Raw genomic sequence first — 55,101 nt, forward strand, 5'->3', positions numbered from 1 at the left:
CACCCACCCCCTCCACCGCCCCCGGCGTCACCCACCCTCCCGAAAGCCCCCCGAACAACCAACACCCCCCCAACAGCAACCCCGGTCAACGAGCCGCCCGCCGCCCCTCCCGAACCCGCCTCAACCGATTCACCAACACCGGAGCAAAAGCCAAAGCCTCCTCCCGGTCCAACAACCCGTTCAGCACCTGGTAGTACCGAGTGGAGGAGAGCCCCAACTCCTCCCGGATCGCCCGCTCCTTGGCCCCCGCCGTCCGCCACTGCCGCCCCTCCAGCGCCAGCACCGCCCGTTCCCGCTCACTCAGCTCACCCACCGAAAGACACCTCCGCGCATCCCCCACGGACCTACGAAGTGTCATTCTCCCGCCGAACCCCGACACACTCTGCGCCCCGCACCCCGGCCCCCGCCGCACTACGGTCGCCCTCATGACGAGCTTCGCCCTGAACATCCCCACCGCCGACCTGACCCCCGAGCCCCTCGACCCGTCCCAGATCGTCTCCGGCACCCCCGAGGTCACCGGGAAGGTCCTCTCCGAGTCCCCCGACGGCCGCCAGCTCCGCGGCATCTGGCAGATCACCCCGGGCGTGGTCACCGACGTCGAGGCCGACGAGATGTTCGTGGTGCTCAGCGGCCGGGCCACCATCGAGATCGACGGCGGCCCGACCCTGACCGTCGGCCCCGGCGACTGCGCCGTCCTGCGCGAGGGCGACCGCACCACCTGGACGGTCCACGAGACCCTCCGCAAGGCCTACGCGATCACCCTCCCCTGACCCCAGCGCCCGCCCGGGTCCCCCTTGCTCCCGGACCACTCCCGGCCCACCACTCCGGGCCACTGCTTCCGGGCTACTGCTTCCGGACCCGGGCCGCTTCCTTCATCGCCGCGTCCTGCAGCCCACCGAGTACCTGCTTCGGATCCCCGGTCACCGCCTGCCCGATCCCCGCCTTGATCCGGTTGCTGACCTCACCCCAGACCGGGTCCCCGAACGGGTAGAAGCTCGCGTTGGTCAGCCCGACCGCGAACTGCTTGAGGTCCGCGTGCTTGGGGTCCGAGGACATCTGGTTGAAGGCGTCCTGGGTGACCGGCAGCAGGTTGTACTGCTCGTCGAACTTCAGCTGGTAGTCCTTGGCGTACACGAAGGACAGGAACTTCTTGATCTCGTTCTTGTGCCCGTTGGCCTTGAACGCCATCATCCAGTCCGCGACCCCGAGGCTCCCGGTCCGCCCGACGCCGTCCTTCTTCGGGATCGCCGCCGTCCCGAAGTCGATGTTCCCGGCGGACGCCATCCGCAGCAGCGTCGGGTGCCCGTTGAGCATCGCGACCTTCCCGGCCGCGAAGTCCTGGAACACCGGCGTGCGGTTCATCTTGCCGGGGTCCGGGTACGTCAGCCCGGTGCTCACCAGGTTGTTCTTCAGCCAGCTGAACGTCGCCTGGTTCTGGTCGCTGTCGATGGTGTAGTTGCCGACGTCGTCGGACAGGCTGCCGCCGCCGCTCAGCGTCCACAGCATGGACTCGGCCGGCGCCTCCTCGGGCCCGAGCGGCAGCCCGTACGGGGTCACCCCCGGCACCTTGGCCTTGATCTTCTCGGCCGCCGCGCGGAGCTCGTTCCAGGTGGTCGGCGGCTGGGTGATCCCCGCCTGCCGGAAGATCGCCTTGTTGTAGAAGAGGACCCGCGAGGACGACACGAACGGGATCCCGTACTGGGTGCCCAGCACCTGCCCGGCGTGCGCGAAGTTGTCCATGAACTTGGCCTGGGTGTCCATGGAGAGCACGTCGGCGGCCGGGTACAGCCGGTCCGCCGCGACCTGGTCCGCGAACCCGCCGGTCTGCAGCAGGTCCGGCGTCTTCCCGGCCGCGATCATGTCGTCGACCTTCTTGCCGATGTCGGTCCAGCTGTCCACCTCGACCTGGACCTTGATGCCGGGGTTGGTCGCCTCGAAGGCCTTGGAGACGTCGTCCCAGTAGTGCTTGGAGCTGGTCTCGGCGTTCTCCCCGTAGTCCGCGGCGACCAGCTTGAGCGTGACCGGCCCGCCGCCCTGCCCGCTGCACGCGCTGACCGCGGTGAGCACGAGTGCTCCGGCCAGCGCCGTTCCGAGCACACGGATGGAAACGTGGGCGCGCCTGTCCAACGCGGGTACCGCCTTCGGGGGAAATACGGCCGGATGAGGGAATCCGGCAGGGGAGCGGCAAGACTGCCAAACCGCCCGCTCACTGGTCCACACCAATCGGCCCCACCTGCCGAGTAGTTACCGAAGTGCCCCGTTTCGTTGCACGATGCGCAACAAAGGGCGGTCGGAGGCCCTCCTCCGACCCCGCGACGCAAAGCCCCGCACACCCCCGCAGCCGAGACAAAGCTCACCCAGTATGGACCAGACCAATCCGACAACTGGACTAGACCTCTTCTACCCGACCAAGGGAAACTGTCCTCCGTGAAGCACGTCATCGCACTCGATGTAGGCGGCACCGGCATGAAGGCCGCGCTGCTCGCCCAGGACGGCTCCGTGCTGTTCGAAGCACGCCGGCCGACCGGGCGGGAGCACGGCACCGACGCCGTCGTCGCCACCGTCCTCGGCTTCGCCGCCGACCTGGCCGACGAGGGCCGTGCCCGCTTCGGCGTCGCCCCGGCGGCGGCCGGCGTGGCCGTCCCCGGCACGATCGACGAGAAGAACGGGATCGCGATCTTCTCCGCCAACCTCGGCTGGCGCGACCTCCCGATGCGCAAGCTGCTCGGCGAGCGGCTGGCCGCCCCCGGCGGCCCCGCGATGCCGGTGGCGCTCGGCCACGACGTGCGGTCGGGCGGCCTGGCCGAGGGCCGGCTCGGAGCCGGCCGCGGCGTCGACCGCTTCCTGTTCATCGCCCTGGGCACCGGCATCGCCGGCGCCATCGGCATCGACGGCCGGATCGAGGCCGGCGCGCACGGCTACGGCGGCGAGATCGGCCACGTCGTGGTCCGCCCGGGCGGCCCGCGGTGCGGCTGCGGCGCCCGCGGCTGCCTGGAGACGCTGGCCTCGGCCTCCGCCGTCTCCCGCGCCTGGGCCGAGGCCAGTGGCGACCCCGGCGCCGACGCGGCATCCTGCGCCGCCGCGGTGGACGCCGGGGACGAACGTGCCCGGGCGGTCTGGCAGGAGGCGGTCGAGGCGCTGGCGGACGGCATCGTGCTCGCCCAGAGCCTGCTCGACCCGTCCACGGTGATCGTCGGCGGCGGGCTGGCCGAGGCCGGTGACACGCTCTTCACCCCGCTGCGCGCGGCGGTCACCGAGCGCCTGACCTTCCAGATGCCCCCGAAGGTCGTACCAGCCATGCTCAAAGACACCGCCGCGTCCCTGGGAGCGGGTCTGCTCGCATGGGACCTGCTCTCGATGGAGGTGACCGCGTGACCACCGCGGACCGTGACCGTACTGCCCTGGCCGGCGCCCGACTGGTCCTGCCCGGCGGCGTCGTCGAGGGCGACCGCCTCACCGTCGAGGGGGCCCGAATCGCCGCCGTCACGAGCGGCGGGCCGCAGCCGGGTGACCTCGACCTGACCGGCCACACCGTCGTCCCCGGTTTCGTCGACCTGCACGTGCACGGCGGCGGCGGCGCCTCCTACGCCTCCGGCATCGCCGAGGAGGCCCTGCTCGCGGCCCGCACCCACCTCGAACACGGCACCACCACCACGATGGCCTCCACCGTCACCGGTGAGATCGACGACATCGCCCGTCAGGCCGCCGTGCTCTCCGAACTCGTCGAGGACGGCGTCCTCGCCGGCGTCCACTTCGAGGGCCCCTTCATCTCCCACAACCGCTGCGGCGCCCACCGCCCCGACCTGCTGCGCGACCCCGACCCCGCCCTCGTCCGCAAGCTCGTCGACGCCGCCCGCGGCCACGCCAGGATGGTCACCCTCGCCCCCGAACTCCCCGGCGGCCTGGACTCCGTACGCATGCTCGCCGACCTCGGCGTCATCGCCGCCGTCGGCCACACCGACTCCGACTACCCCACCACCCTCGAAGCCGTCGACGCCGGCGCCACCGTCGCCACCCACCTCTTCAACGCCATGCCCGGCATCGCCCACCGTGCCCCCGGCCCCATCGTGGCGCTGCTGGAGGACGAGCGCGTCACCGTCGAACTCATCAACGACGGCGTCCACCTCCACCCCTCCGTCCTCGACCTCGCCTACCGCACCGCCGGCCCCGACCGCGTCGCCCTGATCACCGACGCCATGGGCGCCGCCGGCATGGGCGACGGCCTCTACCCCCTCGGCCCCCTCCAGGTCCGGGTCGAGAACGGGGTGGCCCGGCTGGTCGAGGGCGGCGCGATCGCCGGCTCCACGCTCACCCTGGACGTGGCCTTCAAGCGCTCGGTCACCGTCAACGGCCTGACCCTCGACCAGGCCGTCGAGTCGCTCTGCGCCACCCCGGCCCGCCTGCTCGGCCTCGCCGACTCGGTCGGCTCCCTGGAGACCGGCAAGCTCGCCGACCTGGTCGTGGTCGACTCCACCGGCTACGACCTGGTCGCCGTCATGCGCCAGGGCCGCTGGGTCCTGGGCGGCGACAGGTTCCCCACCGTCAGGTCCGCCTGACCGAACGGCGACGGCCGCCCTCCCCCGAAGGGGCGGGCGGCCGTTCCCAGGTCCGCGGCGCCGGTCTCAGCTGCTCGGCTCGACCGTGATCTGGTCGATCAGGACCGGTCCGGAGGGCACCGTGAAGGTGACCGAGTTCGCCCCCGCCTGGAACTGCGGCAGTATCCAGGTGGTGTACCAGGACGACGCCGGGTCCTTGCCGGGCGAGTAGTTCTTGTACGTCAGCCCGCTCGGCCAGTCCTTGCCGTTGACCGAGGCCGCGCCCTTCACGTCCGCCCCGGCGTTGTTGTAGTGCACGGTGAGCTTGTACGTCCCGGCCGTGGCGACCTGGCCGTTCCAGGTCACCGAACCGCCCTGCTGGAGCGTCAGGTAGCTGCCGTCGGCGGACTTGGCGCCCTTGACGCTGTTGCCCGACGGCGCGTTCTGGCCCTGCAGCTGACCGGCGTCCACGGTCGACGGCCCGTCGGTGGCGGTGGCGCTCGCCGAGGGCGAGGCCGTCCCGCTGGCCGTGCTGCTCGCCGCGGTGGTGGGGGCCGGCGGGGCGGCGGTCGTGGTGCCGCCCTTGGCGCCCTTGTCGCCGTCCCGGTCGCCGGTGGAGAGCGCGATCCCGGCACCGATCGCGATCGCCGCGACCACGGCGACCGCGCCGATCACCGCGCCCTTGCTCCGGCCGCTGCTCGGCCGCTCGTCCCCCGGCTGCGGCCGGGAGTGCTCGGCGTAGCGGGACCGCTGGGCGGGCGCGCCGTACTCGCTGTGCTGCGGCGGTACACCCGGCTGACCGTACGGGCCCTGCGGCGGCATCCCGGGCTGGCCGTACGGCGACTGCGCCGCACCGGGCTGGCCGTACGGCTGCTGGGCGCGCGGCGGGCCGTACTGCGCCCGCCCGACCTCCATCGGCCGGCTGTACGGCGTCCGGGGAACTCCCTGCTGCGGCTCGGCCGGCTGTCCGGTGGAGCCGTCGGCCGGGCGGTAGAGGTAGCCGAACGGGTCGTCGTCCTGTGGGGCACCGCCCCCCTGGCTCTCGGGCACTCCGTTGTCGCCGGCGGTCGTCACGGTGGTCTGTTCCCCCATCCGGTGCGCGCCGCCGCGCTGCGGGCGGCGCAGATCATGGACGCTGTCGTACCGCGCACCCTACCTGCCGTACCTGACAGCGGGAAAAGAACCCTTGACAACCCGTGGGTAACCTGCGCGTCCCCGAGTGGTCGGCACCCGACCGACCCGCGTGCGCCCGGCGGTCGCCGTCAGCCCGCGCGCCGGTGCGAGCGCTCTCCCCGCGCGCCCCGCACCGCGCCGCCCCGGGCCCGCTTCTCGTCGTACATCCGCTCGTCCGCGGTGTGCAGCACCTCCTCGATGCTCATCCCGCAGCCGGCCCAGCCGATTCCGAGGCTCACCCCGACCCGCATCGCCCGGCCGTCGATCCGCATCGGCGGGATGATCGCGTTGCGCAGCCGGTGGGCGAGGTCCTTGGCCTCCTCGCGGCCGATCCCGTCGGCCAGCACCACGAACTCGTCGCCGCCCAGCCGGGCGACCGTGTCACCGTCCCGGACCGCCCCGCTCAGCCGCCGGGCGACCTCGACCAGCACCGAGTCGCCCGCGTTGTGCCCGAACCGGTCGTTGATCGACTTGAAGCCGTCCAGGTCGCAGAAGAGCACCGCGAGCCCCTTGTCCACCGGCGCCGCCGCGCCGGAGCGGAACGGCGCCGACCAGGCGTCGCCACCCGGCCCGTACTCGGCCGGGACCACGGCGTGCACGTGCTCCCCGTAGCCCGCGCCGAGCCCCGGCGGCGGACCGCCCTCGACCGGCCCGTAGCCGTGCGCCGGTCCGGCGTACGGGTCCACGCCCTCCAGGCCCTCGTACGCGGTGTGCGCGCTGTAGGAGTCGGCCGGGTAGCCGTACGGCTGCGGATAGCCGGCCTCGCCGGACTTGGCGGCAGCGCCGACCGGCTGGGGCTCGGCGCAGAGCCGGCGGGCCAGCCGGGCCTTGAGCTCGGCGCCGTTGGGCAGGCCGGTGAGCGCGTCGTGGCTGGCCCGGTGGGCGAGCTGGAGCTCGTGGCGCTTGCGGTCCTCGATGTCCTCGACGTGGGTGAGCAGGAAGCTGGGCCCCTCGGCCGCGTCCGCCACGATCGAGTTGCGCAGACAGACCCACTGGTAGCCGCCGTCCCGCCGGGACAGCCGCAGTTCGGCCCGGCCGCTCTCGGCGCTGGTGCGTTCCAACAGGGCGCGGTCCTCGGGGTGGACGAGGTCGGCGAAACTCTGCTGGCGCAGCACCGCGCGCGGGCGGCCGAGCAGCCGACACAGCGCGTCGTTGACCCGGGTCAGCTGACCGCGCCCGGCGCCGTGCAGCTCGGTGATGGCCATCCCGCTGGGGGCGTACTCGAAGGCCTGACGGAAGCTCTCCTCGCTGGCCCGCAGGGCCTGCTGCTCCTTCTCCAGCCGGGCCAGCGCGCGCTGCATCTCGGCCCGCAGCCGGGCGTTGCCGATCGCGATGGAGGCCTGCAGCGAGAACATCTCCAGGGCTTCGCGGGTCCACGCCCCGGGCCGCTTGCCGCTGCGCGGGCGGTCCACCGAGAGGACGCCGAGCAGGTCGCCGCCGGCGCTGTACATCGGGGCGAGCAGCCCGTCGGCGGGGTGCCAGTCGTTGGCGTAGACGGGCAGCGGGCCGTCCCCGATCCAGCGCGGGATGTCGCTGGCGACCGCCCAGCCGCGGTCGTACGGCAGGAAGCGCAGCGTGCCCCAGTGGTCGCTGACGCCGAGCAGCCGGTCCCAGGACTCCCGCGATCCGACCTGGCCGAGCAGCACCGAGGGCCCGCCCATCGGGCTCTCCTCCAGCTCCCAGACGGCCGCCACCACGAGGTCGCCGTCCGGCCGCACCAGGCTGACCGCGGCGGCGTCGAAGCCGAGTCCGTGCACCGCGCCCTCGACGACGGCCTGCAGCGTGCCCGCCAGGCTGCGGGCAGCGTTGAGGTCCGCCACGACCCGGTGCAAGGTGCGGAGGGTCGCGAGACGGACGTACGGCTCCGACTCGGCTTCCATGCGGGGGCTCCCCGGCTGCTTCGGATAGTTCTTGATTGGTTATCGTCCGATTGCCAGAAGAACTGAATCACAGGGAGCACAGCGTTCGGCACGCTCGGTCAGCAATAGGCCACCACTTGTGACTTAAATCACACGAGACTAATGCACCCTTAATCAGTTCATCCGTCCCACAGCGGTACATAAAGCGCTATCAGGACATTTCTCGTGGTCGACCGCATCGGGCGCGCGCTGAAGTCCACTGCGCCCGCCGGTCCTCCCGCTTCACTCCTGGGAGTGAGCACGCCCGGACCGGAACGGACGTGGTGCGGTGGTCCTACGACCACGGCCCGATGCCGTTTCCCGCCGGCGACGACTACCGTGCGGTACGTGTACCCGTCGCCGCAGCCCGAAGCTGCCCCCCACGCCACGCCCGACGAGTTCCGGGCAGCACTCTCCCAGCTCGCCGCCGGCGTGAGCCTGGTGACCGTCCACGACGAGGAGGACGGCGAGGACGTCGGCATGACGGCCACCTCGTTCCTCTCGGTGTCCCTGGACCCGCCCCTGGTGCTGATCTCGGTCCGCGAGGACTCCCGGATGGACGAGGTGCTCTCCCGGAACGACACCTGGGCGGTCTCGGTGCTCGCCGAGGGGCAGAAGACGCTCGGCTCGCGCTTCGCCATGAAGGGCCGGCTCAGCGACCGGCTGCTGTTCGCGGAGACCCCGCACCGCCGCGGCGCGCACACCGGCGCCCCGCTGGTCGAGGGCGCGCTGGCCACCGTCGAGTGCCGCACCGAACAGCGGATACCCGCGGGCGACCACATCCTGCTGGTCGGCCGCGTCCTGGAGGCCACCGTCCCCACCCCCGGCGGCCGGCCGCTGCTCTACTTCCGCGGCGGCTACCGCACCCTGGGCTGAGACCGGGCCCGGTCCACGGGCCGGGCTACTCGCCGCGCGGCGACCGGCGCCCCTGCTTCAGCTCGGAGCGGTGCCGCTTGTTGCTCAGCCGCCGCTCGACCATCCCCCGGCTCGGCCGGGTCGCCCGGCGGGCCTTCGGCGGCGGCGCGCACGCCTCGCTCAGCACCGCCGCCAACCGGGCCGCGGCCGCCTCCCGGTTGCGCCACTGCGAGCGGAACTCCGAGGCCTGGACCACCAGCACCCGGCCGTCCACCAGCCGGTGCGCCAGCCGCTCCAGGGCGCGGGTGCGCCACACCTCGGGCAGCGCCTTCGAGGCGGCCACGTCGTAACGCAGCTCGACCTTGGAGTCGGAGGTGTTGACGTGCTGGCCGCCGGGGCCGGAGGAACGCGAGAAGCGCCAGACGAGCTCGGCGTCGGGGACGACCACCGACCCCCGTACGCGGATGGGCTCGGACATGGGCCCATCATCCCGCGCACCCCCCGCCCGGTCACCCGGTTATCGGTGGTCCGCCCCGAGCCCCGACAATGGCCTACGTGATCGAGCTCGGCTACTCCCTCTCCAACCGCTTCCCCGACCCCCCGCAGACCGACTACCGCACCGCCCCCGTGCGCGCGCTGCGGTACGACCTGTTCTGCGGCGACGTCTACCTGGACGCCGAGGGCGCCGAGCTGTCCACCCGCTGGGGCTGGGTGCCCGTGCTGGACTTCGCCTGGGCGCTGTGCGACATCGTCGAGCAGCTCGACCGCGACCCGGACGGCTCCCGGGCCGCCCGGGTGCAGACCGCCGACCTCGACTTCACCCAGAACACCGAGCTGCTGCGCTTCGCCCGCCGCTTCAACTGGGTCGAGATCACCGCCACCTGGCTGCGGGACGAGCCGGCCGCCGTGGTCCGGCACAGCGAGCTGCGGCGCGAGGCCCGGGACTTCCTCCAGGACACCCTCGCCGACCTGTTCGACATGCACCCCGACCTGGCCGACAACCCGAACATCTGGACGCTGCAGGGCCGCTTCCCCCGGGTCTGACGCCCGGAACCGAGCACCTCGACCCCTACTTTGCCGGTCCTTTGCCCGGGTTTGACGCCTCACGAAGAATTCACGGGATCAACGGAACCAAGCCGGCGGAGTATTGCGTTGTCCCGGGAAAAGCGAACGAAGGGACTGCAATCGCCATGCCAGTGAGCCTCTCCAAGGGTGGCAACGTCTCGCTGACCAAGGAGGCCCCCGGCCTGTCCGCGGTCAGCGTCGGTCTGGGCTGGGACGTCCGCACCACCACCGGCGCCGAATTCGACCTCGACGCCAGCGCGATCGTCCTGAACGCGGACGGCAAGGTGCTGTCCAACGCGCACTTCGTGTTCTTCAACAACACCAGCACCCCGGACAACACCGTCGTGCACACCGGTGACAACCGGACCGGCGAGGGCGTCGGCGACGACGAGTCGATCAACGTCAATCTGGCCGGCCTGCCCGCCGAGGCCGCCAAGATCACCTTCCCGGTCACCATCTACGACGGCGTCGCCCGCGGCCAGAACTTCGGCCAGGTCCGCAACGCCTACATCCGCGTGGTGAACGCGGCCGGCGGCGCCGAGATCGCCCGCTACGACCTCTCCGAGGACGCCGCCACCGAGACCGCGATGATCTTCGGCGAGCTCTACCGCAACAACGGCGAGTGGAAGTTCCGTGCCGTCGGCCAGGGCTACGCCTCCGGCCTGGCCGGCATCGCCCAGGACTTCGGCGTCCAGATCTGACGCAGCAGGGCCCGGAAACGCCGCGGCGCGGGAAGTCGATCCGTCCGACTACCCGCGCCGCGGCGTTTCCGTTCGGTGCTCAGCGCGAGGCGCGCAGCTCCGGCAGCTCGATCAGCTCGGTCTCGTCCTCGGGCGTCAGGTCCACCACGGTCGGCCCGTCCTGCTCCGCGTCCTCGGAACCGGCCGGCTGCTCGGAACGCGCGGGCCGGGCCGCCGAGGCGCCCTCCAGGACCTCCCGGGCCTCCTGCGCCTCCCGGGCCTGCTGGGCCTCGGCCTTCGCCTTGGCGGCCACCGCCTCGTCGCCCACCACGTCCGCCAGGTCCGCGCGCTCCTCCAGCTCGGCGACGCTGCCCACCGCCGGCGCCGGAGCGGCCGCCCGAACCGCCGCGCCCGTACCGCGGCCGAAGAAGCTGAACCCCGGCCCACGGGTCTGCCCGGACTGCGCCGGACGCGGCCGCTGCCGCTCCACCGGTGCCGGCCCGGCGGCCGGAGCGACCGGCGCCCCGCCGAGCTGACCCACCGTCGCGGTCAGCGCCGGGCGCAGCGGCGTGGGCGGCACCGGCGTCCGGCCGGCCGGGGCCTCGGTCCCGGCCTCGGCCGAGGAGGCCCCGGCCGACGGTGCCTGCGCCGGCGTGGGCACCGAGGGCGCCACCGGAGCCGGCACGGCGACCGGCTTGGGCGTCGGCACCACCGACGGGACGGGCGCCGCGGTCACGGCGGTCGCGGCCGGAGCAGCCGGAGCGGCCGGAGCAGCGGTCGCAGCCGGAGCAGCAGGCGCGGCCAGGGCGGCCGGAGCGGTGCGCGCGCGCAGCGCGACCTCCGCACCCGCCGTACGCTCCCGCAGCGCCTCCTGCTCGGCGGCACGTCGCTCCAACAGCCGCAGCACGGACGCGGCGCGGACGAACGCGGCCGGGCTGGCCGGGTACTTGGGACGGCTCGCGGCGAGCGCCCGCTGGGCCGCCTCGGCCTCCTTGAGCGCCTGCTCGGCCACGGCGACGGCCCGCTCCCGCAGCAGCCGGGCGATCTCGGTCTCGGCCTTGGCCAGCCGCGACTTCTCCGCCGTCAGCCGCCGCCCGAAGCGGGTGGCCCGCTCCTCGGCGACCTCGGCCGCGTACTCGGCCTCGGCGAGCTGCTCCTCGAACCGCTCCTCGGCCCGCATCCGCTGCGCGGCGGACATCTCGGCGGCCGCCCGGGCCGCCTTGTCCCGCTGCCGCAGCAGCACGGCGAAGCCGAGGGTGGCGATCAGGGCGGCGATGCCCACCGAGCGCACCAGGATGGTGTCCTGACTGAACAGCAGAGCGGCCAGTGCGGCGACCAGCAGTACGCCGGCGGCGGTGGGGGGGAAGACCCGGCCGAGGACGGAGGAATGACGGTGGCGTCCGCGAGACATGCCAAGAAACTAGCGTGCGAATTGGGGGCGTGTCAGCCCAGGGTCCCCTTCCGCCCTTGACAGTGCGCGGTTTCTCCCGCACGTGCCCGGCTTTTCACTCAAGATCACGAAAAAAGCCCTGCTCAGCGATGTGCCGCCCGAGCCGGCGCGATCGGAGGCGATCGGACGGCGATCGGAGGGCGATCGGGGGTCGCTCTCGGGTCGACCGGGGCCCGTTCAGCGGTGCGAGGCCGCCGGACCGCTCGGGTCGTCGTGGTTCTCCGGCAGCTTGCACACGTGCTGCACCCACAGCGCCGCCGCGATCACCGCCGCCCCCGCCAGCACCGCGAGCCCCGCGGTGACCGCCTGGTCCTTGCGGGCCGGCACGTCCAGCTCGCCGAGCAGGTAGATCCCGGCGCCCGCGTAGATGCCGGTGACCACCGCGGAGACCAGCGCGCTGGCCTGTCCGAGCACCACCGCCCGGGCCGCCAGCAGCGGGTCGACCCCCTTCGCGCCGGGCTGCCGCTCGCGCACCGCCTTCAGCCGGGACCGCAGGGAGATCGCGGTCGCCAGCAGGATCACCGCCACCGCCGCCAGCACCACCGGCGCCGCGGCGGGCACGGCCGGCAGCGTGTCCAGGGAGGCCCAGAGCTTGGAGCCGGCCCAGGACAGCGCCGTCGTCGCGGCGGTGATGCCGATCAGCAGGCGGAGGCGAAGCAGCTTCACGCGGAGGAGGTCCTTCCCGGGGTCCAGAGCCGACCGCCCGCCCGGTGGCCCGGAACGACGGCGTCAGGCCACCGTACCGGGACCGGACGGGCGGACATCTACTCGTACGGCCGGGGCCCCCGGCCGAGTTCCCGACCCGACCGGCCGGCCCGGCCGCGCCGTCCGGCCCGGCGCCGCTCCCGGCACTACTCCGGCAGCGTCAGCCGGATGTCGTCGCGCCGCTTCACGCCCTGCGCGTCCGGGCCGCCGAGCGCCGCCAGCAGCGCGGCGACCTGCCCGTGCCCGGGCACCTCGGCCTCCGGCTGGGCATCCAGCCACGGGGCCAGCACGAAGGCCCGCTCGTGCGAGCGCGGGTGCGGGAGCAGCAGCTGCGGGTCCTCGCTGAGCACGCCCTCGTAGGTCAGGATGTCGACGTCCAGGGTGCGCGCGCCCCAGCGGACCTCCCGGACCCGCCCGAAGGCGTCCTCGATCGCGTTGCCGCGCTCCAGCAGGTCCCGCGGGGGCAGCGTGGTGCGCAGCACCACGACCGCGTTGTAGTAGTTGGGCTGTTCCTCCGGGCCGCCGACGGCCTCGGTCTCGTAGACCGCCGAGACGGCCTTGATCTTCAGCCCGGGGGTGTCGGCGAGCGCGTCGAGGGCACCCTGGAGGGTGTCCAGCCGGTTGCCCAGGTTGCTCCCGAGCGCGATCACCGCACAACGCTGGCTGTGCAGCGTGGTGTCGGCGGAGTCCACCCGGCTCTCCAGGTCGAACGCGTTCGGCTCGGCGATCGGGTCACTGCTGTTCATCGAAGAAGTCCCTCTGCATCGGAAACCAGGCGCGCGGTGGGGGTCATGCGCGGCCCCGGTGGATGGTCACGGTCACGTCATCGAACGGCACGGTGATCGGGGCGTCCGGCTTGTGGACGGTGACCTCGACCTCCTCGACCGCGTCGTGCTTGAGGCACTGGTCGGCGATCCGCTGCGCCAGGGTCTCGATCAGGTCGACCGGTTCCCCGGCGATGATCGCGGTGACCTCCTCGGCCACGATGCCGTAGTGCGCCGTGCGGGTGAGGTCGTCTCCGGACGCGGCGGGGCGGGTGTCCAGGTACAGCACGAGATCGACCACGAAGGTCTGGCCCTCGACGCGCTCGCGCTCGAAGACGCCGTGGTGGCCCCGGGCTCGCAGCCCCCGCAGGGTGACGCGGTCCAGCAAACGAATCACTGCTCCCAGTCGGACGGGCCCCACCCGGAGAAAGGCGACAGGCAGGGCGAAGGCGGGCAGCACGCCCGCCACTCCGTTTCGAATCTACCCGCGAGCGCGGACAACGCCTGACCGTCCTACCCGGCACGAACCGTCGCCACGCGCGCCGGAATGGCGCTTGACGTGAACGTTCGGTGACCACTCGGAAATTCCCCGGCAACCATCCGGCAGAGGTTTTCCGCAGACCCCGGAATCAGTCCTCGTCGTCCTCGTCGCCGCTGGTCAGAACGGGTGAACCGTGGTGCGACCAGAGCTTCCACCCTGCCGGGGTACGACGGAACAGATTGCTCGACACGACCTTTCCGCCGACCAGCGGTCCGAGTTCGCCCTCCTCCTCCGCCTCGCCGCCGGAGAGGATGTTCTCGGTGCACGTGACAAGGGCCACATCACCGTGGACCTCGGCCTCGACATCGGTCAGGAAGAACTGGATGTACTCCGTGTTCATCATGATCAGCATGTACGAGCGGGTCACCTGGGCCCGCCCGCGCAGCACCGGCCAGCCGGGGTGCACACAGACCACGCCGCCCTTGTCGTCGGCGTGCTCGGGCCCCAGCCAGGCCTCCTCGACGGCCTCGACGTCCCCCCGCTCCAGCGCTTCGTAGAACGCCCGGTTCGCCGCGAGCACCGCCTCCAGGTCCACCTCCCGGGCCCTTCCGGCCGTACCGCCGCTCAACCTGCCGTCACCTGTCACAGACCCTCCCTCACCCCAGCCGCGCCGCGCGCTGCCAGGCCGCGACCACGCGGACGGCGTCCGCCGTTCCGGACACGTCGTGCACCCGTACCGCCCAGGCTCCGGCCTGGGCCGAGAGCACCGAGACCGCGGCGGTCGCGTCGTCCCGCTCACGGGCCGGGCGCAGCTCCCCGGTTTCCGGGTCGGCGAGCAGCGTACCCAGGAACCGCTTGCGCGAAGCCGCGACGAGGACGGGGCGGCCGAGCGCGGTGAGCGCGTCCAGTCGGCCGAGCAGCGCCCAGTTGTGCTCGGCGGTCTTGGCGAAGCCGAGCCCCGGGTCGAGGACCAGCTGGTCCTCCTTGACCCCGGCGGCCAGCAGCGCGTCCATCCGCCCGGTCAGCTCGGCGACCACGTCCCGTACGACGTCCTGGTAGACGGCCAGCCGGTCCATGTCGGCGGACTGCCCGCGCCAGTGCATGACCACGAAGGGGGCGCCGGTCTCGGCGACCACTCGGGCCATCGCCGGATCGGCGAGGCCGCCGGAGACGTCGTTCACGATCGCGGCGCCGGCCTCGACGGCCCGCTCGGCGACCGAGGCCCGCATGGTGTCGACGGACACCACCACCCCGGCGGCGGCCAGTTCGCGGACCACCGGCAGCACCCGGCGCAGCTCCTCGTCCTCGGGCACCCGCTGGGTCCCGGGCCGGGTGGACTCGCCGCCGACGTCCACCAGGTCCGCGCCGCGGGCCCGCAGGGCCAGCCCGTGCGCGATCGCCCTGGCGGGATCGAACCACATCCCGCCGTCCGAGAAGGAGTCGGGCGTGACGTTGACCACGCCCATCACGGCGCAGCGGTCGAGGCGCGGCAGCCCGGCCGGAAGAGAGGAGGACGGCGAATCGGTCATGTGACCATTATCGAACGGGGCCCCCGCCGAGGATTCTCGGCGGGGGCCCCGGACGTTCGCGAGGTGCCTCAGGCGGCCTCGCCGACCTCACGGGTCGACGGCACGGGCATCAGGCCCTCGCGCTGGCGCTTGCGGCCGAAGCGCGGCATGCCGAGGGTGATGAAGGCCTCCGCCTGCATCGCGGCGAAGCCGATCCGGGGCAGGTCCCGGGTGCTCGGGAAGACCAGGAAGCGCGGCTCCCACTCCGGCTGGAACTTCGCGTTGAACTTGTACAGCGACTCGATCTGGAACCACCGCGACAGGAACACCAGCAGTCCGCGCCAGGCGCGCAGCACCGGGCCGGCGCCGATCCGCTCGCCGCGGGCCAGCGCCGAGCGGAACATCGCGAAGTTGAGCGACACCCGGCGGATGCCCAGGGCGCCGACCTCCTGGAGGGCGGCGACGATCAGCAGCTCGTTCAGGCCCGGGTCGGCGGCGCGGTCGCGGCGCATCAGCTCCAGCGAGATGCCGTCCGGCCCCCAGGGCACGAAGTGCAGCACGGCCTTCAGGTCGTCGCCGCTCTCACCCTCCTCCGGGGCCTTGTGGGCGGTGACCACCACGCAGTCGTCGTCCAGCGGGTCGCCGAAGCGGCCCAGGGCCATCGAGAAGCCGCGCTCGGTGTCGGTGCCGCGCCAGCGGGCGGCGGCGTCGGCGATCCGGAACTTCTCCTCGACGCTGAGCTCGGAGACCCGGCGCACCTTGCAGGAGTAGCCGTTGCGCTCGATCCGCTTGACCATCTGGCGGACGTTGCGCATGGCCCGGCCGGAGAGCGAGAAGGTGCTGGTGTCGACGATCGCCTCGTCGCCCAGCTCCAGCGCGTCCAGGCCCGCCTCACGGGTCCAGACCTCGCCGCCGACCTCGCTGCAGCCCATCACGGCCGGCACCCAGGCGTGCTCGCGGGCCTCGGCCATGAACACCTTGATCGCGCCGGGCCAGGCCTCGACGTCGCCGACCGGGTCGCCGGAGGCGAGCATCACGCCGGAGACCACCCGGTAGGAGATCGCGGCCTTGCCGGTGGGCGAGAACAGCACGCTCTTGTCCCGGCGCAGCGCGAAGTAGCCCAGCGAGTCGCGCTCGCCGTGCCGCTTGAGCAGCTCGCGGACCTTCTCCTCGTCCTCGGCGGTGAGCTCCGGCTTGGGCTTGCCCGGGCGCAGCGCGAGGTAGGCGGTGGTGAAGGCGGTCAGCAGGCCGAGGCCGCCGAGCAGGTAGGCGACCAGGTCGGACATCCGCTCGTTGGTGTAGCGGATCGGTCCCTCGAAGCCGAACAGCCCGTACCCGACGTGCTGCAGCCGCTCCAGCAGGGCCGGGTGTCCCACCTCGTACTTGGTGCGGGTGCTCACGATCAGCAGGCCGAGCAGCACGCTGAGGGCGCCCATCACGACCAGGTTGACCACCGCGCCCCAGCGGGTGCGCGGGTCGGCCTTGGCGTAGAACTCGCGCTGGTGCACCAGCATCACGGCGAGGACCAGCAGCGAGACGACCGCCGGGCCGATCTGGTGCCAGCGCACGATGTGCAGGGAGGCGCTGACCGGCAGCAGCACGCAGACCGCCCGCCAGGCCCGCCGCTTGCGCCGGCGCAGCGCGTGCGCCAGCGGCACCAGCAGGATGCCGACCATCAGCGTGCCGACCGCGGCCAGGCTGGTGGTGCCGCCCGGCAGCTGTCCGGCGAAGGTGTGCATCTTGGTGTGCCGGAGCTTGGGGAACACCGCGCTGGCGATGTCCACCAGTCCGATCAGCAGACAGGCGTAGCCGACCGCGCCGGGGAGCCAGGCCCTCGGGACGGCGGCCGCCTGGTTGCGCAGCGTCTGCAGGCCGCGCCGACGGCGCGGCGGCTGCTCGGGGCTCGGCTCAACGGACACGGGAACGCTCATGGAAGCTCAGCGTAGAGGCTGCGGTGCGGTGTCCGTTCACTCCGGGGGAGCACGTGTGATGGACCTTCATGCCTATTCCTTCATCAGGCAATGCGCATACCAAGGACCCGGAAAAGGACGGTAATCCTGGGCCGTGGACGCGCTGCGGGTTGAGCCGGGGGTGGGAGCCTTGGGCCCGCCGCCGCGTGGCGGGGCGGGACCCTCCGGTGCGTGTTACGTACGGTGGACGCCGCATTCTAGGGCGCCGGTTGCCCCTGGTCTGCCCCCGCCCTCCCACGCCGGACCGGGCGCCCGGACAGCCTAGCTGCGGTGGCCCGACCTGACGGACCGCCAGACGATGAAGCCTGCACCGACAGCGTCCCACCGGAAGGCCGACGGCATGGAACTGACCAGCGAAGCGCTGGTGAACTCGCTGCTCGCACTGGGAGTGGTCGCCCTGCTCACCACTCTGTGGGTCTGGCCGCGGCTGGCCAGGCAGCGCCCGCTCCCGGTGCTCGGCCGGATCGGCCTGCTGACAGTCGTTCAAGTCTCGATCCTCGCGGTACTGGCGCTGTCGGTGAACAACTCCTTCGGGTTCTACACCTCGTGGGACGACCTGCTCAACCCCGGTGGCGCGAAACTGGCGCTGACCAGCAACGAGAACCACAAGGGCGGCACACCGGTCTCCGACCAGCTGGTCCAGCCGACCACCGAGGGCGGTCTGGAGGGCGTCTCCAACCTGCCCAAGGGCACGCCGGAGGAGGTCGGGAAGATCGAGTCGGTCCGGGTCAACGGCAAGGAGACCGGTTTCTCCGACCAGATGTTCGTCTACCTGCCGCCCGAGTACTTCGACCCGAAGTTCGCCCTGGTCCGCTTCCCCGTCGTCCTGGCCCTGGCCGGCTTCCCGGGCACCACGCTGAACCTGCTCAAGGAGCTGCCCCTGGTGCAGACCGCGGTCGAGCTGCAGCACTCCGGCAAGATGCCGCCGACCGTCCTGGTGCTGGCCCGTCCGGCGGTGGTACCCGCCCGGGACACCGAGTGCGTGGACGTCCCCGGCGGGCCGCGCACCGAGACCTGGTTCGTCAAGGACGTGCCCGAGGCGCTGCACAGCGCGTACCGGCTCGGCCGCTCGGCCGGCTCCTGGGGCCTGTTCGGCTACTCCACCGGCGGCAGCTGCGCGATGCGCCTGTCGATGCGCCACCCGAACGTCTACGGGAACGCCGCGGGGCTCCACGGCGACTTCACGGTGCGCCAGGACCAGTACACCGGCGGCGACCTCTTCAACGGCGACAAGACGCTCACCCAGCAGCACGACCTCGGCTGGCGGCTGCAGAACCTCCCGGCTCCGCCGCTCAACCTGCTGGTGGTCTCCACCCGCAAGGAGTCGGACTACCCGCAGACCGTCCAGTTCGTCGACCAGGCCACCCAGGCCGCGTCGGCCAACCCCCAGTTCAAGGTGGAGTCGCTGTACCTGGACGACGGCGGGCACAACTTCGACAGCTGGACCAAGGAGCTGCCCGCCTCACTGGAGTGGCTGGGCTCCCACCTGGGGTGATGCACGAGGCACCTGGCACGTCCGAGTGACTACCCGCCGGTCGGCGCCGTCCGGCCGACGGTTCGGGGGACGTATCCCGACCGCCCGCCCGACCCCGGCGGGCGCCGCCCCGGATCCGCGCAGGAGGCGCCGTGCTGAGCACCCGATCGCTCTTCAACGAGATCTACCGGAACGACCAGGCGTACCAGCTGTTCTGCAGCATCGCGGCCGGTGGCGAGTACCAGGGCGGCTGGGAGAACGAGCGGATCAGCGTCCTCACCCGGGACGCGGCGCTCGCGCCGAAGATCGCCCGGCACGGAGCGGACGAGCGCAAGCACGGCCGGATCTTCGCCCAGCTGCTGAACAAGCGCGGCCTGCCCAAGGTCCCCGTCCCGGACGAGACCGACTACTGCATGCTCCTGGAGCGCCAGGGCGTGGGCCTCTCCCACGAGCGGCTGAGGAGCGACGCCCCGCTGAGCGACCGGGAGATCATCACCTACCTCGCGCACAGCCGGGTCACCGAGCAGCGCGCGGCCGAGCAGATGCGCCAGCTGGTCAGGGCGTACGGGGACAACCCGGAGCTCGGCCGGGCGATGCGGATGATCTCCGCCGACGAGGACAACCACCTCGCGTACTGCCACGAGGAGCTGCTGCGGCTGATCGCCGAGGGGCACGGCCCGTACGTCCGGCACGCCCTGGAGACCAGCGCCCGCGGCGAGATCCGCACCCACCGGGACGTCGGGCTCGCGGTCGCCGCCCGGATGGCCCGGATCCTGCGCTGGCCGCGCTGGCAGCTGGCCCTGGTCACCCTCGGGGTGCACGCCCTCTACCTGTACGACCGGGCCTACGGCTGGCGCCGGATGGTCACGCTGCGGATGCCGGAGCGCCGCAACGCACTGGGCACCCCGGCTCCGCCGCACGCGGAGCACGAGGTGCCCTGAGCCCTGCCGTCCGGCCCCCTGCTCAGCGGCCGATGATGAGGCTCATCGCCTCGGCCCGGGTGGCCGGGTCGCGCAGCTGGCCGCGCACGCAGGAGGTGATGGTCTTGGCGCCGGGCTTGCGGATGCCGCGCATCGACATGCACATGTGCTCGCACTCGACCACGACGATGGCCCCGCGCGGCTCCAGGATCCGCATCAGCGCGTCGGCCACCTGGCTGGTCAGCCGCTCCTGCACCTGCGGACGGCGGGCGTAGACGTCGACCAGCCGGGCGAGCTTGGACAGCCCGGTGATCTTGCCGCTGGCGGACGGGATGTACCCGACGTGCGCGACGCCGCGGAACGGCACCAGGTGGTGCTCGCAGACCGAGGTCAGCTCGATGTCCTTGACCAGCACCATCTCGTCGTGGCCGAGGTCGAAGGTGGTGGTCAGGACGTCCTCGGGTTCCTGCCACAGGCCGGCGAATATCTCCTTGTACGCCCGCGCGACCCGGGCCGGCGTCTCCAGCAGGCCCTCACGGTCGGGGTCCTCCCCGACCGCGAGCAGCAGCTCCCGGATGGCGTTCTCGGCCCGCTTCTGGTCGAAGGTCCCGACGGCGGGCGGACCGTCGAGCGTCACCGGGTCGATCATGCGGGCCTCGCTTACATGTGGGAAGACTCTGGCTGAACAGCACGGATGCCGCGCCTCCAGGGTACAAACCCTGGTGACGCGGCATCCATTCCCTACGGGATTTGCCTGCGGGAGGCCCCGGTCAGCCCTCGGTGGGCGGCTCGGAGGCCGGCAGCGGAGGCAGCTTCACGATGTCCACCGGAGCGGTGTCGGAGGCGGCGGCGCCGTTGGTGAGCGCCAGCTCCTTCGGCGACTGCACCGGCGGCCGGGTGGACGGCGTGCGGCGGGCGGAGCCCGTCCAGGCCGGCCGGGCCGGGCGCTTGACGACCGGGGCGAAGATCTCGGCGATCTGCTCCTTGTTCAGGGTCTCCTTCTCCAGGAGCTCCAGGACCAGGTTGTCGAGCACGTCGCGGTTCTCGACCAGGATCTCCCAGGCCTCGTTGTGCGCGCTCTCGATGAGCTTCTTGACCTCTTCGTCGACCAGCCCGGCGACCTCTTCCGAGTAGTCGCGCTGGTGGCCCATCTCACGGCCCAGGAACGGCTCCGAGTTGTCGGTGCCGAACTTGATCGCACCGAGGCGCTCGGTCATGCCGTACTGGGTGACCATGGCCCGCGCCGTGGCGGTGGCCTTCTCGATGTCATTCGAGGCGCCGGTGGTCGGGTCGTGGAAGACCAGTTCCTCCGCCGCGCGGCCGCCCAGCATGTAGGCCAGCTGGTCGAGCATCTCGTTGCGGGTGGTGGAGTACTTGTCCTCGTCCGGCAGCACCATGGTGTAGCCGAGGGCCCGACCGCGGGACAGGATGGTGATCTTGTGCACCGGGTCGCTGTACTGGCAGGCCGCCGCGACCAGGGCGTGACCGCCCTCGTGGTACGCGGTGATCTTCTTCTCCTTGTCGGACATGATCCGCGTGCGCTTCTGCGGACCGGCCACAACGCGGTCGATCGCCTCGTCCAGGATGCCGTTGTCGATCAGCTTCTTGTCCGAGCGTGCGGTCAGCAGCGCGGCCTCGTTGAGCACGTTCGACAGGTCGGCGCCGGTGAAGCCGGGGGTGCGCTTGGCGACGGCCGACATGTCGACGTCGGGCGCGATCGGCTTGCCCTTCTGGTGCACCTTGAGGATGTCCAGACGGCCCTGGAGGTCGGGGCGCTCCACCGCGATCTGGCGGTCGAAGCGGCCCGGGCGCAGCAGCGCCGGGTCCAGGATGTCGGGGCGGTTGGTCGCGGCGATCAGGATCACGCCGCCCTTGACGTCGAAGCCGTCCATCTCGACCAGCAGCTGGTTGAGGGTCTGCTCGCGCTCGTCGTGGCCGCCGCCGAGGCCCGCACCGCGGTGCCGGCCGACGGCGTCGATCTCGTCGACGAAGACGATCGCCGGGGCGTTCGCCTTGGCCTGCTCGAACAGGTCGCGGACACGGCTGGCGCCGACACCGACGAACATCTCGACGAAGTCGGAACCGGAGATCGAGTAGAACGGCACCCCGGCCTCGCCCGCGACGGCACGCGCCAGCAGGGTCTTGCCGGTACCGGGCGGGCCGTAGAGCAGCACGCCCTTGGGGATCTTGGCGCCGACGGCCTGGAACTTGGCCGGCTCCTGCAGGAACTCCTTGATCTCGTGGAGCTCCTCGACCGCCTCGTCCGCGCCGGCGACGTCGGCGAAGGTGGTCTTCGGGGTGTCCTTGGTGAGCAGCTTGGCCTTGGACTTGCCGAACTGCATGACCCGCGAGCCGCCGCCCTGCATCTGGTTCATCAGGAACAGGAAGACCAGGACGATGATGACGATCGGCAGCATCGACAGCAGCAGGCTGACGAAGGTGCTCTGCTTCTCGGGACTGACGGTGTAGCCCTCGGTGAGGGAGCTGCTCCGCTCGTTCATCTGCGACTGCAGCTTGTCGGCGATCGCGACACCCTGGTCACCGATGTACGAGGCCTGGAACTTGGTACCGGACGGGGCCTTGCCCGTACCGGCGGGGGACAGCGTGGCGCCGTCCTTCAGCTGGATCTTGATCGTGTTCGAGTCACCGGTGGTGATCTGCGCCGACTTGACGTTGTGCGCGTCGATCGCTGCGACGACCTGACCGGTGTCCACCGTCTTGTAGCCGTTCGAGTCCGAAACGACCTGCATCAGTACGATGACGGCGAGGACGGCCAGCACGATCCACATGATCGGCGCACGGAAGTATCGCTTGACGTCCATCCATGCGGGGCGTTGCCGCCCCGTCCCTCCTGCCACTCAACGGCGCCGTGTGGCTGTGGGCCGCGGCGCATCCGGTCGGTGCTCATGTGAAGAGCGGTTTATTGGACCGTACCGCAGTCGCACCCACCGATGGCGGGAGCGCGGCGACACGGCTGTGGTTCTTTGTCCCCCGGTCCAACGGGCGGGAACGACCTACTGTTCCCGCCCGTAGCCCGAACGAGGCCCTCAGCCGCCGTAGACGTGCGGGGCGAGGGTGCCGATGAAGGGCAGGTTACGCAGCTTCTCCGCGTAGTCCAGGCCGTAGCCCACCACGAACTCGTTCGGAATGTCGAAGCCGACGTACTTCACGTCGATCTCGACCTTGGCCGCGTCCGGCTTGCGGAGCAGGGTGCAGACCTCCAGCGAGGCCGGACCGCGCGAGCCCAGGTTGCCCAGCAGCCAGGACAGCGTCAGACCCGAGTCGATGATGTCCTCGACGATCAGGACGTCCCGGCCGGCGATGTCGGTGTCCAGGTCCTTCAGGATCCGCACCACACCGGAGGACTTGGTGCCCATGCCGTACGAGGAGACGGCCATCCAGTCCATGGTGACCTGCGAGTGCAGGGCCCGGGCGAGGTCGGCCATGACCATCACGGCCCCCTTGAGGACGCCGACGATCAGCAGGTCCTTGCCTGCGTAGTCCCGGTCGATGCGCTCGGCCAGCTCCAGGAGCTTGGCGTCGATCTCGTCCTTGCTGATGAGCACCTTCGCGAGGTCAGCGCCCATGTCGTTCTGGTCCACCGGGGATACGTCCTCAAACGTTCGGGGTCTGTGTGGCCGGCGGCCGGCTCCCCCGGGACGTGCCTCGCCCTCAGTCGCCCTGCCGCCGAAAGACCAGCGTGCCACACCTACGGGTGGCCTCGACGCCCCCGGGTAGGTGCAGCGGCCCCTGACCGCGCCATCCGGTGACCAGCAGGTCGATCGTCTCCAGGTGCCGGGCGAACAGGTCCCCGGCCGGACAGCCCGCGCGCAGCGCGGCCCGGCGCAGGACCCGGCGCCGCACGGCGGGCGGCAGTTCGGCCAGCTTCACGGCGTCCAGGGCGCCCTCGCCGGTGCGGAGGTCGCGTTCCGCCAGGGAGGCCCACTGGTCCAGGGCGTCGGCGTCGTCACGGAACAGCCGGGCGGTACGGGCGAGCGCCTCGACCACGCCGCCGCCCAGGTGCTTCTCCAGCACCGGCAGCACCTCGTGGCGGACCCGGGAGCGGGTGTAGGCGGGATCACAGTTGTGGGGGTCGTCCCAGACCGGGATCGCCTGGGCGGAGCAGGCCTGCCGGGTGGCCGCCCGGTCCAGCTCCAGCAGCGGGCGGCGGTAGCGCCCCTTCTGCGCGGGCATCCCGGCCAGCGAGCGCGAGCCGGAGCCGCGGGCCAGGCCCAGCAGCACGGTCTCCGCCTGGTCGTCCCGGGTGTGGCCGAGCAGCACCGCGATCGCGCCGTGGCGCTCGGCGGCCTCGTCCAGCGCGGCGTAGCGGGCGTCCCGGGCGGCGGCCTCCGGACCGCCGGTACGGCCGACCAGCACCGGGACGGCCTCGACCGGGTCCAGGCCCAGCGAGCGCAGCCGCTCGGCCACCTGGGCGGCGCGGTCGGCGGAGCCGGGCTGCAGGCCGTGGTCGACGGTGACGGCGCCGACCCGCAGGCCGATCTTGGGGGCCTCGAAGGCGGCGGCGATGGCCAGCGCCATCGAGTCCGCGCCGCCGCTGACGGCGACCAGGACCAGCGGGGAGCCGGGGGCGGCGGGGGTGCGGGGCAGCCCGGAGGGGTGGCGGGCGGCGTTGCCGATCAGGGTGGTGCCGACGGCGGCACCCACCAGCGGCGCCCCGGCCGGGCGCTCGCGGGGCTCGCGCACGGGCGCGGTGAAGGTGGTGCCGGCCTCGGCGGCGAGGTCGGTGAGCGTGCGGCGAACGGCCAGGCGTATCGCGGCGACGGCGGGGTGAGGGCCCACGGCGGACGACTCCTCGACGGAGGGGACAGGACTGCGGCGGGCGGCCAGGACCGGCGCACCGCATGAGCGCCGCGTTACCGGGCGCTCACAGATGGTGGCAGAAAGCAGCGACCCGCTACGCCACCCGCGCCACCGGTACGACCACCGTCCCACGTTCGGGTGAATGGAGAAACGTATCTTCACCCACCATCTGCCTGATTGGACCACTCGTACGAGCGGGTTTGACCGCCACCGGCCGGCGACGGCCCCGCCGCGCGGCGGGATCGACCGTCCGGAGGCCGTCCTGGGCGGGCCGGAACGGCCCGGGGCACCCCGGGCCGGGGCTTGCTCAGCGGCCGACCCGGGCGACCCAGGCGGCCGGATCGTGGATCTCCTCCTTGGTCGGCAGGGTGTTCGGGGACGTCCACACCCGGTTGAACCCCTCCATGCCGACCTGCTCCACCACGGCCCGCACGAACACCGCGCCGTCCTGGTACTGCCGCAGCTTGGCGTCCATGCCCAGCAGCCGGCGCAGCACCAGGTCCAGCCGGTTCGCCCCGCGGTCGCGGCGCTGCTGGAACTTCTCCCGGATCTCCGCGACCGTCGGCACCACGGCCGGGCCGACGCCGTCCATCACCACGTCCGCGTGGCCCTCCAGCAGCGACATCACCGCCGTCAGCCGGCCGAGGATCTCGCGCTGCGCGGGCGACTGGACGATCTCCAGCAGGTTCCCCGCCGGGGCGCCCTCCCGGCCCTCCCGGTTGCCCGCCCCCGGCAGCCCGGCCCCCAGCGAACCCGCCGCGTCGCGCAGCCGCTCCAGCAGCGCGCCCGGGTCGACGTCCGTCTCGGCCAGGAAGGACTGCACCTCGGACTGGATGTGGTCGCGCAGCCAGGGCACCGCGGTGAACTGCGTCCGGTGGGTCTCCTCGTGCAGGCAGACCCAGAGCCGGAAGTCCGACGGGTCCACGTCCAGCTCGCGCTCCACGTGCACGATGTTCGGCGCCACCAGCAGCAGCCGGCCCGGCCCCGGCCCCTCGGGGCCCAGCCGCGGCTTGTCGAACAGCGCCGCCGGGCTGTCCGGCGCCTCCAGCGAGGGGCCGGCCGGGGCGAAGGTCTCGTACTGGCCCAGCACCTTGGTCGCCAGGAACGCCAGCAGCGCCCCGACCTCGATCCCGGTCGCCTTCTCCCCCACGGCACCGAAGACGCCGGCGGTGGCACTGTTCGCCCGCCGCGCCTGCAGCTTCGCCACCAGCGGCTGGACGACCGTACGGAAGCCGGCCACGTTCGCCCGCACCCATCCCGGGCGGTCCACCACCAGCACCGGCGTCGCCGTTGCGGCGGCCAGACTGCTCGACCGCATCCCGGTGAACGCCCGCACGTGCTCCTCGGCCTCCAGCGCGTGCCGGCGCAGCTCGGCGACCACCGCCGCCGCCTCCGCCCGGCTCACCTCCGGCCCCGGCCGCACCAACCTCGTCGCGGTTGCGACCGCGAGATTCCAGTCGACCATGTCAGCCCCGCCACTCGCGCTCGTCATGCCCTCACCGTACGTGCTCCCCACCGCCAACGGCAGCCACCCGCCACCAACACCCTGCCCGCCCCGGCCACCCCGGAACCCGGCGCCGACGGCGCCGGTCCGGAGCCGGCGCGGGAGGACGTCCGCCGACACCGTGGCCACCGGGCCACCGGGCCACCGGGAACGGAGCCGTCCCGCCCGGGCCGGCGGCCCGGGGGCCAACCGGTGCGGCGGGCGGGGCGGTTGCCGTGGGCGCGGCGGGTCAGTGGCAGCCGCAGGAGGCGAGGTGGGCGGCGATGCGGTCCATCGCGGCGCGGACGGTGTCGGCGGGGAGGGTGTCGGGGGTGCGGGTCATGACGGCGAAGGTGAGCAGGCGGCCGTCGGCGTCGACGACGGTGCCGGCGAGGGTGTTGACACCGCTGAGGGTGCCGGTCTTGGCCCGGACCAGCCCGGCCGCGTCGGCGGCGCCGGAACCGGAGCCGTAGCGCTTGCCGAGAGTGCCGGTGAAGCCGGCGACCGGGAGGCCGGTGAGGACCGGCCGCAGGGCGGGGTGCTGGTCGGAGGCGGCCAGGGCGAGGATCCGGACCAGGGCGGCCGGCGGGATCTGGTTGCCCTTGTGCAGGCCGCTGCCGTCGTTGAGCACCACCCCGGCCATCGGCACGCCGAGTTCGCCGAGCTGCTGGGTGACGGCGGTCGCCGCGCCCTCGAAGCCGGCCGGCTGGTGCGCGGCCAGGGCGACCTGACGGGCCATCGCCTCGGCGAGCTGGTTGTCGGAGGTGGTCAGCAGCCGCTCCACCAGCCGGGCGACCGTCGGCGACTCGACCCTGCCGAGGACGGGGGCGTCGGCGGCGGCCGGGGCGGCGGCCGGTCCGGCCTTGCCGTCGACGGTGACGCCCTGGGCCGCGAGCATCGTGGCGAAGGTCGCCGCGGCCGCGTCGGCCGGGTCGGCGTACCGATCCGGCGCCTCCTCGCGGCTCCTGGGGTCGATCTTGGCCTCGTCCGCCATCAGCGGGACGACCAGGGCGATGTTCTGGTTGTCGGGGTTCGTCCGGTGCTGCGGGCTGCCCGTGTACAGCGACAGGTCGTAGTCCAGCTTGACCGTGGTGGTGCCGGCCGCCTTGAGCGCGGCCGCGGTCTGCCGGGCGAGCGCCTCCAGCGAGGCGGGGGCGGTGTCGGCGTCGGCGGGCCGGCCGCCGATCTGCACCTGGTCGGCGGGCAGCGCGGTGAGCGTCGGGTCCCCGCCGCCGACCAGGGTGATGGTGCCGGGGTCCGCGCCGCGGACCACCCGGGTGGTGAGCCGGGTGTCGCCGGGTATCAGCGACAGGGCCGCGACCGAGGTGGCCAGCTTGGTGGTGGAGGCCGGGGTGCCCGGGACGTTCTCCCCCGAGCCGTACAGGAGTCGGCCGTCGGCGGCGTCCGCGACGGCGATGGTGACGGTGCCCAGGTTCCGGTCGGAGACGTACGGGCCGAGCGCCTGCTGGAGGCCCTTGGTGGTGGGCACGGGCACGTCGGCCTCCGGGCCGCTCCCGGCGGCGGCCAGCACGGCGCCCGTCGCGGGCGCCGGGGGCGCGGCCGGTGAACCGCTCCCGCTCGGAGCGGGGGTCGGCTGCGCGTACGCCCCGCCCGCTCCCAGCGCCGTTCCGGCGACCAGCAGGGCCGCTCCGCACAGTCCGGCGGCCGTCCCCCTGCGACGGCGCACCGCCCCTCCCCCTGCTCCCACCGACCGGCCCCTTTCCCCAGCACTCACTCCCGTAGGAGACACTTGGATTCTGTCAGTCCCTACCTTGGAGGAACCGTTGGAGTTCGACGTCCTTATCGAAATCCCGAAGGGCTCTCGTAACAAGTACGAGGTCGACCACGAGACCGGCCGTCTGCGGCTCGACCGGATGCTCTTCACCTCGACTCGCTACCCGGCCGACTACGGCTACGTCGAGGGCACGCTCGGCGAGGACGGCGACCCGCTGGACGCCCTGGTCATCCTGGACGAGCCGACCTTCCCCGGTTGCCTCATCAAGTGCCGCGCCATCGGCATGTTCCACATGACCGACGAGGCCGGCGGCGACGACAAGCTGCTGTGCGTCCCGGCGACCGACCCGCGCTGGGAGCACCTGCGGGACATCCACCACGTGTCGGAGTTCGACCGCCTGGAGATCCAGCACTTCTTCGAGGTCTACAAGGACCTGGAGCCGGGCAAGTCCGTCGAGGGCGCCAACTGGGTCGGCCGCGCCGAGGCCGAGGCCGAGGTCACCGCTTCGATCAAGCGTCTGGCGGAGCAGGGCGGCCACTGAGCCGTCGTTCCGACCTCGTTCGCTCCTGGTCCGTTCGGAGCAGTTCGAGGCAGGTCGGGACGGATTCCCGGGGCCGGGGTCCGCGGATGAGTCCGCGGACCCCGGCCCCTGTCGTCCCCGGGAGCCGCTCAGTCCTCCAGCCGGAAGCCGACCTTGATGCACACCTGGTAGTGCTTGATCCGGCCCTCCTCCAGGTGGCCCCGGACCTGCGAGACCTCGAACCAGTCGAGGTTGCGCAGCGTCCGGGAGGCCCGTTCCACCCCGTTGCGGATCGCGGCGTCGACGCTCTCGGTCGAGGACCCGACGATCTCGGTCACCCGGTACACGTGGTCGGTCATGGCGACTCCCTCAGCTGTGCGACGGCCCCCGGTCCACCGTGCACCGGCCCGGGGCCGCCCGCACCCCGGACGGGGTGCGCAGGGGGGCCGCACCGGCCCGCCGGAAGCCCGCCCGGGCCCGGCTAGAAGGCCGCCCGAACCTCGCCGACCGGGGCGCCGCCGCCGAGCAGCGGGGCCGTGCCGATCCGCTCGACGGTGTCGTCCGCGCCGGTCACACCGAGCCTGCGCAGCGCGGCCGCCAGCACCGGGCCGCGGGCCCGCTCCGCGCCGTCGTCGATCTTGAAGGCGAGCGCCCGACCGTCCGGCAGCGCGACCACCTGGACGGCCTCGGCGCCCATCTTGGACAGCGCGCCCGGGACGGCCCGCATCAGCCAGGTGTCGGCCCGGCGGGTGCCGGCCACGTACTCGGGGTGGGCGCGCATGGCGTCGGCGACCCGGCGCTGCGCGGTGCCCTCGGCGGCCAGCACCAGGCCGCGGTAGGCGCGGGCCAGGCCGGTCAGGGTGACGGCCAGCAGCGGGGCGCCGCAGCCGTCCACGCCGGTGTGCACGGGGGTCTCGCCGGTGCCCTCCGCGAGGGCCTCGCGGGCCAGCTCCTGGATCGGGTGCGCCGGGTCGAGGTAGCTGCCGGTGTCCCAGCCGTTGGCGACGCAGGCGGCCAGCCAGCCAGCGTGCTTGCCGGAGCAGTCCATCAGGATCGGTGCGCGCCGCCCGCCGGCGCCGAGCAGCAGCTCCGCCTCGGCCTCGTCCAACGGCAGGTCGGCCGGGGTGCGCAGGGCCGACTCGTCGAGTCCTGCGGAGCCGAGGATGGCCCGGACACCGTCGAGGTGAAACGATTCAGCAGAGTGGCTGGAGGCCGCCAGCGCCAGCAGCTCGCCCCCGATCGCCAGTCCGGCCCGCAGGGTGGCCACCGCCTGGAACGGCTTGGCCGTGGAGCGGGGGAAGACCGGCGCGTCGGGGTCGCCGAGCGCGAACTCCACCGAGCCGTCGGCGGCGAGCAGGACCAGGGTGCCGTGGTGGCGGCCCTCGGTGAAGCCCGAGCGTATGACCTCGGCGAGCACGGGCAGGGTGGCGAGCTGGGACATCGGGTGCCTTCCGGGGGCGAGGGTGGTGGCCGGGAGGAAGCCGGACCCCTACCCGCGCCCGACGACTCACCCGGTCAGAGCGGCCTCTCCGAGAGCAGGTCGTCGACCCGTGCTTCCCCATCACGGTACCTGCGGGTGATCTCGGCATTGCAACCATCGGCCGTCCGCAACAGCCGCTGCCGCCGTCCGGACACCTCGCGCTCGTGGGCGCGCAGCCGTTCCAGGGCGGCCAGCAGCTCCTCCGCCGGGTGCGCGGCGAGGTCGGCGAGCTGGACGTCGCCCATCAGCGCGTCCGCCTCCAGCTGGGACTCCTGGGTGCGCGGCGGGCCGAGGGTGACGTGCCGGGCCGAGCGCCGCACGGTGGAGGGCGCGTCGCTCAGGATGGCCGGCAGCCGGTCCAGCAGATCGCCGCCGGACTCCCCGCCGACCGCCGGGGCGCCGCTGCCGCGGCCACCAGCCCGGGCCGGGAGGGCCGGGCCACCGCCGGGGCGCCGGTCGAGCTCGGCGCGCAGGATGTCCATCCGCCCGTGCAGCAGCCGCCGCAGGTACGACAGGTCGGCCTCCTGCTCCATGGTCTCCCTGCGCAGGATCCGCAGCTGGTCCAGGCCCAGCCGCTCCAGGTCGGGCTCGCCGTCCGGGCCGACCGCCCAGGACGGGGACCCGGGGGCCTGCGCCACCTGCCCGGATCGGTTCCACGCCGCGCCGCTCGTGTCCATCATCCAGCCCACCTGCCGTCGTCCGATCCCGCCCGCTCGCGGCAGCCCGTCCCTGCCGCCGGTCCGGCCCGTCCCCCGACGGGCTCGCGCGTTCCGTCCGTTGGCACGCCCGGGGGCCCCGAAGGGGTTCCGCTCCCCGGCCGGGATCACCCACCGGGGCGACCCCGGACAGAACGCCTGACCTACCGGCTCGACCGCCGGCCGAACCCCGGCCCGGTGCGGCGGACCTCCAGGCGCGCCGGGCCTTCGTACGGTCCCCCAGCGTGCCACCCCATCCGGCGCGCGCGCACCGCCCGTGCACCCGAACGGCCCCCTGGCGAACGGGGGTGGCTGATATGAACAGGGCTTTCCGCAGCAGGAGCAGCGCCCGAACCTGCGCAGGCGCGCGCTGCACGGCGCGCGCCACCCCTTTGCGCGCCCCTCGTGTGCGCCCCCTCACCGTCCCGGTCACCATCCCGGCGCGGGCCCCGGGACCGGCAACCCGCGCGGATTCCGGGATCCCCGGATCCCGGGCTCCCTCGGATTCCCCGGAGGCCCCGCCGGGCCGCACGGCGCTCCGGCACAATGGCGGCATGCGAGCAGTGGTGCAGCGAGTGACCGAGGCCCGGGTGACCGTGGCCGGAGAGACCGTCGGCGCGATCGAGGGGCCCGGGCTCTGCGTCCTGGTCGGCGTGACCCACGAGGACACCCCGGCCAAGGCGGCCCAACTGGCCCGCAAGCTCTGGACGCTGCGGATCCTCCCGGTCAACGGCGAGGGTGTGGAGCAGAGTTGCTCGGACATCGGCGGCCCGCTGCTGGTGATCAGCCAGTTCACCCTCTACGGCGACGCCCGCAAGGGCCGCCGCCCCACCTGGACCGCGGCCGCCCCCGGGCCGGTCGCCGAGCCGCTGGTGGACGAGGTGGTCGCCCAACTGCGGTCGCTCGGCGCCAAGGTGGAGACGGGCCGGTTCGGCGCCGACATGCAGGTGGCGCTGGTGAACGACGGCCCGTTCACCGTCCTCGTCGAGGTCTGAGGCCCCCGGGTCCGGGCCCCGGCAGGCACTACTGCGGGACGATCACGTCCTGGGTGCCCGGGACCGTCCCGGCCAGCAGCACCGCGTCCACCGGAACGTTCCGCTTGACGATCGCCAGCGCGATCGGCCCCAGCTCGTGGTGCCGGGCCGAGGAGGTCACGAAGCCCAGCGAGCGCCCGTCCGGCTCGGAGGCCAGCCGCACCTCGGTGCCGTGCGGGGGCAGCGTCTCCTCGGTGCCGTCCAGGTGCAGGAAGACCAGCCGGCGCGGCGGACGGCCCAGGTTGTGCACCCGGGCGACGGTCTCCTGGCCGCGGTAGCAGCCCTTCTGCAGGTGGACGGCGGTGCTCAGCCAGTCCACCTCGTGCGGGATGGTCCGGTGGTCGGTCTCGAAGCCGAGCCGGGGCCGGTGGCCCTCGATCCGCAGGGCCTCGTACGCCCAGACCCCGGCCGCCGGGCCGAACCCGGCGGTGACCTCGGCCAGTTCGCCGCGCGGCACGAACAGGTCCCGCCCGTACGGGAGTTCGCGGACTGCGGCGGCGCGCTCGACGGAGCCGGTGGCGCCGGCCGGCAGGTGGACCACGGCGTAGTCGGCGGTCGCGTCGGCGACCTCCACCCGGTAGAAGAACTTCATACTCTCCAGGTAGGCCACCAGCGCGCCCTGGGTGCCCGGCTCGACGTGGGCCCAGGTGGTGGCGCCGTCGTCGACCAGGTAGAGGGCGTGCTCGACGTGCCCGTTCGGGGAGAGCACCAGCGCCTCGGTGGCGTGCTGCGGCTCCAGCTGGCTCACGTGCTGGGTGAGCAGCAGGTGCAGCCAGGAGAGGCGGTCCGCGCCGGTGACGGTGACCACGCCGCGGTGCGAGAGGTCGACGAAGCCGGTGCCCTGCGACAGGTTCCGTTGCTCACGGAAGATGTCGCCGTAGTGGGCGGCGACGCCCTCGTCGGCCCCCTCGGCGGGGACGGCTCCGGGCAGGGCAAGCAGCGGACTCTTCACACCGGTCATACCGGCCAGCTTACGACCGGCCGTCCGTCTGCTTCGCGGTGCAGTCGGCGCAGCGGCCGAAGATGGCGAAGTGCTTGAGGTCGGTGTCGAAACCGTGCTCCTCGCGCAGCCGGTCGATCAGCGGCCGGGCGATCTCGGTGCCGGTCTCGGTGACCTTCTCGCAGTCCCGGCAGACCAGGTGCAGGTGGTGGTGGCGGCCGGCCAGGTGGTACGTCGGGGCGCCGTGGCCGAGGTGGGCGTGCGAGACCAGGCCCAGCTCCTCCAGCAGTTCCAGGGTCCGGTAGACGGTGGAGATGTTGACGCCGCTGGCGGTCTTGCGGACGTGGCAGAGGATGTCGTCGGGGGTGGCGTGGTCGAGGACGTCCACGGCCTCCAGTACGAGCTGCCGCTGCGGCGTGAGGCGGTAGCCGCGCTCGCGCAGGTCGGCCTTCCAGTCGCCGGAGAGCTGCCAGTCGGTGGTGCCGGTGTCCGCCACGGTTCTGTCCCTGCCAAGGTCGGGGGTCCTGAGGCAAGTGTAGGGACCGGCCGGGGGCCGGTCCCTACCTCGTGCACAGACCGTGCGATGCCTACTTGAAGAAGGCGATGCCGTCGTCCGGCAGGTCGTTGATGTCCTTGATCAGCTGGGCCGGGCTGAGCACCTTCTTCAGCTGGGCGGACATGTACGGGCGCAGCGGCACGTTCGGGGCGGCCTTCTCGCCGACCCAGAGCAGCTCGCCGTTGACGAAGCCGTACAGCCGCTTGCCGCCGGAGTACTCCGGGGAGCCCTCGATCCGGGCCACCGCGTCGGTGGACACGTCGACCTGCGGCTTGCCGTCGGCCAGCTCGCCGTACCAGATCTCGACCGTGCCGTCGTCACGGACGGAGGAGATCTCGATCCCGCGCGCGCCGGTGGTGCCGTCGTGGTTGCTGGTGATGCGCCAGAACGCGTGCTCGTTCTCCAGCGGACGGACCTTCTCGCCCTCCTCGTTCAGCACCCAGGTGCGGGAGCGGAACTCCAGGAAGGGGCGGCCGTCGTGCCGGATCACGATCTCCTGGCCGAAGTTGCACTTCTCCGTGCCCGGGTCCCCCTCGTTCGGCAGAGGGGCGTATACGCCCGCACCCTCCCAGGTGCCGAGGAGGAAGGCGAGCGGAACGACGTCCTTGTGGAGGTCGGAAGGGATCTCGATCATGTTCCTGGTCGCTGTCGTGGTCGGTGCGGTCTGCCTCAACCGTACGGCAGGGTCAGCGCTGGCCCTGGTAGAGCTTCATCACCGAGAAGATGGCGAACCAGGTGATCAGCACGGCCATGAGGGCCAGCAGACCGTCGAAGAACATTTCCAGACCGGACACGGGGGGCTCCCAGGCGGCGACAGTTGTGGTGGATTTTGCGGGCTCACTCTATCCGTCGTGGTCCGGCCGGTCGCGGTGAGCCCCGCCACGTCGGGTTCCGCGCCCCCGCGTGGGCGCCGTCCAAGGTTTGCCCAAGGGATTCCGCGATGACGGCGGGCGGGGGCGGCGGGACCTCTAAGGTGGCGCCATGTCGAAGAAGCTCGTCATCAAGGTCACCGCCGGGGCGGACGCGCCGGAGCGGTGCTCGCAGGCCTTCACGGTGGCGGCCGTGGCCGTCGCCAGCGGGATCGAGGTCTCGCTCTGGCTGACCGGGGAGTCCTCCTGGTTCGCCCTGCCGGGGAAGGCGGCGGAGTTCGAGCTGCCGCACGCCGCGCCCCTGCCGGACCTGCTGGAATCGATCCTGGCCGCCGGCTCGGTGACGCTGTGCACCCAGTGCGCGGCCCGGCGCGGGATCGAGCAGAAGGACACCGTCGAGGGCGTCCGGATCGCGGGCGCGCAGGTCTTCGTCAGCGAGATCACCGCGGACGGCGTCCAGGCGCTCGTCTACTAGGACCCGCCCGGCCCGGCCCCGGTCCCGTACCGGGCCCGGGCAGGCCCGGCTACCGGGGCTCGTCGTGCGGGTCGTGATCGGGGTGGTCCCGGTCGTGACCGGGGTCGTCCCACTTCGGGTCGTCCCAGCGCGGGTCGTTCCACCAGTCGTCCTCCGGGTCCCGCTTGTTGGCGAAGACCGCGGCGGCGGGCGGGATCACCATGGCGACCACGCACAGGCCCACCGCGGCGCACACCGAGTAGAACCGCACCAAGCCCCAGGCCAGGACGAACATGCCCAGGCACACGCCCATCATGGCGTAGTAGTAGCGCCGCCGGCGCCTCGTCTGCACGTCTTCCACGGTACGGCCGGGGGCCCCTGCGCGGCAGGGGCCCCCGGCGTGGTCGTCCGTCCTGGTCAGACCGCGATCGCGACCTCGACGGCGGTGCCCTGGGAGGCCACCACCTGACGGTCCACGGTCTGGCCCGGGACGAGTGCCCGCAGGGTCCACTTGCCCGGGCGGGCGAAGAACCGGAACTGGCCGGTCGCCGAGGTGGGCACCTCGGCCGTGAACTCGTTGTTCTCGTCCAGCAGCCGGACGTAGCCGTTGACCGGCTCACCGTCGCGGGTCACCGAACCCTGGATGATCGTCTCGTTCGCCACGTCAACTCCTGCCAGGTCCGGGCCGCCGGCCTTCGCACCGCACATGTCTGGTTTTCCCTTCTGACTTACGGGTCGAGCCGGAGGCTCAGTTGCCGAGCTCGATCGGCACGCCGACCAGGCTGCCGTACTCGGTCCACGAACCGTCGTAGTTCTTGACGTTCTGCTGGCCGAGCAGCTCGTGCAGCACGAACCAGGTGAGCGCGGAGCGCTCGCCGATGCGGCAGTAGGCGATGGTGTCCTTCGCCAGGTCGATACCCTCGGCCTCGTACAGGGCCTTGAGCTCCTCGTCGCTCTTGAAGGTGCCGTCGTCGTTGGCGTTCTTGGCCCACGGGATGTTGCGGGCGCTCGGCACGTGGCCGGGGCGCTGGGACTGCTCCTGCGGGAGGTGCGCCGGGGCGAGCAGCTTGCCGGAGAACTCGTCGGGCGAGCGGACGTCGACCAGGTTGAGGTTGCCGATGGCGGCGACCACGTCGTCGCGGAAGGCGCGGATCGAGGAGTCGGCGGCCTGCGCCTTGTACTCGGTGGCCGGGCGGGCCGGGACCTCAGCGACCAGGTCGCGGGAGTCCAGCTCCCACTTCTTGCGGCCGCCGTCCAGCAGGCGGACGTCGCCGTGGCCGTACAGCTTGAAGTACCAGTAGGCGTAGGAGGCGAACCAGTTGTTGTTGCCGCCGTAGAGGACGACGGTGTCGTCGTTGGCGATGCCCTTGGCGCTGAGCAGCGCCTCGAAGCCGGCCTGGTCGATGAAGTCGCGGCGGACCGGGTCCTGGAGGTCCTTCTTCCAGTCGATCCGGACGGCGTTGCGGATGTGGTTCTTGTCGTACGCGGAGGTGTCCTCGTCGACCTCGACGATGACGACCTTCGGGTCGTCCAGGTGGGCCTGGACCCAGTCGGCGTCGACCAGGACGTCGCTGCGGCTCATGGTGGTGTTCTCCATCCGAGGGCGGTTGGCGGAAGGTACTGCTCAGCAGGTGCTGCAGGGTGCCCGAACGGGTGCGGCCCGAATTCCCGTCCGAAATCCTGTCCGAATGACGGGATGGAGGAGCGAGCCGGGGCGACCGGGCGGGGAAGTGCGGGGTACGGCGGCGGCCACCGGCCCGAGGAGCCGGGCGAGGTCACCGGAGAGATCGGCGGCGGGCGTCAACTGCCCTGCCAGAATGCCGACTTAGCGCATTCGACACAGACAGGCGGCCACGCGGCACAGGTCGACCGCCCGCCGCTTCGTGAGATCCGTCTGTCGCTTCATGCCGACGATGCTAGGGACACCGGCGGCCTGCTGTCATCAGCGTATCGAATACCGAGATCCAAACGGTCGGATGATGGGATTCTGCCTCCGGGCGCTCCCGTGGGCCCGGGCCGGACGCCCGGCGGAGGCGCACAACGGGCGGAAACGGCACCGCTCCGCGCGTCGCGCTGGACAGCGCGTCTCGCGGAGCGGACCGGACGAGGTAGAGGGAGGAGGCGGAGCGGGGACGGGCCCGGTGGCGGGCGGCAGCGCCCGGTCAGCCCAGCAGCTTGACGTCCTTGCCCTCGAAGGACAGCTGGAGGCCGTCCGGCAGCGGCGTCACCCCGTCCTTGGCGGCCAGCTTCAGCCCGGCCGGCATCGAGTCCAGGGTGAAGCCGGCCGGAGCGACCTTCCGGTTGGCCAGCCCGGCGAACATCTCGGCCAGCGAGCTCAGCTTGAGGCCGTCCACGGTGACGGTGTTGCCCTCGTTGTGCACGGTGGCCTCACCGACCGAGACCGGCCCCAGCGAGGCCTTGACCTTGCCCGGACCGCCGTACGACAGGCTCAGCCGGGAGTTGGCGCCGCCCGGCAGCGGGGCACCGCCCAGCAGCTGGGAGGCCGGGGGGAGCAGCTGGGCGAGGTCCTGGTAGGTGATCACGCCGCTGCCGGTGCCGCTGTCCATGGTGGCGCTGTTCAGGCTGTCGCTCACCTCGACGCCCGAGAGCTTCGCCTTGAAGGAGTGCAGCGCGACCTGCTGGCCGTTGTTCCGGACGGTCAGGCCGTCCGAGGAGATCCGGACGTCGTCCAGCTTCTTGGACACCGCCTGGGTCAGGAACGGGAAGCCCTCGATCGTGACGTCCGGCCGCCGGCTCATCTGGCCGCTCTTCACCAGTTGGTCGGCGGCCTCGTCCTCGGCCACGCCGACCGCGATCCGGTCCGCGCCCACCAGCAGGCCGGCGACCACCGCCAGGCCGATCGTCGCCTTCAGCCATCCGCGCATCGTGTCCCCCGTCGTCGCCGGTCGCCGTCGTCGTTCCGTCCCGGAGCCGTTCCGTCCCGGAGCCGTCTCGTTCCGCAGGCGTTCCGTCCCGGAGCCGTCCGGACGCGGCTCCTTCCGCACGACCGTACGACGTCCCGCCCCGGAAGGTGGTTCCGGGGCGGGACGCGGTCATGACGTACCCGGCTCAGCCGGCCAGCAGGTCGGTGGCCATCCAGATCAGCGGCGCGGCCACCGCGAGCGGCAGCGCCACGCCCGCCGTCATGTGCACGAAGCGGGACGGGAAGTCGTACGCCGCGACCCGGCGGCCGATCAGCGCGCCCAGCCCGGCGAGCGCCCCCAGCGCCACCGGCGCGCCCACCAGGAAGCCCAGCAGCACCGCCGCCACCAGGCCCAGCACCGGGCCCAGCTGCTTCGGGCCGGGCAGCGGCGTCGCCGCCAGCAGGGTGGCCAGCGCCACCGCGCCGACCCCGGCCGGCACCCAGTCGGCCAGCAGCAGCGTGGTGCACAGCGCCGTCACCACGGTGGCCGAACCCAGCACGGTCAGCGCGTAGAACCGCTCCTTCGGATCCGAGGGACGGAACGTCTGCAGCACCAGGACCAGCAGGAAGAACCCGCCCAGAGCGCCCACCACGGCAGCCGCGTCGCCGTCGGAGTCCGCCAGCAGCACGGCCACGTCCGCGGCGAGCCCGGCCAGCGCGGCGAGCAGGATGCCCTGACGGGCCGGCCACATGCCGTTCAGCCGGAACCAGCCGGCCGCCGTCAGCAGCTGCAGCAGCGCAACCACCAGGGCCAGCGCCACCTGCCCCAGCGCGGCGCCCCCGGCCAGCAGCGCGGCCGCGCCCGCCGTGATCAGGGCGGGCTGCAGGCCCGGGTCGATGATCGGCGAACCGGTCCGGCCGCCCGGGGCGGCGGAGGGCGCGGCGGTCGGCGCGGCGAGCGGGGTCGGCTGCGCGGGGAGGGAGCCGCACGGCGGGGCGGCGGGGGCGTCCGGGCGCTTGAGCGTCATGGTCGGCGGGTCGAAGCCCGCTCCGGCCTCCGGCATCCCGGCGGCCGGCATCCCTGCCGGGGGCATCCCGGCGGCGGGCGCGGCCTGCTGCGGGGCGGGCTGCGGGGCCGGAGCCGCGTGCCGCGCCCGCGAGGGCTGCTGCGGCTGCACCGGAGGGTGCTGAACCGGAGGCTGCGGCTGCTGCGCCGGAGGCCGTCCGAGGTGCTGCGGCGGGGCTACCGGCATCGCGCCGGAGACCCGCACCGGCGGCAGCAGCGTGGTGGCCGCCGCGTCGTCCAGCGGCGGAACGGGCGGGAGCACCGTGGTCGCGGGCCCGTCGTCGAACGCGGGCACCGGCGGCAGCAGGGTGGTGGCGGCCGCGTCGTCGAAGGCCGGAACCGGCGGCAGCAGCGTGGTCGCCGCCTCGTCGTCCACCGGATAGCCGTACGGGTGCTGCGCCGCGTACTGCGGCGGCTGCTGCGGATGCGGCTGGGGCTGCGGGGGCTGCTGCGGCCAGGTGCCGTAGCCGCCGCCGTGGTTCGGGTCGTTCATGTCCGTCACGCCGCTCACCCTCCCGCGAACGGCGGGAGGACCTCGACCGTCCCGCCCTCGGTCAGGGCCACCGTCGCGTGGTCCCGGCCGCCCACCTGCGCGCCGTCGACCAGGTACGAGCAGTGTCCGAGCAGCTGGACGAGCTTCGGCCGGTCGGCGTGCCGCTCCCTGGCCGCGGCCAGCGCCTCCGCCAGGGTCGCCGCCTCGTACGGCTCCTCGGCCAGCCCGGCCTCGGACTTCGCCGCCGCCCAGTAGCGGATCGTCCCGCGCGCCCGGGCGCCGCTCGCGGGCTCGGTGGTCGCGCCCATCGGGCCACCCCTTCCGTTCGTCCTCGCCCGGTCCCGGTGGCCCGGTCCGGCTCACCACCGGAGCTCCCGCCCGACCACCCGAACGATGGACCCGGGCAGCGCCGCCGATGTGCGTCCCATGATGGCGTGTCCGCCGGTCGGAGCGGCAATCGCCCTGGCCGGACGGGCCCGGGGCGGCGCGCGAAGCTGTGGCCAGGCTCACCCGGCGCACGCCCGGATTGGGCGAACCGCCTGATTCGCGCACTCCCGGCGCGCAGGGCAGTCGGCTATCCTCGTGGACCAAGAGGGATCCGGGCAGAGTCGCCCCCGGGTCCTTTTGTGCTTTCAGGACGCCAGTACGGACGTTCGTGCGATTCGTCGGCCCACCCCCGGCGCGCCGCAGGAACCGCCCCGCCTCGCGGCACAAGGACGTGCCGGCCCGGCGGGGTGTCGTCACCCGGCGCCGGGCCGCCACCCGGGACCGGACCAGACCGGAGGGTTCGCGGGATGAACAGGGCAGGAACGGCGCGCCAGGGGTTGCGGGACCCCCGGTGCGCCGCGCGCTCCCCCGAAGCCGCCCGGGCGTCCTCCCCCCTCCCCTCAGCACCTGCGTCCTCCGGCTGCGGCGGCAGCCGGGACGCGACCGCGACGACCCGGAAAGGGGACCACCGGGTATGAGTTCTCTCCTCCTGCTCACCAATGCGCTGCAGCCGTCCGCCGAAGTGCTGCCGGCCCTCGGCCTGCTGCTGCACAACGTCCGGGTCGCGCCCGCCGAGGGATCCGCCCTGGTGGACACCCCCAGCGCGGACGTCATCCTGGTCGACGGACGGCGCGACCTGCCGCAGATCCGCAGCCTGTGCCAGCTGCTGCGCTCCACCGGCATCGGCTGCCCGCTGATCCTGGTGGTCACCGAGGGCGGCCTGGCCGCCGTGACCGCCGAATGGGGCATCGACGACGTCCTGCTGGACACCGCCGGACCGGCCGAGGTCGAGGCCCGGCTGCGGCTCGCCCTGGGCCGCCTGCAGGTCGCCGTCGACGACAGCCCGATGGAGATCCGCAACGGCGACCTCTCGGTCGACGAGGCCACCTACTCCGCGAAGCTCAAGGGCCGGGCACTCGACCTCACCTTCAAGGAGTTCGAGCTGCTCAAGTACCTCGCCCAGCACCCCGGCCGGGTCTTCACCAGGGCCCAGCTGCTGCAGGAGGTCTGGGGCTACGACTACTTCGGCGGCACCCGGACGGTGGACGTCCACGTCCGGCGGCTGCGCGCCAAGCTCGGTGTCGAGAACGAGCAGCTGATCGGCACCGTGCGCAACGTCGGCTACCGCTTCGTCGTCCCGGAGAAGGCCGAGAAGAGCGAGCGCCCGGACCTCTCCCCGCGCTCCTCGACCCCGCTGGAGGCCTGACCGCACGGGCCGGGCGGGCCGTCCCCCGCCCGGCTCGTCCGGATCCGTCCCGGTACGACCCCCGAATCGGCCACAGGTCCCACTGCCGCCCCGGGGGCCACACGCGTAGACTCCCTCTGTGGCCAAGGTGACGCGCGACGACGTAGCCCGACTGGCTGGGACCTCGACCGCGGTCGTCAGCTACGTGATCAACAACGGGCCGCGCCCGGTCGCGCCCGCGACCCGGGAGAAGGTCCTCGCGGCGATCGAGCAGCTCGGCTACCGGCCGAACAGCGTCGCCCAGGCGATGGCCTCCCGACGGACCAACCTGATCGGCATGGTCGTCCCCGACGCCCGCCAGCCCTTCTTCGCCGAGATGGCCCACGCCGTCGAACGGGCCGCCTCCGAGCGCGGCAAGCTCGTGCTGATCGGCAACTCCGACTACGTCGACGACCGCGAGGTCCACTACGTCCGCGCCTTCCTCGGCATGCGGGTCTCCGGGCTGATCCTGGTCAGCCAGGGCCCCTCGCAGCGCGCCGCCGAGGAGTTCGCCGCGATGGAGGGCGCGAAGGTGGTGCTGCTGCACCGCCGCCCCGAGGCGATCGACGACGTCGCGGTGGTCACCGACGACGTCGGCGGCGCCGAGGCCGTCGTCCGCCACCTGCTGGAGGTGCACGGGCACCCGTACGTGGCCTGCTTCGGCGGCCCGGTGGAGTCCCCCGCCCCCGGCGACCCGGTCATCGACCACGTCGAGGGCTGGCAGCGCGCCATGGACGCCCACGGCGTCCCCACCGCGCCCCACCTGATCGACGCCCCCTTCCACCGCTACGGCGCCTACGAGGTCGCGCTCGACCTGCTGCGCCGGCCGGACCGGCCGCGGGCGGTCTTCTGCTCCACCGACGACCAGGCCATCGGCGTGCTGCGGGCCGCCCGCGAGGTCGGCCTGCGCGTGCCCGAGGACCTCGCGGTCGCCGGCTTCGACGACGTGCCCGAGGCCGCGCTCGCCGACCCGCCGCTGACCACCGTCGCCTCCGACCGCGACGCGATGGCCCGGGCCGCCGTGGACCTGGTGCTGGACGACTCCCTGATGGTGCCCGGATCGGACACCGAGCGGGTCCGCAAGTTCCCGTCCCGCCTGGTCATCCGCCGTTCCTGCGGCTGCGACGGCGCCACGCCCGGGCGGGCCCTGCCGGAATGACCGGACGGGGAAGCGGCCGGAGCCACCCGAGCGGAACGTCCGGTTCCGCTCCCTGGGCGGCCTGACCAGGCTTTATGAGAAGCCAACGCGCTTCTCGGGGCGTTCTGAGCCGCTTCTCATCCGGCCCTCATCCACCGGGCGGAGCTTGGTCGGCATGAGCGAACAGCAGCAGCACCCCGACGAGCAGTACGGCCCGTACGAGCAGCCCCGCGTCATCGAGGGCACCGTGCTCGGCCACGGCGCCGGCAGCACCGACCCGCGCACCGGCCACGGGTACCGCGAGGACCACTCCGGCGGCGCCTTCGACGGACCGCCCCCTCCCCCTCCCATGCCGCCCGAGCCCCCCACCCTGCTCGGCCACCCCGCCGGGCCCGAGGACCACCGCGGCCACGGCGGCCGGGCCCGCCGCGGCCTGCTGCGCGGACGGCTCGCCCTGGTCACCGCCGTCGCCGCGATCGCCGCCGTCATCGGCGGGGTCACCGGAGGCGTCGTCGCCGCCGACCGGCAGTCCTCCGACTCCCGCGTCAGCACCGTCGCCAGCCCGGTCTCCGCCCGCACCGACGGCACCGCCAACGTGCCCGCCATCGCCTCCGCCGTCTCCCCCAGCGTCGTCCAGATCACCGTCAAGAGCGGCAACGGCACCGCCACCGGCACCGGCGTCGTGCTGAACGGCAGCGGCCGGATCCTCACCAACTTCCACGTGATCGACACCGCGGCCGGCGGCAGCGGCCGGATCACCGTCACCTTCAAGGACGGCTCCGCCGCCCCCGCCACCGTGACCGGCACCGACAAGAAGCTCGACGTCGCCGTGATCACCGCGACCGGCGCCAAGAACCTCTCCCCCGCCGTCCTCGGCGACTCCTCCACCGTGGCCGTCGGCGACCCGGTCGTCGCCATCGGCAACCCCGACGGCCTCACCGGCACCGTCACCTCCGGCATCATCAGCGCCGAGAACCGCGACGTCACCGTCCAGCTCGACGAGGGCTCCACCAGCGGCAACGGCGGTTTCGGCTTCCCCGACCTGCCCGGCCTGCGCGGCAGCATCCCGCAGCAGCAGAGCGGTGGCGACACCACCACCTACAAGGCGTTCCAGACCGACGCCGCCCTCAACCCCGGCAACTCCGGCGGTCCGCTGATCAACGCCAACGGCCAGGTCATCGCCATCAACTCGGCCATGTACGCCCCGAACGGCGCCAACTCCACCGCCGGCGGCGGCAGCAGCACGGCCGGCAGCGTCGGCCTCGGCTTCGCCATCCCGATCAACGACATCAAGCAGGTCCTGCCGAAGCTCGAAGCCGGCCAGAGCCTGTGAGCCACAATCCCTGAGAACCGGTAAGCGTCCGCGAGGCGGACAATTGCTCCCAGCAGGCCCTCCATCCGACGAGAAAGGGCACCAGCCCATGACCCCGTCCGCCGACGACCGCACCACCGCCGAGGCCGGCCACCCCTCCGCCCGGCTCCTCGTGGTCGACGACGAACCCGCCCTCCGGGACGCCCTGGAGAGCAGCCTCGCCTTCGAGGGTTACGAGGTCGCCACCGCCACCGACGGCTACGAGGCCCTGGAGTCCGTCGAACGCGACAGGCCCGACCTCGTCCTGCTGGACATCATGATGCCCCGGATGGACGGCCTCACCGCCGTCCGCCGGATGCGCTCCCGCGGCGACACCGTCCCCGTCCTGATGCTCACCGCCCGCGACGCCGTCGGCGACCGCGTCACCGGCCTCGACGTCGGCGCCGACGACTACCTCGCCAAGCCCTTCGAACTCGACGAACTCCTCGCCCGCGTCCGCGCCCTGCTGCGCCGCAACGCCCTCGCCACCGAGGCCGCCGCCCGCGCCGCCGCCGAGGACGACAGCGAGGTGCTCGCCTTCGGCGACCTGCGGATGAACACCGCCACCCGCGAGGTCACCCGCGCCGGCAAGCCGGTGGAACTCACCCGCACCGAGTTCATGCTGCTGGAGATGTTCCTCGCCCACCCCCGCCAGGTCCTCACCCGCGAGCAGATCCTCAAGGCGGTCTGGGGCTTCGACTTCGAACCCTCCTCCAACTCCCTGGACGTGTACGTGATGTACCTGCGCCGCAAGACCGAGCAGGGTGGCATGCCGCGCCTGATCCAGACCGTACGCGGCGTCGGCTACGCCCTGCGCCCGGCCGCCGGCGCCGGCGCGTGAACACAGTTCCGCCCCCGCCGCTGGTGCCGCCGCGCACCCCGGGCCGACGCGAGCGGATCGTCCACTGGTACCGCTCCCGCTCGCTGCGCGGCCGCCTCACCTTCCTGAGCGCGGCGGCGGTGGCGGTGGCCATCGCGCTGTCGGCGCTGGCGTGCTGGTTCATCGTGGAGCGACAGCTGTACGGCCAGGTCAGGACGGAACTGCTCAACGCACCGCAGCCCCGAGGTGTCCCGTCCGTCCTGTACTGCGCCAACTCCCCGCAGGAGACGCCGACACCGCAGGGCACCTCGGCGTCCGAGGGCAGCACTCCGTTCAGGGACGTCCAGTTCGTCCTCTCGAACACCGGCCAGGTCTGCTTCATCGACCGCGGCGGCCGGGCGGTGCTGACCGAGCCGGGCGACGCAAAGGCCTACCACCTCAAGCCGGGCCAGTCGATCGTCCGCGACGGCAGCTACGCCAACGGCGACCCGGCCGTCGTCCGCATCACCGCCGTCCAGAACCACAACGTCGGCCCGGTTCTCGTCATGGTCGCGACCCCGACCCTGCCCATCGAGGATTCCCTCCAGGGCCTCGCCATCCTCCTCGCCTCCGTCTCCCTCGGCGGCATCCTCCTCGCCGCCGTCGCCGGCCGTCTCGTCGCCCACTCCTCCCTCAAGCCCGTCGACCGGCTCACCGACGCCGTCGAGCACATCGCCCGGACCGAGGAGGTCGGCACCACCATCCCGGTGCGCGGCGAGGACGAGATCGCCCGCCTGTCCACCTCCTTCAACTCGATGAGCACCGCCCTCGCCAACTCCCGCGAGCGCCAGACCCGGCTGATCGCCGACGCCGGCCACGAGTTGCGGACGCCCCTCACCTCCCTGCGCACCAACGTCGACCTGCTGATCCGCAGCAACGACACCGGCCGCCCGCTGCCCCCGGCGACCAAGACCAAGCTGCTGGGCAACATGAAGGCCCAGATGCAGGAACTCACCGTCCTGATCGGCGACCTCCTCCAGCTGTCCCGCCCCGACACCCCGAAGGCCGGCCCCAGCCTCACCGTGGTCGCCCTGCACGAGATCGTCGGCCGGGCCGTCGAACGGGCGAAGCTCCGTGGCCCCGGGCTGGTCTTCGAGGTGAGCACCGAGCCCTGGTACACCCACGGAGACGCGGCCGGCCTGGAGCGCGCCGTGATCAACCTGCTGGACAACGCGGTCAAGTACAGCCCGCCCGGCGGCACGATCGAAGTCCACCTCCACCAAGGCGTGCTGACCGTCCGTGACCACGGCCCCGGCATCCCGCCGGACGAGCTGCAGTACGTCTTCGACCGGTTCTGGCGCTCCCCCTCCTCGCGCCAACTGCCCGGCTCCGGCCTCGGGTTGTCGATCGTCGCGCAGAGCGTCCGGGAGGCGGGCGGCGAGGTCACCCTCGGCCCGGCCGAGGACGGCGGCCCCGGCGCCCTGGCCACCGTACGACTGCCGGGCGGCCCCGTCCCCGAATAGCCGGGAAACAGGACGGGCGGGGCGCCCCGACAGCGCCCCGCCCGTCCTCATCGTCGGCTCACGGTCAGTCGATGTCGCTGCCCGGGCCGAGGACCTTGATCCGGTCATGCGCCGGCGGCTTCAGCGGCGAGGCCGCCGAGCTGTGGGCCGCCAGGTAGGCCGTGAAGACGTCCAGGTCGGAGGCGCCGACGAGCTTGTCGGTGCCCGCCGCGAAGGCCGGGAAGCCGTCGCCGCCGCCGGCCAGGAACTCGTTGGCCGCGACCCGGTACTTGGCGGCCGGGTCGACCGGCGCGCCGTTCAGCCGGATCGAGTCCACGACCACCCGGTCCGCGCCGGTCCTGCGCATGTCCAGGGTGTAGTGGAGGTTCGAGGACGCCTGGAGGACCTTCGGCGCCGCGTCGTTGAGCCCGCTCACCTGCTGCTGCAGCAGCTGGACCAGCTGGGCGCCGGTCAGCGTCTTGACCTGCATCATGTTGGTGAACGGCTGGACGGTGAACGCCTCGCCGTAGGTCACCACGCCGTCGCCCTCACTGCCCGAGGCCTTGTACACCAGGTCGGAGCGCAGTCCCCCGGGGTTCATGAAGGCGACCTGCGCCCCGCCCTTGGGGCCCGGGGCGAGCCCCTCCAGCTGCGCGTCCGCGATCACGTCCCCGAGCGGCTTCTCCAGGTCACTGCTGCCGCGGCCGTTGATGTCCGCGGAGATGTAGCCGATCGGACGGTTGGCGATCGGGGCGGCCAGCTTGGCGTAATGGTCGATCAGCGCCGTCATGTCGGGCGCCTTCGGGACCGTGCGGCGTACCACGTGGTTCTCGGCCTTGACCGAGGGACGGACGATCTCGCCGGTGTTCTTGTCCAGCTTCATGTCGATCTCGGTGAACAGCCGGCCGAAGGAGGCGGCACTGGTGACCGAGCGCGGCACGCCGTTGGGGTCCGGGATCTCGCAGGCGTACGCGTTGTGGGTGTGGCCGGTGACGATGGCGCCGACGGCCGGGTCGATCTTCCTGGCGATGTCGACGATCGGGCCGGAGATGCCCTGGCCGGCCGGGCCGCAGTCGTAGTTGTAGACGCCGCTGGCCGGGTAGCCGCCCTCGTGGATCAGCGCGACGATCGAGTTGACGCCCTTGGCCTTGAGCTCCGCGGCGTACTTGTTGATCGTGGTGACCTCGTTGGCGAACTTCAGGCCCTTGATGCCCTCCGCGGTCACGATGTTCGGCGTGCCCTCCAGGGTGACGCCGATGAAGCCGATCTTCACGCCCTGGGACTTGGTCACCCAGTACGGCGGCAGCAGGGTCTTGCCGGTCTTCTCGTCGGTGACGTTGGCCGACAGGTAGTTGAAGTTGGCGCCCTTGAACGTGCGGCCGGGCTCGTAACACCCGTCGGTCGGGTGGCAGCCCCCCTCCTGCTTGCGCAGCAGCTCCGCCGCGCCCTGGTCGAACTCGTGGTTGCCGACCGAGGTGACGTCCAGCCCCAGCTTGTCCATCGCCTCGATGGTCGGCTCGTCGTGGAACAGCGCCGAGGTGAGGGGGCTGGCGCCGACGATGTCGCCGGCCGCGACGGTGATCGAGTCGTCGGCCGGGATCCGCGCCTTGCGCAGTTCGGTGGCCAGGTACTCGATGCCACCGGCCGGGGTCGAGACCACCTGGCCGGTGGCCGGGTCGACCTCCTTGATCGTGCCGGAGGAGCCGACCGGGGGCTCCAGGTTGCCGTGGAAGTCGTTGATCGCCAGCAGCTGGAGGTTGACGGTCTTGTGACGCTTGGCGTTGGCGTCGGCGGCCTGAGCGGCCGTCGGCACGACCACCGTGCCGAACAGACCTGCGGCGGCGACGACGGCGAACGCCGCCCGTCGGGATCTGACGGTGAGCATGAGGGAACCCCTGCACTCGAAGGACCGCGCGGCGGTTGAGGACACCGGGCGTGCGCGATGAGGTGCGCGAGTGCAGCCTAGGGTCAACGCGCGTAGCTGTCAGGACGTCGAACGTAACGAGAGCATTACCTGCTGACGAACCATCGCGACAGGGCCGGGACGGGCAGCCTGCGTACGACCGGCCGACCCGGCTGACGACGGACGGTCAGACCCCCGGCTCTGCCGCCAACTGCCGCTCTGCCCGAGTCCGTTCGGCCACCGCGTCCTCGGTCATCGCGCGGTCGGTGTACACCAGTGGCCGCTCGGTGTCGGTGATGATGTGCTTCACCACCTGGACGTTGCCGTTGACGTCCCACACCGCGATGCCCGGCGACAGGGTCGGGATGATCTCCACCGCCCAGCGCGGCAGACCCAGCACCCGGCCGGTGGCCCGCGCCTCCTCGGCCTTCTGCATGTAGATCGTCCGGGTGGAGGCCATCTTCAGGATCGCCGAGGCCTCCTTGGCCGCCGCACCGTCCACCACGTCCGACAGGTGGTGCACCACCGCGACGAACGAGAGACCGAGCCGTCGGCCGAACTTCAGCAGCCGCTGGAACAGCTGGGCCACGAACGGACTGTTGATGATGTGCCAGGCCTCCTCGACCAGGAAGATGCGCTTCTTCCGGTCCGGCCGGATCCAGGTGTGCTCCAGCCACACCCCGACGATCGCCATCAGGATCGGCATCGCGATCGAGTTGCGGTCGATGTGCGAGAGGTCGAAGACGATCAGCGGCGCGTCCAGGTCGATGCCGTCGGTCGTCGGGCCGTCGAACATGCCGCGAAGGTCACCGTCGACCAGCCGGTCCAGCACCAGCGCCACGTCCAGGCCCCAGGACTGCACCTCGTCCACCGCCACGCCCAGCGACTCCACCGAGGACAGCTCGGGGTTGCGCAGGGTGTCGATGATGTCGTCCAGCACCGGCTGGCGGTCCTTCACCGTGGCCACCACATGGGCGTGGGCGGCCTTCAGCGCGAAGCCCGCCCGCTCCTCCAGCCCGCGCCCCATCGCCACCTCGATGATGGTGCGCAGCAACGACAGCTGCCCGGTCTGGGTGATCGCCGGGTCCAGCGGGTTGAGCTTCACCCCGCCGTCCCGGGCCGCCATCGGGTCCAGCCGGATCGACTTTATGCCCAGCGCGTCGGCGATCAGGTTCCACTCGCCCACGCCGTCCTCGCCCTGGGCGTCGAGCACCACGACCTGCCGGTCACGGAACCTCAACTGCCGCAGTACGTAGGTCTTCTCCAGCGCCGACTTGCCGTTGCCGGACTCCCCCAGCACCAGCCAGTGCGGGGCCGGCAGCTGCTGCCCGTACAGCTGGAAGGGGTCGTACACGTAGCCCTTGCCGCTGTACACCTCGCGCCCGATGATCACGCCCGAGTCGCCGAGCCCCGGTGCGGCCGTCGGCAGGTAGACCGCCTGCGCCTGGCCGGTCGAGGTGCGTACCGGCAGCCGGGTGGTCTCCACCTTGCCGAACAACAGGCTGGTGAACGCGTCGGTGAGGTTGCCGAGCGCCATGGGCGGCCTCCTGGTGCCAGCGGTAGGGGTGGACGGGTGCGGTGCGGACGGACGGGCGCGGCGGTCAGCGGCGGATGCCGGTGGCGAACGGCAGGGTGTTGACGAACGCCCGGTGGTGCTCGCGGTCGCACCACTCCAGCTTGAGGTAGCTCTTGCCGGCCGACGCCCGGATGGTCCGCTTGTCGCGGGCCAGCGCCTCGGGATTGCGCGAGGAGACCGTGATGTAGCCGACCAGGTTCACCCCGGCCGCGCCGGAGGCCAGGTCGTCGCCGCGCTGGTCCACCCGGCCGGTGTGGGCCAGGTCGCGCGGGTCGACGGTGCGGTTCATCTTGGCCGCACGGCTGGCCTCCGCCTCGTCGTTGGTCTTCTCCGTCAGCATCCGCTCGATCGCGACGTCGGTGGGCTCCAGGTCCATCGTCACCGCGACCGTCCGGATCACGTCCGGGGTGTGCACCAGCAGCGGGGCCAGGAAGTTGACGCCCACCGGGGTGAGCGGCCACTCCTTGATCCACGCGGTGGCGTGGCACCACGGCTCCCGGGTCGCCGACTCGCGGGTCTTCGCCGTCAGGTACTGCGGGTGGGTCGCGTCCAGCTCGGCCGGCCAGGCGTTGCGCCGGGACATCGCCTGGATGTGGTCGATCGGGTGGTCCGGGTCGTACATCGAGTGCAGCAGCGAGGACAGCCGCGCCTGGCCCAGCGGCTGGCGCACCCGGATGTCCGCCTCGGCCAGCCGGGCGCAGATGTCGGTCAGCTCGCGGGCCATCACGGCCGCCAGCCCGTCGTCGTCCCGGGACGGACCGCCGGCCGCGCGCTTCTCGTAGGCGCTGCGGCCCATCGCGTGCGCCTCGGCCGCCAGGTCACGGGTGTAGTGCATGCAGGCCACCAGGTACGCCCGGTGCTGCTCCGAGGAGGTCGACACCATCGACTGCAGCTGGTCGTACGACTCCTGCAGCCAGCGCGGGGCGTCGTGGTCGCCGCGCCGCTCCACGTCCTTGGCGTGCGCGTCCGGGTCGGCCGGCAGGGTGCGGGCCAGGATCTGCAGCCGGGTCACGAAGCCGTCCCCGTTGGCGACGTGCTTCAGCAGCGTCCCGAAGCGGTCGACCAGCGCCTCCTGGTCCTCCGAGTCCCGCAGCCCGACGCCCGGGCCCTCGATCTCGATCGCGGCCGTCACCGTCCGCCGCTCCAGGTGCATCAGCACCCCGACCTCGTCCGGCCCGAACGGCGCGGTCAGCCAGCGCAGCCGCCCCACCCCGGGCGGCGGGCCGATCTCCACCTCCCGGCCGTCCATCCGGGTGCCCGCGTCCATCGCGTCCGAACGCCACACCCCGCGCCCGCTGCGGACCGTCCGGCGGTAGGTGCGGTTGATCTCCACCCACTTGTAGAACGTCCGCTTGCGGTACGGCACGTAGACCGCCGCTATGGCCAGCAGGGGCAGGCCGAGCAGACCGGCGATCCGCAGCGGCAGGACCGGCATCAACAGGCCCCAGAGCATCCCGACGAACGCACCGAAGATGATCAGCAGGATCTCGCCGGACTCCCGGTTCCGGCCGATGGGCGCGTTCGGGCGGGCCTTGCCGATCAGGTAGGTGCGGCGCTGGTGCACGTACGGCTGGGCGTACTGGGCTCCGTACTGGCCGAGCGGTTCACTGCTCACTTACCCGTCACCCTCCCTTCGCTGGATTGCTGTCGCGGATCGGAACCGGGGCCTGCGGCGGCCCGGCCTGCGGCGGTGGGGCCGGCGTCCGGCCGGCGTGCGCGGCGATGCCGGGCGCGACCGAGCCACCGCCCGCACCGCCACCACCCGCACCCGCCGCCTGCGGACCGCGGTCGCCGTGGGTGGTGATGCCCTGCTTCATCAGGTTCGCGGTGCCGTTGATCATTGCCGAGCCGGCCTGCACCGCGCTCGCCCGGGCCCGGCGCATGTTCAGCATCTCGTCGCCGAAGGTCGGCACGAAGCGGTACACCGCGGCGCTCGCGAAGATGGACAGGAACAGGATCGCCAGCCCGGACAGCACCCGGGCGAAGTCGTCGTTGGCCCCGGCGCCGGTCGCCACCGCGCCCGCCAGACCCAGGATGATCACGATGATCGGCTTCGCCAGGTCCACCGCCAGCATCATCCCGGCCCACCGGCGTACGTGCTTCCACAACTGCCGGTCCACCAGCCCCGCGTACACCGCCGTCCCCAGCAGCGCCCCCACGTACAGCATCGCCGCCCGGATCACCAGCTCGATCCAGAGCACCGCCGCCGCCAGCACCGCCACCAGCGACACGATCACCAGTATCAGCGGGCCGCCGCCGACGTCCCCCTTCTCCAGGGTGTCCGCGAAGCCGCTCAGGTACGTCCCGGTGTCCGACTTCGTCCCGACCGCGATCGCCTTGGTCAGCCCGTCCGTCACGCTCACCACGGTGAACAGGATCAGCGGCGTGAACGCGGAGGCCACCACCGTCAGCCACAGGAAGCCGACCGCCTCCGAGACCGCCGTCGTCAGCGGCGCCCCCCGCACCGCCCGCTTGGTCACCGCCAGCAGCCAAAGCACCAGCGTGATCACCGTTGACACCGCGAACACCACGGCGTACTGCTGCAGGAACGACTGGTTGGTGAAGTCCACCGCCGTCGTCCCGTCGATCGCCCCGGACAACTTCCGCACCACCCACGCCGCCGCCTGGGCACAGCCCTTGGCCAGCGACCCGAGCGGGTCGGTCACGGTCCCCACGGTGCCGCTCCCGGGGAGCGCACCGCCCCCGGGCGGAGCGCAGTACACGTCGTTCCCAGGGAGCGGAACTCCCGGACACGCCGTGTTGCTAACCCCGGCACTGGGGTTGGGCGATGGGTCCGCCATCGCACGGTTGGTCGCCAACACGACAGAGAAGACGCCGAACAGCGTTATCCCCGTCACACGGCCGACGACCCGGCGGACAAGGCCCGAGTTACCGTCAGCGGGCATAGCGGAAGCCTCCGAACTGCTCGACGGCACCAGTGATCTCCTCCGCGGTCGCGGCTTGCTGGTCCGGCGGGACAGGAGCCGGGCCCGCCACTCGGCTGAAGTCAGTGAGCTTCCAATCCGTTCCGGTCCATCGCAGGCTGAGGTTGAGCGTGAACCACTCCTCGGAGACCGGCTTGGTCGACCGCTCGCCGGCCAGTCCGAAGAGGCCGTTGCACCAAACGTCGACCTTGACGCTGTCCGCGGTGTAGCCGTTGCTCTTGGTCCCGACCGGGATCGTCCGGCTGACGAAAGTCAACCCCTTGGGGGCCCGCCCCTGTGCGTCAACACCGAACCGGGCTGCCGTCTCCGGTGAGAACCCCTGGTCCAGCCGGCCCTGCAGCGCCCCCGCCGCTCCGGGGTCGGCGATGGTGGCGATGATGGTGTGGCGGCTGTCGGTGCGGAACATGTCCGCGGACCCGATCGCCACCGCGTAGTTGGCGGCGGCCGACTGGGCGCCCTGGTCGCTGTGCGGGAAGCCGGAGGCGATGCCGTTGACGGTGGTGCCGACGGGCTGGTCGCCGCTGGGCGCCGGGCCCGCGCCGGAGCCGGTGCCGGTCGCGGCGTGGTCGGAGGAGCTGCCGCCGCCGCTGCCGGGCTTGCCGCGGTTGGCGATGGAGATGGCGACGACGAGCAGGGTGACGACCACGAGGACGGTCAGCAGCGCGCGGATCGGCCGGGACTGACGGGGGCTCGCCGGGGCGGAGGGCTGTTCGTCGACCGGCAGCCGCGTACGGGTGTGCGGCTGGTCGTCGGACAACGGCACGGCGGCCCTCCTGGTGCGGGGAGCCGGGGCGGCTCCGGGGGCCCTCCGGCCGGGGGCGGGCGCGGACGGAGGGTGGGAACGGGGGTGGAGTCCTGGCTGGTCGGCCACTGGTGGGGTCCGGGCGGGGAACCTGCCCTCAGCCGGTCCGGGTCACTACTGTCCGAGGTGTCCTAGTTGTCCGATCGTCAGATCGCCATGCCGTAGACAATGGTGAACAGAGTGCCGAGTGATCCGATGATGAACACGCCGGTCAGCCCGGCGATGATCAGTCCCTTGCCCTGTTCGGCACCGAAGCTGTCGCGCATCGCGGTCGCGCCGATCCGCTGTTTGGCCGCGCCCCAGGCCGCGATGCCGAGGCAGAGGATGATGGCGAGCGCCATGATGACCTCGACCATCACCCGGGCTTCCGACCCGAGGGTCGCGAACGGGCCCCAGTCGGGGGCGATCCCGCCGATGATGGTGTCGATGCTCGGCTTCTTGGGGGGGTCCTCGGCCAGGTGGCCGACCGCATAGGTGTGCACGCTGCTCAGGTTCATTTCCATCTCACCGCCCGATCAGGCAAATTCAAGGGCCCTGACCCCGCCCGCGCGAAGGGTCGGTGCCTATTCTTGGCCAGATCTGATGTCGACTTGGCTACTTCTCGCGGATTGGTCGTGAGGCGTCGGACACGTACGCGAGGATGTCCACCGTACGAAGGATAGCGCTCACTCTTTGTATCTCTGATGATTGCGGTGAGCAACGCCTTCCGGGACACTTCGACTGACGATTCGTCGGGATGGTGCTGATGGTACTCCGGAAGGCCGGTACGGCCGCCGCTGCGGCGGGAGTTGTCGCGTTCGGGTTCCTCGGTCTGGTGACGATGGGGACGTATGCGGCCGGTGGGACGCCGCAGCAGTCGGCGAATCGCTCGGCGCTCTCTCCCGGAACGGTCCCGGCGGCCTATCAGGACGCCTTCCAGAAGTGGGGATCGCTCTGTCCGGAGATCTCCGCGCCGATGCTCGCGGCGCAGCTGTACCAGGAAAGCGGTTTCGACCCGAGGGCCCAATCGCCGGTCGGGGCGCAGGGAATGGCGCAGTTCATGCCGGGCACCTGGCCGGTGTACGCCACGGACGGTGACGGGGACGGCAAGAAGGACGTCTGGAACCCGTACGACGCGATCGCCACGGCGGCGGTGTACGACTGCGCGCTGGCCAAGGACGTCTCCGGGGTGCCGGGCGACCCCCAGGCCAACCTGCTGGCCGCCTACAACGCCGGCCCGTACGCGGTGACGAAGAACGGGGGGATCCCGCCGTACAAGGAGACCCAGGGCTACGTGCGGAACATCCAGGCGATGGCCCGCAGTTTCGCCGCGCCGACCGCGCCGGTGGAGGTGTCCGCGCAGTCGGCCGGCGCGATCTACTTCGCCCAGACCAAGCTCGGCACGCCGTACCTGTGGGGCGGCGAGGGCCTGTCCTCGCAGAACGGGCAGTTCGACTGCTCGGGGCTCACCAGGGCGGCGTTCGCGACCGTGGGCATCGAGCTGCCCCGGGTGGCCAACGACCAGTGGTACGCCGGGCCGCACCCGTCGCGCGATCAGCTGCGGCCGGGGGACCTGGTGTTCTTCGCGACGGACCTGAGCGATCCGCGGAGCATCCACCACGTCGGGATCTACGTCGGCGGCGGCTACATGATCAACGCACCGCACACCGGGGCGGTGATCCGCTACGACAAGATCGACACCAGGGAGTACATCGGGGCGACCCGGGTGACCTCGGACGGCGCCCAGGCGCTGCCGACCCGCGACAACAACGGCAACGGCGCGGTCCAGCCCCCGAGCCGGCCCGGCACCACGGCGCCTGCCGCCACCGGCCGCCCCGCGGCCGCCGCCCCGCCCGCCCCGACGGCGGTGGGACGGCCCTGATCGCACGGGTGGAACCGGCGGGGCCGACCGAGTCGTCCGTCGGTCTGTGTGCGGGCTGTGGACGCTGAGTCAAGTTTCCATAACCCGGCGTTTCCGTGGAACGCTGTGTCCCGGCGATGACGTTGGGTCCGGTGGCCCTCCGTCAGCGTTCTGAGCGGGGCGGGCCCCGGCGGAAACGCACAGGTACAGCGGACCAGAAGGAGGTGCGGCGTGTCGACGCCGCTTGCCGACACGACCAACCCCGACCTCGGCCTGCTCTACGCCGTCAACGACCTGGCCAAGAGCTCCCCCCAGTGGCTCGACCACCTGGTCTCGTGGATCGGCGAGTACGGCATCCTGATCGGCCTCGCGGTGCTCGGGCTGGTGGGCTGGCTGCAGGCCAGGCGCCGTCCGGACGCGCCGGTGGCGATCGCCGGGCTGCTCTGGGTGCCGCTCTCGGTGGCCGTCGCCGAGCTGGCCAACCTGCCGATCGCCGCGATCGTGGACCGGCCGCGGCCCTTCGTCGACCACCCCGGGCTGCTGGTGCTGGTGGACGGCAAGGCCGGCACCCACTCCTTCGTCAGCGACCACTCGACCATGACGATGGCCGTCGCGGTGTCGCTGTTCCTGGTGAACCGAAGGCTGGGCTGGATCGCCGGGGGCCTGGCCCTGCTGCAGGGCTTCTGCCGGATGTTCATGGGGGTCCACTACCCGACCGACGTGATCGGCGGCTACGCGCTCGCCGTCGCCGTGGTGCTGCTGCTGGCGCCGATCGCGATGGCGGTGCTGGTCCCGTTCTGCCACGCGCTGGGCCGGACGGCGGTCGCCCCGCTGATCCGGGCGTCGGAGCGCGGCGGTGCGGCCCGCGGCGCGGCCCAGCGCGGCCGTCGGCGCGGGCGGGGGGCGGTGCGCTCCGAGGAGCAGCCGCCGGAGTCGGACCTGGCGGCCTGACCCCGGCCCCCGGCCCAACTAGTCCGTGGGCCCGCCGCCGTAGTCGGCGGCATGGTCGGCCGCCTCGCGGCGGGCCAGGTCACGGGAGCGGCGGGC

General features: G+C 72.5%; 56 protein-coding genes (1 of these 56 only partly in view). 18 read left to right on the top strand and 38 right to left on the bottom strand.

The genetic code is table 11. From position 1 onward, the window contains the following. Positions 1-85: 85 nt before the first annotated feature. The gene (locus ACIRVF_RS39370; RefSeq protein WP_402829236.1) at positions 86-358 is read right to left on the bottom strand and encodes a DUF3263 domain-containing protein; all 273 of its coding nucleotides are present in this window, start codon (positions 356-358) and stop codon (positions 86-88) included. Positions 359-425: 67 nt separating this feature from the next. On the opposite strand from ACIRVF_RS39370, the gene ACIRVF_RS39375 reads away from it, so the two are divergent. After that, positions 426-770: a cupin domain-containing protein gene (locus ACIRVF_RS39375; protein WP_402829238.1), complete on the top strand. Its 345-nt coding sequence runs from the start codon at positions 426-428 to the stop codon at positions 768-770. 73 nt (positions 771-843) lie between these two features. On the opposite strand, the gene ACIRVF_RS39380 is transcribed toward ACIRVF_RS39375, so the two are convergent. Then, positions 844-2,127 carry an extracellular solute-binding protein gene (locus tag ACIRVF_RS39380; protein ID WP_402829240.1) on the bottom strand — a complete coding sequence of 428 codons (1,284 nt, stop codon included), beginning with the start codon at positions 2,125-2,127 and terminating at the stop codon, positions 844-846. Between the two features lie 300 nt (positions 2,128-2,427). On the opposite strand from ACIRVF_RS39380, the gene ACIRVF_RS39385 reads away from it, so the two are divergent. Continuing rightward, positions 2,428-3,375 carry an ROK family protein gene (locus tag ACIRVF_RS39385; protein WP_402829242.1) on the top strand — a complete coding sequence of 316 codons (948 nt, stop codon included), beginning with the start codon at positions 2,428-2,430 and terminating at the stop codon, positions 3,373-3,375. After that, a complete protein-coding gene (gene nagA / locus ACIRVF_RS39390) occupies positions 3,342-4,556 on the top strand; it encodes an N-acetylglucosamine-6-phosphate deacetylase (protein WP_402829244.1) in 1,215 nt (404 codons plus the stop codon). Before ACIRVF_RS39385 ends, nagA begins: the two co-directional genes overlap by 34 nt. 66 nt (positions 4,557-4,622) lie before the next feature. On the opposite strand, the gene ACIRVF_RS39395 is transcribed toward nagA, so the two are convergent. Both ACIRVF_RS39395 and ACIRVF_RS39400 read right to left on the bottom strand, forming a co-directional pair. Next, positions 4,623-5,609, bottom strand: coding sequence for a hypothetical protein (locus ACIRVF_RS39395; RefSeq protein WP_402829246.1), 987 nt, complete (start codon positions 5,607-5,609; stop codon positions 4,623-4,625). A gap of 188 nt (positions 5,610-5,797) precedes the next feature. Next, positions 5,798-7,588 carry a diguanylate cyclase domain-containing protein gene (locus ACIRVF_RS39400; protein ID WP_402829247.1) on the bottom strand — a complete coding sequence of 597 codons (1,791 nt, stop codon included), beginning with the start codon at positions 7,586-7,588 and terminating at the stop codon, positions 5,798-5,800. Between the two features lie 357 nt (positions 7,589-7,945). On the opposite strand from ACIRVF_RS39400, the gene ACIRVF_RS39405 reads away from it, so the two are divergent. Then, the gene (locus ACIRVF_RS39405; protein WP_402829249.1) at positions 7,946-8,482 is read left to right on the top strand and encodes a flavin reductase family protein; all 537 of its coding nucleotides are present in this window, start codon (positions 7,946-7,948) and stop codon (positions 8,480-8,482) included. Between the two features lie 25 nt (positions 8,483-8,507). On the opposite strand, the gene arfB is transcribed toward ACIRVF_RS39405, so the two are convergent. Next, on the bottom strand, positions 8,508-8,939 hold the full coding sequence (gene arfB / locus ACIRVF_RS39410; protein WP_402829250.1) for an alternative ribosome rescue aminoacyl-tRNA hydrolase ArfB: 432 nt from the start codon (positions 8,937-8,939) through the stop codon (positions 8,508-8,510). 68 nt (positions 8,940-9,007) lie between these two features. Here arfB and ACIRVF_RS39415 point away from each other — a divergent pair, with 68 nt between their 5' ends. Together ACIRVF_RS39415 and ACIRVF_RS39420 are read left to right on the top strand one after the other, a co-directional pair. After that, on the top strand, positions 9,008-9,505 hold the full coding sequence (locus ACIRVF_RS39415) for a hypothetical protein (protein WP_391492151.1): 498 nt from the start codon (positions 9,008-9,010) through the stop codon (positions 9,503-9,505). 146 nt (positions 9,506-9,651) lie between these two features. Next, positions 9,652-10,227, top strand: coding sequence for a TerD family protein (locus tag ACIRVF_RS39420; protein ID WP_196948068.1), 576 nt, complete (start codon positions 9,652-9,654; stop codon positions 10,225-10,227). A gap of 79 nt (positions 10,228-10,306) precedes the next feature. Here the strand turns inward: ACIRVF_RS39420 and ACIRVF_RS39425 are convergent, their stop codons facing one another. The 7 genes from ACIRVF_RS39425 to ACIRVF_RS39455 all read right to left on the bottom strand — a co-directional run bounded on the left by ACIRVF_RS39425 (position 10,307) and on the right by ACIRVF_RS39455 (position 17,045). Continuing rightward, entirely contained in the window at positions 10,307-11,617 is a 1,311-nt protein-coding gene (locus ACIRVF_RS39425) for a hypothetical protein (RefSeq protein WP_402829254.1), read from the bottom strand. Between the two features lie 216 nt (positions 11,618-11,833). Then, on the bottom strand, positions 11,834-12,322 hold the full coding sequence (locus ACIRVF_RS39430; protein WP_402829256.1) for a DUF3180 domain-containing protein: 489 nt from the start codon (positions 12,320-12,322) through the stop codon (positions 11,834-11,836). A 185-nt stretch (positions 12,323-12,507) separates the two neighbouring features. Further along, entirely contained in the window at positions 12,508-13,107 is a 600-nt protein-coding gene (gene folK, locus ACIRVF_RS39435; RefSeq protein ID WP_402829258.1) for a 2-amino-4-hydroxy-6-hydroxymethyldihydropteridine diphosphokinase, read from the bottom strand. A 43-nt stretch (positions 13,108-13,150) separates the two neighbouring features. Beyond that, positions 13,151-13,510 carry a dihydroneopterin aldolase gene (folB, locus tag ACIRVF_RS39440; protein ID WP_030288941.1) on the bottom strand — a complete coding sequence of 120 codons (360 nt, stop codon included), beginning with the start codon at positions 13,508-13,510 and terminating at the stop codon, positions 13,151-13,153. Positions 13,511-13,754: 244 nt separating this feature from the next. Then, positions 13,755-14,234, bottom strand: coding sequence for a nuclear transport factor 2 family protein (locus tag ACIRVF_RS39445; RefSeq protein ID WP_402829260.1), 480 nt, complete (start codon positions 14,232-14,234; stop codon positions 13,755-13,757). Between the two features lie 28 nt (positions 14,235-14,262). Beyond that, positions 14,263-15,135: a dihydropteroate synthase gene (gene folP / locus ACIRVF_RS39450; RefSeq protein WP_402829262.1), complete on the bottom strand. Its 873-nt coding sequence runs from the start codon at positions 15,133-15,135 to the stop codon at positions 14,263-14,265. A 68-nt stretch (positions 15,136-15,203) separates the two neighbouring features. Further along, positions 15,204-17,045 (bottom strand): phosphatidylglycerol lysyltransferase domain-containing protein, encoded by a 1,842-nt coding sequence (locus tag ACIRVF_RS39455; RefSeq protein WP_402829264.1) that lies wholly within the window; start codon positions 17,043-17,045, stop codon positions 15,204-15,206. Between the two features lie 379 nt (positions 17,046-17,424). Between ACIRVF_RS39455 and ACIRVF_RS39460 the strand changes: the two genes are divergently transcribed. Further along, positions 17,425-18,579, top strand: a complete 1,155-nt coding sequence (locus ACIRVF_RS39460; RefSeq protein ID WP_402829265.1) for an alpha/beta hydrolase — start codon at positions 17,425-17,427, stop codon at positions 18,577-18,579. 131 nt (positions 18,580-18,710) lie between these two features. After that, positions 18,711-19,499 carry a ferritin-like domain-containing protein gene (locus ACIRVF_RS39465; protein WP_402829267.1) on the top strand — a complete coding sequence of 263 codons (789 nt, stop codon included), beginning with the start codon at positions 18,711-18,713 and terminating at the stop codon, positions 19,497-19,499. 22 nt (positions 19,500-19,521) lie between these two features. Here ACIRVF_RS39465 and folE read toward each other — a convergent pair whose 3' ends face one another. The 6 genes from folE to dacB all read right to left on the bottom strand — a co-directional run bounded on the left by folE (position 19,522) and on the right by dacB (position 27,469). Beyond that, entirely contained in the window at positions 19,522-20,127 is a 606-nt protein-coding gene (gene folE, locus ACIRVF_RS39470) for a GTP cyclohydrolase I FolE (protein ID WP_402829269.1), read from the bottom strand. 121 nt (positions 20,128-20,248) lie between these two features. Then, entirely contained in the window at positions 20,249-22,300 is a 2,052-nt protein-coding gene (ftsH, locus tag ACIRVF_RS39475) for an ATP-dependent zinc metalloprotease FtsH (RefSeq protein ID WP_402829271.1), read from the bottom strand. 225 nt (positions 22,301-22,525) lie between these two features. Next, complete coding sequence (gene hpt / locus ACIRVF_RS39480) at positions 22,526-23,080, bottom strand: hypoxanthine phosphoribosyltransferase (RefSeq protein ID WP_030059589.1); 555 nt, start codon at positions 23,078-23,080, stop codon at positions 22,526-22,528. Positions 23,081-23,150: 70 nt separating this feature from the next. Further along, positions 23,151-24,278, bottom strand: coding sequence for a tRNA lysidine(34) synthetase TilS (gene tilS / locus ACIRVF_RS39485; protein WP_402829273.1), 1,128 nt, complete (start codon positions 24,276-24,278; stop codon positions 23,151-23,153). Between the two features lie 328 nt (positions 24,279-24,606). Then, a complete protein-coding gene (locus ACIRVF_RS39490) occupies positions 24,607-25,791 on the bottom strand; it encodes a zinc-dependent metalloprotease (RefSeq protein ID WP_402829275.1) in 1,185 nt (394 codons plus the stop codon). A gap of 241 nt (positions 25,792-26,032) precedes the next feature. Further along, the gene (gene dacB, locus ACIRVF_RS39495) at positions 26,033-27,469 is read right to left on the bottom strand and encodes a D-alanyl-D-alanine carboxypeptidase/D-alanyl-D-alanine-endopeptidase (RefSeq protein WP_402829277.1); all 1,437 of its coding nucleotides are present in this window, start codon (positions 27,467-27,469) and stop codon (positions 26,033-26,035) included. Between the two features lie 97 nt (positions 27,470-27,566). On the opposite strand from dacB, the gene ACIRVF_RS39500 reads away from it, so the two are divergent. Further along, entirely contained in the window at positions 27,567-28,058 is a 492-nt protein-coding gene (locus ACIRVF_RS39500; RefSeq protein WP_030059594.1) for an inorganic diphosphatase, read from the top strand. A gap of 128 nt (positions 28,059-28,186) precedes the next feature. On the opposite strand, the gene ACIRVF_RS39505 is transcribed toward ACIRVF_RS39500, so the two are convergent. From ACIRVF_RS39505 to ACIRVF_RS39515, 3 genes are all read right to left on the bottom strand, one after another. Beyond that, positions 28,187-28,396, bottom strand: coding sequence for a dodecin (locus tag ACIRVF_RS39505; RefSeq protein ID WP_359909395.1), 210 nt, complete (start codon positions 28,394-28,396; stop codon positions 28,187-28,189). Positions 28,397-28,518: 122 nt separating this feature from the next. Further along, complete coding sequence (locus tag ACIRVF_RS39510; protein ID WP_402829279.1) at positions 28,519-29,478, bottom strand: asparaginase; 960 nt, start codon at positions 29,476-29,478, stop codon at positions 28,519-28,521. A 74-nt stretch (positions 29,479-29,552) separates the two neighbouring features. Continuing rightward, the gene (locus ACIRVF_RS39515; protein WP_402829281.1) at positions 29,553-30,197 is read right to left on the bottom strand and encodes an ABC transporter substrate-binding protein; all 645 of its coding nucleotides are present in this window, start codon (positions 30,195-30,197) and stop codon (positions 29,553-29,555) included. Between the two features lie 569 nt (positions 30,198-30,766). On the opposite strand from ACIRVF_RS39515, the gene dtd reads away from it, so the two are divergent. After that, positions 30,767-31,207: a D-aminoacyl-tRNA deacylase gene (dtd, locus tag ACIRVF_RS39520; RefSeq protein WP_402829283.1), complete on the top strand. Its 441-nt coding sequence runs from the start codon at positions 30,767-30,769 to the stop codon at positions 31,205-31,207. A gap of 28 nt (positions 31,208-31,235) precedes the next feature. Here the strand turns inward: dtd and ACIRVF_RS39525 are convergent, their stop codons facing one another. From ACIRVF_RS39525 to ACIRVF_RS39535, 3 genes are all read right to left on the bottom strand, one after another. Next, positions 31,236-32,198, bottom strand: coding sequence for a YgfZ/GcvT domain-containing protein (locus ACIRVF_RS39525; protein ID WP_402829343.1), 963 nt, complete (start codon positions 32,196-32,198; stop codon positions 31,236-31,238). Positions 32,199-32,217: 19 nt separating this feature from the next. Beyond that, positions 32,218-32,682: a Fur family transcriptional regulator gene (locus ACIRVF_RS39530; protein WP_402829285.1), complete on the bottom strand. Its 465-nt coding sequence runs from the start codon at positions 32,680-32,682 to the stop codon at positions 32,218-32,220. Between the two features lie 91 nt (positions 32,683-32,773). Continuing rightward, positions 32,774-33,376, bottom strand: a complete 603-nt coding sequence (locus ACIRVF_RS39535; RefSeq protein ID WP_402829287.1) for an FABP family protein — start codon at positions 33,374-33,376, stop codon at positions 32,774-32,776. 347 nt (positions 33,377-33,723) lie between these two features. On the opposite strand from ACIRVF_RS39535, the gene ACIRVF_RS39540 reads away from it, so the two are divergent. Beyond that, positions 33,724-34,086, top strand: coding sequence for a DsrE family protein (locus tag ACIRVF_RS39540; RefSeq protein ID WP_396244745.1), 363 nt, complete (start codon positions 33,724-33,726; stop codon positions 34,084-34,086). Between the two features lie 49 nt (positions 34,087-34,135). Here ACIRVF_RS39540 and ACIRVF_RS39545 read toward each other — a convergent pair whose 3' ends face one another. From ACIRVF_RS39545 to ACIRVF_RS39575, 7 genes are all read right to left on the bottom strand, one after another. Then, entirely contained in the window at positions 34,136-34,417 is a 282-nt protein-coding gene (locus tag ACIRVF_RS39545; RefSeq protein ID WP_402829289.1) for a DUF3099 domain-containing protein, read from the bottom strand. A 65-nt stretch (positions 34,418-34,482) separates the two neighbouring features. Beyond that, positions 34,483-34,773, bottom strand: coding sequence for a DUF1416 domain-containing protein (locus tag ACIRVF_RS39550; protein ID WP_030288989.1), 291 nt, complete (start codon positions 34,771-34,773; stop codon positions 34,483-34,485). A 40-nt stretch (positions 34,774-34,813) separates the two neighbouring features. Further along, entirely contained in the window at positions 34,814-35,647 is an 834-nt protein-coding gene (locus ACIRVF_RS39555) for a sulfurtransferase (protein ID WP_402829291.1), read from the bottom strand. A 243-nt stretch (positions 35,648-35,890) separates the two neighbouring features. Continuing rightward, complete coding sequence (locus ACIRVF_RS39560; protein ID WP_350517234.1) at positions 35,891-35,971, bottom strand: Ms5788A family Cys-rich leader peptide; 81 nt, start codon at positions 35,969-35,971, stop codon at positions 35,891-35,893. 256 nt (positions 35,972-36,227) lie between these two features. Continuing rightward, complete coding sequence (locus tag ACIRVF_RS39565; RefSeq protein WP_402829293.1) at positions 36,228-36,950, bottom strand: DUF2993 domain-containing protein; 723 nt, start codon at positions 36,948-36,950, stop codon at positions 36,228-36,230. Positions 36,951-37,134: 184 nt separating this feature from the next. Next, positions 37,135-38,496, bottom strand: coding sequence for a hypothetical protein (locus ACIRVF_RS39570; protein WP_402829295.1), 1,362 nt, complete (start codon positions 38,494-38,496; stop codon positions 37,135-37,137). A gap of 5 nt (positions 38,497-38,501) precedes the next feature. Beyond that, positions 38,502-38,795: a MoaD/ThiS family protein gene (locus ACIRVF_RS39575; protein ID WP_402829297.1), complete on the bottom strand. Its 294-nt coding sequence runs from the start codon at positions 38,793-38,795 to the stop codon at positions 38,502-38,504. Positions 38,796-39,448: 653 nt separating this feature from the next. On the opposite strand from ACIRVF_RS39575, the gene ACIRVF_RS39580 reads away from it, so the two are divergent. From ACIRVF_RS39580 to ACIRVF_RS39600, 5 genes are all read left to right on the top strand, one after another. Continuing rightward, complete coding sequence (locus ACIRVF_RS39580) at positions 39,449-40,180, top strand: response regulator transcription factor (protein WP_402829299.1); 732 nt, start codon at positions 39,449-39,451, stop codon at positions 40,178-40,180. Between the two features lie 118 nt (positions 40,181-40,298). After that, positions 40,299-41,357, top strand: coding sequence for a LacI family DNA-binding transcriptional regulator (locus ACIRVF_RS39585; protein WP_402829301.1), 1,059 nt, complete (start codon positions 40,299-40,301; stop codon positions 41,355-41,357). 154 nt (positions 41,358-41,511) lie between these two features. Next, positions 41,512-42,669, top strand: a complete 1,158-nt coding sequence (locus ACIRVF_RS39590) for a S1C family serine protease (RefSeq protein WP_402829303.1) — start codon at positions 41,512-41,514, stop codon at positions 42,667-42,669. An 88-nt stretch (positions 42,670-42,757) separates the two neighbouring features. Then, positions 42,758-43,528: a response regulator transcription factor gene (locus ACIRVF_RS39595; RefSeq protein WP_402829305.1), complete on the top strand. Its 771-nt coding sequence runs from the start codon at positions 42,758-42,760 to the stop codon at positions 43,526-43,528. Continuing rightward, positions 43,525-45,009, top strand: a complete 1,485-nt coding sequence (locus ACIRVF_RS39600; protein WP_402829307.1) for an ATP-binding protein — start codon at positions 43,525-43,527, stop codon at positions 45,007-45,009. Before ACIRVF_RS39595 ends, ACIRVF_RS39600 begins: the two co-directional genes overlap by 4 nt. 64 nt (positions 45,010-45,073) lie before the next feature. Here the strand turns inward: ACIRVF_RS39600 and ACIRVF_RS39605 are convergent, their stop codons facing one another. From ACIRVF_RS39605 to ACIRVF_RS39630, 6 genes are all read right to left on the bottom strand, one after another. Then, positions 45,074-46,873: a bifunctional metallophosphatase/5'-nucleotidase gene (locus ACIRVF_RS39605; RefSeq protein WP_402829309.1), complete on the bottom strand. Its 1,800-nt coding sequence runs from the start codon at positions 46,871-46,873 to the stop codon at positions 45,074-45,076. 205 nt (positions 46,874-47,078) lie between these two features. Then, positions 47,079-48,428 carry an ATP-binding protein gene (locus ACIRVF_RS39610; RefSeq protein ID WP_402829311.1) on the bottom strand — a complete coding sequence of 450 codons (1,350 nt, stop codon included), beginning with the start codon at positions 48,426-48,428 and terminating at the stop codon, positions 47,079-47,081. 64 nt (positions 48,429-48,492) lie between these two features. After that, on the bottom strand, positions 48,493-50,082 hold the full coding sequence (locus ACIRVF_RS39615) for an SCO6880 family protein (protein ID WP_402829313.1): 1,590 nt from the start codon (positions 50,080-50,082) through the stop codon (positions 48,493-48,495). 7 nt (positions 50,083-50,089) lie between these two features. Beyond that, the gene (locus ACIRVF_RS39620) at positions 50,090-51,133 is read right to left on the bottom strand and encodes a hypothetical protein (RefSeq protein ID WP_402829315.1); all 1,044 of its coding nucleotides are present in this window, start codon (positions 51,131-51,133) and stop codon (positions 50,090-50,092) included. A 229-nt stretch (positions 51,134-51,362) separates the two neighbouring features. Further along, complete coding sequence (locus ACIRVF_RS39625; protein ID WP_402829317.1) at positions 51,363-52,175, bottom strand: hypothetical protein; 813 nt, start codon at positions 52,173-52,175, stop codon at positions 51,363-51,365. A gap of 185 nt (positions 52,176-52,360) precedes the next feature. Continuing rightward, positions 52,361-52,711, bottom strand: coding sequence for a hypothetical protein (locus ACIRVF_RS39630; protein ID WP_046386924.1), 351 nt, complete (start codon positions 52,709-52,711; stop codon positions 52,361-52,363). A 248-nt stretch (positions 52,712-52,959) separates the two neighbouring features. On the opposite strand from ACIRVF_RS39630, the gene ACIRVF_RS39635 reads away from it, so the two are divergent. Then, a complete protein-coding gene (locus tag ACIRVF_RS39635) occupies positions 52,960-54,075 on the top strand; it encodes an NlpC/P60 family protein (RefSeq protein ID WP_402829345.1) in 1,116 nt (371 codons plus the stop codon). A gap of 210 nt (positions 54,076-54,285) precedes the next feature. After that, positions 54,286-55,005 carry a phosphatase PAP2 family protein gene (locus ACIRVF_RS39640; RefSeq protein ID WP_402829319.1) on the top strand — a complete coding sequence of 240 codons (720 nt, stop codon included), beginning with the start codon at positions 54,286-54,288 and terminating at the stop codon, positions 55,003-55,005. Positions 55,006-55,023: 18 nt separating this feature from the next. Here ACIRVF_RS39640 and ACIRVF_RS39645 read toward each other — a convergent pair whose 3' ends face one another. Then, positions 55,024-55,101, bottom strand: the 3' portion of a protein-coding gene (locus ACIRVF_RS39645) for a hypothetical protein (RefSeq protein WP_402829321.1). 117 nt of this gene lie beyond the right edge of the window; only the last 78 of its 195 coding nucleotides appear in the window; the start codon falls outside the window, past its right edge — the gene reads right to left on this strand; the stop codon is at positions 55,024-55,026.

The organism is Kitasatospora sp. NPDC101157, assembly GCF_044768255.1.
GTDB lineage: Bacteria > Actinomycetota > Actinomycetes > Streptomycetales > Streptomycetaceae > Kitasatospora.

Excerpts from the sequence above, each read along its gene's own strand:
- ACIRVF_RS39370 (WP_402829236.1), bottom strand. The coding sequence starts at position 358 with ATGACACTTCGTAGGTCCGTGGGGGATGCGCGGAGGTGTCTTTCGGTG.
- ACIRVF_RS39505 (WP_359909395.1), bottom strand. The coding sequence starts at position 28,396 with ATGACCGACCACGTGTACCGGGTGACCGAGATCGTCGGGTCCTCGACC.
- nagA (WP_402829244.1), top strand. The coding sequence starts at position 3,342 with ATGGGACCTGCTCTCGATGGAGGTGACCGCGTGACCACCGCGGACCGT.
- ACIRVF_RS39555 (WP_402829291.1), bottom strand. The coding sequence starts at position 35,647 with ATGAGCCGCAGCGACGTCCTGGTCGACGCCGACTGGGTCCAGGCCCAC.
- folK (WP_402829258.1), bottom strand. The coding sequence starts at position 13,107 with ATGAACAGCAGTGACCCGATCGCCGAGCCGAACGCGTTCGACCTGGAG.
- ACIRVF_RS39510 (WP_402829279.1), bottom strand. The coding sequence starts at position 29,478 with ATGTCCCAGCTCGCCACCCTGCCCGTGCTCGCCGAGGTCATACGCTCG.
- ACIRVF_RS39420 (WP_196948068.1), top strand. The coding sequence starts at position 9,652 with ATGCCAGTGAGCCTCTCCAAGGGTGGCAACGTCTCGCTGACCAAGGAG.
- ACIRVF_RS39415 (WP_391492151.1), top strand. The coding sequence starts at position 9,008 with ATGGCCTACGTGATCGAGCTCGGCTACTCCCTCTCCAACCGCTTCCCC.
- ACIRVF_RS39590 (WP_402829303.1), top strand. The coding sequence starts at position 41,512 with ATGAGCGAACAGCAGCAGCACCCCGACGAGCAGTACGGCCCGTACGAG.
- folE (WP_402829269.1), bottom strand. The coding sequence starts at position 20,127 with ATGATCGACCCGGTGACGCTCGACGGTCCGCCCGCCGTCGGGACCTTC.
- ACIRVF_RS39580 (WP_402829299.1), top strand. The coding sequence starts at position 39,449 with ATGAGTTCTCTCCTCCTGCTCACCAATGCGCTGCAGCCGTCCGCCGAA.
- ACIRVF_RS39460 (WP_402829265.1), top strand. The coding sequence starts at position 17,425 with ATGGAACTGACCAGCGAAGCGCTGGTGAACTCGCTGCTCGCACTGGGA.
- ACIRVF_RS39595 (WP_402829305.1), top strand. The coding sequence starts at position 42,758 with ATGACCCCGTCCGCCGACGACCGCACCACCGCCGAGGCCGGCCACCCC.
- ACIRVF_RS39425 (WP_402829254.1), bottom strand. The coding sequence starts at position 11,617 with ATGTCTCGCGGACGCCACCGTCATTCCTCCGTCCTCGGCCGGGTCTTC.
- ACIRVF_RS39560 (WP_350517234.1), bottom strand. The coding sequence starts at position 35,971 with ATGAAGCGACAGACGGATCTCACGAAGCGGCGGGCGGTCGACCTGTGC.
- ACIRVF_RS39455 (WP_402829264.1), bottom strand. The coding sequence starts at position 17,045 with ATGAGCGTTCCCGTGTCCGTTGAGCCGAGCCCCGAGCAGCCGCCGCGC.
- ACIRVF_RS39610 (WP_402829311.1), bottom strand. The coding sequence starts at position 48,428 with ATGGCGCTCGGCAACCTCACCGACGCGTTCACCAGCCTGTTGTTCGGC.
- ACIRVF_RS39535 (WP_402829287.1), bottom strand. The coding sequence starts at position 33,376 with ATGATCGAGATCCCTTCCGACCTCCACAAGGACGTCGTTCCGCTCGCC.
- ACIRVF_RS39540 (WP_396244745.1), top strand. The coding sequence starts at position 33,724 with ATGTCGAAGAAGCTCGTCATCAAGGTCACCGCCGGGGCGGACGCGCCG.
- ACIRVF_RS39575 (WP_402829297.1), bottom strand. The coding sequence starts at position 38,795 with ATGGGCGCGACCACCGAGCCCGCGAGCGGCGCCCGGGCGCGCGGGACG.
- ACIRVF_RS39375 (WP_402829238.1), top strand. The coding sequence starts at position 426 with ATGACGAGCTTCGCCCTGAACATCCCCACCGCCGACCTGACCCCCGAG.
- ACIRVF_RS39400 (WP_402829247.1), bottom strand. The coding sequence starts at position 7,588 with ATGGAAGCCGAGTCGGAGCCGTACGTCCGTCTCGCGACCCTCCGCACC.
- ACIRVF_RS39630 (WP_046386924.1), bottom strand. The coding sequence starts at position 52,711 with ATGAACCTGAGCAGCGTGCACACCTATGCGGTCGGCCACCTGGCCGAG.
- ACIRVF_RS39635 (WP_402829345.1), top strand. The coding sequence starts at position 52,960 with ATGGTACTCCGGAAGGCCGGTACGGCCGCCGCTGCGGCGGGAGTTGTC.
- dtd (WP_402829283.1), top strand. The coding sequence starts at position 30,767 with ATGCGAGCAGTGGTGCAGCGAGTGACCGAGGCCCGGGTGACCGTGGCC.
- ACIRVF_RS39605 (WP_402829309.1), bottom strand. The coding sequence starts at position 46,873 with ATGCTCACCGTCAGATCCCGACGGGCGGCGTTCGCCGTCGTCGCCGCC.
- arfB (WP_402829250.1), bottom strand. The coding sequence starts at position 8,939 with ATGTCCGAGCCCATCCGCGTACGGGGGTCGGTGGTCGTCCCCGACGCC.
- ACIRVF_RS39565 (WP_402829293.1), bottom strand. The coding sequence starts at position 36,950 with ATGCGCGGATGGCTGAAGGCGACGATCGGCCTGGCGGTGGTCGCCGGC.
- ACIRVF_RS39550 (WP_030288989.1), bottom strand. The coding sequence starts at position 34,773 with ATGTGCGGTGCGAAGGCCGGCGGCCCGGACCTGGCAGGAGTTGACGTG.
- ACIRVF_RS39515 (WP_402829281.1), bottom strand. The coding sequence starts at position 30,197 with ATGATGGACACGAGCGGCGCGGCGTGGAACCGATCCGGGCAGGTGGCG.
- ftsH (WP_402829271.1), bottom strand. The coding sequence starts at position 22,300 with ATGGACGTCAAGCGATACTTCCGTGCGCCGATCATGTGGATCGTGCTG.
- ACIRVF_RS39490 (WP_402829275.1), bottom strand. The coding sequence starts at position 25,791 with ATGACGAGCGCGAGTGGCGGGGCTGACATGGTCGACTGGAATCTCGCG.
- folP (WP_402829262.1), bottom strand. The coding sequence starts at position 15,135 with ATGACCGATTCGCCGTCCTCCTCTCTTCCGGCCGGGCTGCCGCGCCTC.